Raw genomic sequence first — 45484 nt, 5'->3', positions numbered from 1 at the left:
GGGCACGCCCGTCCTTCGACAGAAAACCACCGCGAATCATGCACCCAGCAGAATCGCTCGCGGGACGATCGTCAACGCCATTTCTTCGGGGGTTCGGGGAGTCGGGGTATTACTTAATTCGAATCGAGAACGGCTGACGAAGGCAGCGAGTACTTTCGAATTAAGTAAACTGTCCCCGTATTTCTTCCACCGCCTCCCGACAGTCCGGGGCCCTTGGAGCGAGACTAGAACGATGTGCAAAGGCACGGAAACGCGGGAGGCCCGGCGCAGGACCGGGCCTCTCTGACAAGCCGCCGACAAGCCGCCCCGCGGCGGGGCGCATGGTGCAGTGCCGTCAGTTGAACTTCCAGGACAGGCCGGCCGTGAAGAGCTGGACGGTGGAGTCCTCGTTGCGGATGAGGCCGGCAGCGCTGTTGCCGAGGATGATCTCGCTCTCGTCCCACCGGGTGTTGCGGTATTCCAGCTTGGTCGACAGGCGATCCGTCAGCATGGTCTGGACGCCGAGGCCGAATGTCCAGCCGTCGCGCTCGTAGTCGTAGGAGAGGATCTCCTGCGAGCCGAACAGCTCCGGGCCGGTGTTCAGCGTCAGGTCGGCCTTCATGTTCTGCCGGGTGAAGGCGCCGAGGCCGTAGAACAGGGTCTGCGGATTGACGAGCACGCCGGCACGGCCGCCGACCGACCAGCTGTCGCCGGTTTCCAGCGTGTAGGTCAGGTCTGCCTGGCCCGACGTGATGCCGAAGAGGCAGTCGTCCTGGCCACCATTGTCGTAGAGGCAGTAATCGCCGAACAGGCCGGCCTGCGTCTGCGCATCGGAGAAGGTGTAGTCGCCGAAGGTGCCGAGCACCAAGCGCTGGCCGATCTGGAGGTCGTAGCCGCCTTCGAAGCGGCCGACGAAGCCTTCGCCGCCGAAATCGAGATCGCCATCGATCGAGAAGATGTCGACGCCGTCGATCTGGAGCAGGCCGCCGAGCCCGGTGTCGTAGGCCTCGAGGCCGGCATTGTGACGCAAGGTGGAGAAGCCGCCGGCCAGGCCGACGCTGAAACCGGTCCAGTTGACAGCCGGAATGGCGTCGACCGCCGCCTGCTGGGCGGCATGATCGCCGCCGAAGCGCCAGGACAACACGCCGCGCATCGACTGCACGATCGCATCGTCCCATGTGTCGATACCGGAAAAGTCGTTGAAGACGATGCTGTCGTCGTTCTCCCACTCGGTGCGGCGGTATTCCATCTTGAGCGTCATGGCACCGGTGATCGGCGCCTCGATGCCGCCGCCGATGGTGTAGCCGTCGCGTTCGTAGTCGTAGGAGGCGAGCGTGATCGGACCGGTGAGCCCGGATGTCAGCGTCAGTTCGCCCTCGATGCCGGTGCGGGTGAAGCCGCCCAGCACATAGGTCAGCGCGCCGGGATTGGCGACGTAGCCCGCGCGGCCGAGGATGCTCCAGCTGTTCTTGACCGTGAGCGAGTAGTCGAGGTTGTAGGCGTCATCCGGCACGCCGATGTCGCAGCTGTCCGCATTGGGATCATCCTCGTAGCAGACGGTCGCGCCGAGGCCCGCGGCCGCTTCGAAATTCGACCAGGTGTAATCGCCCATGACGCCGATGACGAAACGCTCGCCGAGCTGGACGTCGAAGCCGGCCTCGACCGTGCCGAGTGCTCCGTCGCCGCCGAAATCGAACATGCCGCCGATGGAGCGGAGACCGACAAGGCCGAGATCGAATTCCGCGCTTTCGTTGTAGTTGTAGATTTCGGCGCCGGCATTGTGCGAAACGCCGCCGAGGCCTGCACCGATGCCGATGTGAAGGCCGGTCCAGTCATAGCTCGCCGAAGGAGCAGCTTCGATCTGGTCGGCGGCATGGGCGGCGCCAGCTGCGAGGGCGACAAGTATTGCCAGTGACATCTTTCCCGCTTGCATCCGGCCCTCCGAGAACAGATTGAATCTTCTGCATCCGACGGTAGCTCCGACGCTGCAGGGCTTTCAACTGAAAATACCGGGCCGCCTATGTTTGAAAGTTGCTGTTGCTGTCGAGCAACATGCGGGACATTTTCGCCGCTAGGCTGAACGGCGGGACCCGGCTTTCAACCTCTGTCGATGCCGATCTGCCGATGACACCATCCGCTTTGCTTCCGAAGCGTCCAGATGCCTGAACCGCGCCAGCCCTCCCGCCCGGGACTTCCGGCCGGCAGGAACGGCCGTGAGCGGCATCATCACACGGCCGCACACAAAAAAAGCCCGGCGTTGGGCCGGGCCTTTCGAGGTCGAAATCCGCGCGCCGGAGCGCGTGGCAGACTTTTGACTAGTTGAACTTCCAGGACAGGCCGACAGTGAAGGTCTGCACCGTGGAGTCCTCGTTGCGGATCACGCCGGCACTCGCATCGCCGAGGATGATCTCGCTCTCGTCCCACTGGGTGTTGCGGTATTCGAGCTTGGTCGACAGCTTGTCGGTGAGCATGGTCTGGACGCCAAGACCGAAAGTCCAGCCGTCGCGCTCGTAGTCGTAGGCCAGCAGTTCCTGCGAACCCAGCGGCGCAAAGCCGGTGTTCAGCGTCAGATCGGCCTTCATGTTCTGGCGGGTGAAGGCGCCGAGACCGTAGAACAGGGTCTGCGGGTTGACGAGCACGCCGGCGCGGCCGCCGATCGACCAGCTGTCGCCGGTTTCCAGCGTGTAGGTCAGGTCGCCGGAAGCCGTGACGAAACCTTCGTCGCAGTCGTCGCCGGGACCCACGCCGGGGGACGTGTAGTTTTCGACGCAGTAGTCGCCGAAGAGACCGACCTGCGATTCGGCATTGGAGAAGGTGTAGTCGGCAAAGGCGCCGAGCACGAAGCGCTGGCCGAGCTGGAAGTCGTAACCCGCCTCCAGGCGACCGAGATAGCCTTCGCCGCCGAAGTCGAGATCGCCGCCGATCGCGAAGATGTCGACCGGACCGACCTGGATCAGGCCGCCGACACTGTCGTCATAGGCTTCGAGGCCGGCATTGTGGCGCAGGGTGGAGAAGCCGCCGGCGAGGCCGACGTTGAAGCCCGTCCAGTTGACCGCGGGAATGGCGTCGACGGCCGCCTGCTGGGAGGCGTTGTCGGCACCGAAGCGCCAGGACAAGACGCCGCGCATCGACTGCACGACTGCGTCGTCCCAGGTGTTGATGCCACCGGTCTCGGAGAGCGGGAAGTTGCTATCGTTCTCCCACTCGGTGCGGCGGTATTCCATCTTCAGCGTCATTGCGCCGGTGATCGGAGCCTCGATGCCGCCGCCGAAGGTCCAGCCGTCGCGCTCGTAGTCGTAGTCGGCGATGGGCTCGGAGCCAGCGGGTGTCGAGAGGGTGAGCTCGCCCTCCATGTTGGTGCGCGTGAAGCCACCGAGGACATAGGCGAGTGCACCCGGATTCGCCACGTAACCGGCGCGACCGATGATGCTCCAGCTGCTCTTGGCGGTCAGCGAGTAGTCGAGGGCGATTTCGCCGTCTGGCGTACCCGTGTCGCAATTGTCGGGACCATTGGGGTTCTCGAAGCAGACCAGCGCGCCGAGGCCGGCACCGGCGTCGAAATTCGACCAGGTGTAGTCGCCCTGGATGCCGAGCACGAAGCGCTCGCTGATCTGGTAGTCGAAGCCGCCCTCGATCGTGCCGAGCGCGCCGTCGCCACCGACGTCGAGCATGCCGCCGACCGAGAACAGGTCGATCGGGCCAACCTGGATCAGACCGCCGGTGTCATAGTCGTAAATCTCCGCGCCGGCATTGTGCGAAACGCCACCGAGACCGGCACCGACGCCGACGTGGAACCCGGTCCAGTTGTAGGCCGCGGGCGGCTGGTACTCGACCACGTCCGCCGCGTAGGCAGTGCTGCTCGCCAGCGCGAGAAATACTGCTGCCGTGATTTTCCTCGAATGCATGGTCACTCCCCATAGCCGCATCGCTTAATATGAGAGCAACGGTATATTCGGATAGTCTCACCCATCAATCTCTAATGAACCTGCGGAAGCGATTTTCATGCGCGTTGCAAGGCCGCCGTTGCCATTTCGCAACACCATCCATTGCCTGCTCGGGAAAACTAGACATGTTTTTCGCTGCTTTTATAACGTATATGTTCTCGCATTCATATGACGCATACGTTTCGCCCATGACACGACACGAACTTCCAGCGTCATTTACTCGCCACCTGCCGCGCCCTATAGTATTTTTGAAAGTATTTATACACATAAGTCCACTTTCGGCCGCCGATTCGCCGCGTTTTTCAATATTTTAAATTTGATCCCGCAATCACATGAAATTTCAGGCATGTATCATTTGCCTGTGGTCGTGATCGCTTCCGCCCGCCCGTCTGCAACCGTCCGTGGCAGAAGGCGGGGCGCAGCCAGATGAACGAACGCGCCGCTGCACCCGCCGTTCCGATTGACCCGGACGCCGTGCCGCGCGATGATTCGGCCGCAAGCAACACCCTGCCTCAGGAACAGCCGATGACGACGACGGACCGCCTTGTCGAGACCACCCATGCCGCGATCAGCGTGCGCGAGAGAACGGGTTCGGGAGGCCCGACGGTGGTGTTCATTCACGGCAATTCGAGCTGCAAGGAGATCTTCCGCGAGCAGTTCGCAGCACCGGAGCTCGCGCGCATGCGGCTGGTCGCGTTCGACCTGCCGGGGCACGGCGCCTCGCAGGACGCGCGCGCGCCGGAGACGAGCTACCAGATCGCCGGCTATGCGGCGATGACGGAGGAACTGCTGGCCAAGCTCGGCGTGGAGCGCCCGCTCATCGTCGGCTGGTCGCTCGGCGGGCACATCGCGCTCGAGATGATCGGCCGCGGCTTCCGGGCCGCGGGGGTGCTGATCTCCGGTACGCCGCCGATCCAGCCCAGCATCGAATGCCTGATGCAGGCCTTCAACATCGATCCTTCGGCGGAAAACCTGACGGGCAAACGCGATTTCACCGACCAGGACGCGCTGATGTATGCCACGGCGACGTCTGCGACCGATGGCGGCCTCGATGCGCATTTCCTGGCCGCCGCCAAGCGCACCGACGGGCGGGCGCGCGAGATCATGTTCGGCTCGGTGGCCACCGGCGCGCCGCTCGACGAGCAGGCGATCGTGGCCTCGATGACCGTGCCGCTGGCGATCGTCAACGGCGAAGGCGACCTCTTCGTCCGGCACGACTATTTCGGCACGATCCCCTACGGCTCGCTCTGGCCGCACGGCGTGGTGACGATGGCGGGTGCCGGCCACGCGCCGTTCCTGCAGACGCCGCGGGCGTTCAACGCGCTGCTGGCCGAGTTCGCGGCCGGGTGAGCCGTCGCCTCTCCTGACGGAATCGGGCAGGAGGCGGTGCCTCGGCCGGTTGCGCTGGGGGCGGCGAAGAACGAGGCTCCGATGCGTCAATGCGCGAGGGCATCATGATCCTGATCGGCCAATTCGATTCGTCGTTCGTCCGCAGGGTCGGCATCGCGCTGACCCTCTACGACATTCCCTTCGAGCACCGGCCATGGTCGGTGTTCGGAGACGCCGGGCGGCTTGCCGCCTTCAATCCGCTGACCAAGGTGCCGACGCTCGTGCTGGACGATGGCGAGGTGCTGGTCGACAGTCACCTGATCATCGATCATCTCGATACGCTCGTGGAACCGGCCCGGCGGCTCTATCCGACCGCGGAACCCGCGCGACGGCGCGCGCTCAAGGTCGCCGCCCTGGCCACCGGCCTGGCAGATGTCGGCGTGAGCCTGTTCTACGAAAAGCACCTGCATGCCGACGCGTCCGAGATGCTCGTGGCACGTCGCAGCGCCCAGCTGCTCGGCGCCCTTGCCGCTCTGGAGACCGACCGCGCCGGCCGGGCCTCGCCGTTCTGGTTCGGCGAAACGATCGGCCATGCAGACATTGCGGTCGCCTGCGCCCTGCGGCACATGCGCGAATCGCTGCCCGAGATCGTCGATCTGCAGGCCTGTCCCCATCTGGCCGCCCACGCCGAGCGGATGGAAGCGCTTCCGGCGTTCAGGACGATCTTCCAGCCCTTCGTCCCGCCATCGTGATCGCCCGTGCCCGGGACGGCACACGGGCTGGACAGGCCTGCCCGGCCATGGCTTATCCTCCGGCGATGATCCGTGCCGGGGAGGAACCATGTTTTCCAAGATCCTGATCGCCAATCGCGGCGAGATCGCCTGCCGCGTCATCCACACCGCCCGGCGCATGGGCGTGAAGACGGTGGCGGTCTTCTCCGACGCCGACGCGGCCTCGCTGCATGTCGCGATGGCCGACGAGGCGGTGCATATCGGCGCTTCGCCGGTGGGCGAGAGCTATCTGAAGGCCGATCGCATCATCGCGGCGGCGCTGGCGACGGGCGCGCAGGCCATCCATCCCGGCTACGGCTTCCTGTCGGAAAACCCGGGCTTCGTCGATGCGGTGACGGCGGCGGGCCTCGTCTTCATCGGCCCCTCGGCTGATTCGATCCGCGCCATGGGCCTGAAGGATGCTGCCAAGCGGCTGATGGAGAAGGCCGGCGTGCCGGTGGTGCCGGGCTACCACGGCGAGGGACAGGCGCTGGTGCTGCTCGCCGGCAAGGCCAACGAGATCGGCTATCCGGTGCTGATCAAGGCGCGGGCGGGCGGCGGCGGCAAGGGCATGCGCCGCGTCGAGCGGCCGGAGGATTTCCCCGACGCGCTGAGCGGGGCGCGGCGCGAGGCGAAAGCCGCGTTCGGCGACGACGCCGTGCTGATCGAGAAATATGTCGACAAGCCGCGCCACATCGAGGTGCAGGTGTTCGGCGACAGTTTCGGCAATGCCGTGCATCTTTTCGAGCGCGACTGCTCGGCGCAGCGCCGCCACCAGAAGGTCATCGAGGAGGCCCCCGCCCCCGGCATGACCGACGCCATGCGATCGGCGATGACGAATGCGGCGGTGAAGGCGGCGCGCGCGATCGGCTATTCGGGCGCCGGCACGATCGAGTTCATCGTCGACGCCTCGCAGGGGCTGAGGCCGGACCGGTTCTGGTTCATGGAAATGAACACGCGGCTGCAGGTCGAGCATCCGGTGACCGAGATGGTGACGGGCGTCGATCTCGTCGAATGGCAGCTCAGGGTGGCGGCGGGCGAGCCGCTGCCGCTGGCGCAGGAGGCGATCCGGCTCAACGGCCACGCCTTCGAGGCGCGCATCTATGCCGAGGATGCCGCGCGCGGCTTCCTGCCGGCCACCGGCACGCTGCACCACCTCGTCTTCCCCGCCCGCGCGCCGGACGGTGCGGACATGCGCATCGAGACCGGCGTGCGCCAGGGCGACGCCATCTCGCCCTTCTACGACCCGATGATCGCCAAGCTGGTGGTCAAGGCCGCCTCGCGTCCCGCCGCGCTGACGGCGCTGACACAGGCGCTCGAAGAGACCGAAGTGGCGGGCTCCACCGTCAACATCCCCTTCCTGGTGGCGCTGGCCGGCGACCACGACTTTGCCGCCGGCGACGTCGATACCGGCCTGATCGGCCGCAAGCAGGAGGCGCTGACGGCGCAGCCCGGCCCGTCGCGCCAGGTTGCCGCACTTGCCGCACTCGCAGCATCGGGCGCGCGGCGCACCGCCGATGCGGCCGACCCGTGGGATGCGCTTGCCGGCTACGCGCATTTCCACCCGCTCGGCAAGCGTGTGACGCTGAAGCGGGGCGAAGACGCGATCTCCGCCCGCATCACCGCGCGACGCGACGGACGCCATGCGATCGCCTTCGACGACGGCGAGACACTGGTGGTGGACGAGGCGCATGCGGCCGCGGCCCGCACCGCCCGCTGGCCGGGCCACGTCACCGTGTTCGAAGGCCCCGTCGGCCACGGCTTTTCCATTCCCGATCCCTTCGAAGCGGCGGAGGACGCGGCCGCCGGCGGCGACGCCCTGCGCGCGCCGATGCCTGGGCTGGTCAAGGTGGTGCGGGCCTCGGCCGGGGACACGGTGCGCCGCGGCCAGGCGCTGCTGGTGCTCGAAGCCATGAAGATGGAACACACCATCGCCGCCCCGCACGACGGCACCATCGACGCCATCGCCACCGAAGGCGCGCAGGTGAGCGAGGGAACGGTGCTGGTGCGGTTCAGGGAGGGGTGAAGCGCTTCGCTGTAAGTCGCCCGCTGCCCGACGACCGGTAGAGCCATTCCAATCGGCAGCGCTTCGATCAGCACCCATGGCAATCGACCCCTACAGCTTCTGCCGAGGGGAATCGTCCGCATTGGATGTCCGGGCGTGGGGTACGGCTTGCGGCGATGGTCGCTTTGCTACCCAGCCGTTACCGGCTGATCGGCGCACCACGGCGGGCAGAGGTGACGGGGGACCCGCCGTGCAGACGTCGGGCAGCGGACGCCTGAAAGGCCCCCTCGTCCTTCTGTCCAGGCGGCGAGGCTCCGACGACAGGGAAAATGGCGTCGTCGGTGGGGACGACGCCGATGACGTCGGTTCGCTTCAAGCCGCACCTGCCCGCTAGGGGGGGTCCCGCCGCCGCGAACCTTCGGCCACGCCGCACCGATCTGTTTGCAGAGGCGCAGTACCGGCACTTCTGGATGCCGCTCATGCCCCGCGCCTTTGCCAGATCGTCGACCGCGTTCGTCATAACTCCCCGGACGCGTGCTTCCCGAATGACGGCGGTAAACGTCCGGCGACCCATTGCCCGGTCGCCACCAGCAGGCGTTCTTCCAGACGGCACGCAAACGCCGCTTGACCGCGCCCTTTTTCTTGACTTATGATTCATCAGTCATAAAAGAGCGCCGGAATGCCAATGCACGATGCCGAGCCAGAGCCGGAAATGGCCACGTTCCGTCGCGAAGTCATCGACTTCGTGGCCGCGAACCTGCCATCGGACATCAAGGAAAAAGTCCGCTGCAACGGCGAACTGCAGAAGGAAGACCACGTCCGCTGGCAGACGATCCTGGCCGCGAAGGGCTGGTATTGCGCACACTGGCCGCAAGCGGTGGGCGGCGCCGGCTGGTCACCCCTTCGGCGCTACGTCTTCGAGCAGGCCCTGGCCGAGGCGGGGGCGCCGTGGATGCTGCCCTTCGGGCCGGCCTATGTCGGTCCAGTCATCGCAGAATATGGCGATGACGAACAGAAACAGCGCTTCCTGCCCGACATCATCGCCTCCAACACGGCCTGGTGCCAGGGCTATTCCGAGCCGGGCGCCGGTTCCGATCTCGCCGGCCTGAAGACCCGCGCAAGGCGCGATGGCACGGGCTATCGCGTCAACGGGCAGAAGCTGTGGACGAGCTTCGCGCACTGGGCCGACATGATGTTCTGCCTTGCGCGGACATCCGACGAGGACCGTCCCCAGAACGGCATTTCCTTCCTCCTCCTCGACATGCGGCAGCCGGGCGTGACCATCCGACCGATCGTCACGATGGACATGCGCCATCACGTCAACGAGGTGTTTCTGGACGATGTCTTCGTGCCGCGGGAGAACCTGGTCGGACGCGAGGGCCGCGGCTGGGAGATCGCGAAGTTCCTGCTGTCGACCGAGCGCCTGATCGTCGCCGAGACCGGCAAGGCTCGCCGGCTTCTGGCACAGGTGCGCGAGACCGCGGAGCGGGCCCGCGAGGGCGGGCAGCCACTGTTCGACCGGCCGGTCTTTCGGCGCGGGTTCGTCGAGGCGGAAATCGCCCTGCAGACGCTCGAGGCCTACTGCTCGCGGCTCCTGAAGCGCGCCGCACTGGGCGAACAGCCAGGCTATCAAGCCTCGCTGCTGAAGATCAGGGGGTCCGAACTCCTGCAGACGATCACGGCGCTCGGGGCCAGCGTCGCGGCGCGCACCGGACTGGCCCTCGACCACGAGCCCAGCGCCGGACAGAACAGCCCCCCGGATGCCGATGCGGAGACCTCGGGCCTGCTGCGCGAGTATCTGAGCCAGCGAGCCGCGAGCATCTACGGCGGATCGAACGAAATTCAGCACAACATCGTGGCCAAGGCGAGGTTCGGCTTCCAATGACCAGCCTGGACGATCTGACCGCACTTCGCGAACACGCCTTCCGCTGGGTCGACCAGGCCTATGGCGAGGCGCACGAACGCGCTGGACGTGGTCTCGCGGAGGGCTACGCCCCCGGCATGGCAGCCGAGATCGCCGGACAGGGCTGGCTCGCCGTCATGGTGGGTGCGCAGAACGGCGGCATGGGCGGGGGACTGCGGGAAATGGCGGCCGTGATGGAAGCAGTCGGTCGCGGCCTCGTGGCCGAGCCGGTGCTTTCGCAAGGCGCCATCGCCGCGCCGCTCCTCGACCGTCTCGGAACGCCGCAGGCCCGCCTGCTCCTCGCCCGCGTGCTGGACGGCACGTCGGTCACGGTGATGATGCACCAGGAGGCGGACGCGGGATTCGAGCGGACGCTCGCGTCGAGCCGCCTGACGGAAGAGGACGGCCGGTTCCATATCCATGCGGCGAAGGCGCCGGTGCTCGACGCGGCCGGCGCGAAAATCCTGCTCGTGACCGCGCTCGACGCCGCAGGCCGCACGGCCGTCGTTGCCATCGAGGCGGATGCACCAGGTGTCAGGCTTGTCCGGAGCCGCTCTGTCGATGGACGCATGCTCGCCGCCGTCCACCTCGACCACGTCGCCGTCCCGGCGGATGCAGTTCTCAACGCGGGAGCCGACGCTTCGGCGATCGTGGAGACTGTTCTGGAAGAGGCAGCGCTGCTCGTCTGCTCGGAAGCATGCGGCGCGATACCGATCCTGGTCGAGGGAACCGCCGACTATCTGCGCACACGCCGCCAGTTCGGCATGCCGCTGGCGTCATTCCAGGTGCTCCAGCACCGCATGGTGGACATGCTGCTCGCCGCCGAGGAAGCGAGCGCGGTCGTCGAGGCGGCACTCGATTCCGCCGACGGCCCGGAGAGGAAGCGCGCCTTCGCGCTGGCCAAGATCGTCACCGCCCGTTCGGCCCGTTTCGTGGCCCAGCAGGCGGTCCAGCTGCACGGCGGCATCGGCATGACGGACGACCTCAAGGTCAGCCGCTACTTCAGACGCCTGATGCAATGCGAGACGATGTTCGGCGATGCCGACTGGCACGCCGAACGCTTCGACAGACTGCGCGGCTGACGCGGCCGACGCGGAGCCGACACGGGAGGAGGAACCGATGAAGAGCTACGACCACTACAAGACGATCCGGTGCGAGAGGCGGGGCCGCGTGCTGACGGTGATACTCGATCGCCCCGATCAGCTGAATGCCACGGACGCGGTGCTGCACGGCGAAGTGTCCCGCATCTTCCACGACGTCCGCCACGACGACGATGCCGACATCATCGTGCTGACGGGCGCCGGTCGCGCCTTCTCGGCGGGCGGCGACATCAACTGGATGCAGGACGGGATCGACGATCCGGCGTCCTTCGAGGCGACCGGCCGCGAGGCACGCGACATCGTCTTCAGCCTGCTCGACCTCGACAAGCCGATCATCTGCATGATGAACGGCCATGCGATCGGCCTCGGCGCCACCATCGCGCTTCTCTGCGACATCATCATTGCCAGCGACAAGGCCAAGATCGGCGACCCGCACGTGTCGATGGGGCTGGTCGCGGGCGACGGCGGCGCGGTGATCTGGCCGCAGCATATCGGTTACGCCAAGGCGAAATACTATCTGATGACAGGCGAGGCGATGACCGCGACGGAAGCGGAACGGATCGGCCTCATCACCAAGGTCGTCGCGCACGACACGCTCGCTTCCGAAGTCTACGGCCTCGCCGAGCGACTGGCCTCGGGCGCGCTGAAGGCGATCAACTGGACCAAGGTCGCCACCACGCTCCAGCTCAAGCAGGCGATGCATGCGTCCTTCGACGCCGGCATCGCCTACGAGACTGTCTCGAACGTCAGCGCGGATCATCGCGAGGCGGTGGATGCGTTCCGCAACAAACGCACGCCGAAATTCACCGGGCGCTGAGGCATCGGGTGGACGGCCGGCTCGGGATTGGCTCGCACCGGCCATCGAAATGGGAGGATGAAACATGACTGGCATCAGCAGACGTGGCGTCATTGCAGGGCTGGGGGCGACGTCGCTCGCCGCGCCCTTCATCAACCGGCGGGCGTTTGCCCAGTCGGGCGACGCGATCAAAATCGGCGTCGTGACCGCTCTCAGCGGACCGCAGGAGTTCATCGGCAACTTCGTCCTTTCGGGCTGCCAGATCGCGGTCGACCAGATCAACGCAGCCGGGGGCGTTCTCGGACGGCAACTGGCGCTGGAGATCCGCGACGACCGGGCGAACCCGGCTGAGGCGAGCGCGGCCGCACGCGAACTGATCGGCCTTGGCGCCAATCTGCAGATCGGGACGATCTCTTCCTCGGTGGCGCTCGCGATGGGGCCGCTGATGACGCAGGAAGGGGGCGTCGTCATCACCTGCGGCGCCGGCACCGAGAAGCTGAACCACGAGAACTACAACGAACACGTGTTTCGTCCAGGCGACGGCCCCTACATGCGCATGCGCGCGCAGGCGCGCCTCATGGCAGAGCGGCAGCCCGAGGTCACGAGCTGGACCGGGCTCGTTCCGGACCACGAGTATGGCCGCACGACCTGGGCGGTCTATGTCGACGGCCTGCTTCAATTCTACCCCGAAATCGCCAAGGCGGATCCCGAAATCCTCGATCCGATCATCGTTCCCTACGGCGCGGGCGACTACCGGACCTTCGTGACCCAGGCGGCGCGCTCGCAGGCCCAGGGCATCTACAACTCGACCTATGGCGGCGATTCGGTCACGCTGTTCCAGCAGGCCAAGCCCTTCCAGCTGTTCAAGGATCGGGTGCTGATGGACTCCGCCAACGAGTTCATCGTCGCGGGTGCACTGAAGGGCGATACGCCCGGCCACTGGACCGGCATCCACTGGTATCACGAGACCAACAAGGGCAATCCGCTGAGCGACCAGCTCTATGACGACTACGTCAAGAAGACCGGCAACACGCAGCCGATGGGCTGGGTCTCCGAAGCGCATGCCGGGATCTACGCCTATGCGAAGGCCATCGAGAAGTCCGGCAAGTCCGATACCGACGCCGTCATCGCGGGACTGAAAGGCCTCGAATGGGACACCGCGACCGGCAAGCGGTTGATGCGCGCCGAGGACAACCAGGCGATCAAGGATGTCGAACTCATCTATATCGAGCCCGACGCATCCGGACCGCTCGGCTACAAGGTGACCGACTACGTCAAGGTGGACGGCAACACCGTCATCGAACCGCCGACGCCGGGCGAGCCCATGACACTGCGCAAGCCCAGCTGAGCCAGACGTGAACGGGAGCGCCGGCAACCGGCGCTTCCTCGCCAACACGACGGGAGGAAGTCTTGGCGGGAGACCTCATCACTATCCTGTTCAATGCGATGATCTGGGCCATGGCGACCTTCCTGGTCGCCTCCGGGCTGACGCTGGTCTTCGGCATCCTGCACGTGCTGAACTTCTCGCACGGCGGTTTCTTCATGATCGGCGGCTATGTCGCCTACACGGTTCTGTCGATGTTCGGCGCGGACATCCCGCTCTGGGCCTATCTGGTCGCGGCCATCGTGGCTTCGGTTGCGATGGGCGGAACCGGAGTGGCCGTCGATACGCTGGTCTTCCGGCGACTGAAATCCGTCGACGGCGTCTACGTCCTGATCGCCACCTATGCCCTTCTGCTCGTGTGCGATGGCGTCGTGAAGCTGATCTGGGGGCTGAACTATCTCAGCGTCTCCCCGCCCAGGGAGCTGCTGGACGTCATCTTCCTCGGCGGCGCGATCTTGCCGACATTCTCGATCTTCGTGATCCTGTCGGGGGTCGTCGTCTTTCTCGTCCTCGATTATGTCCTCAATCGCACCTCCGCCGGCCGTATCCTGCAGGTCATCGCGATCGACCCCTGGATGGCAGGCGTCGTCGGCATCAACGTCTCCTCCGTGTATCGGTGGACGGTGATCACCGGCTTCGCGCTCGCGGGCCTCGCCGGCGGACTGCTCGTGGCCAACCAGAGCCTGTCGCCGGATCTCGCCGGGATCTTCATCCTGCAGGCTTTCGGGGTCGTCATCGTCGGCGGCATGGGATCGGTCAGGGGAGCGTTCGTCGCGTCGATCTTCCTCGGCCTCGTCGAAGCGCTCAGCGCCACCTACCTGCCGAATTACCCGGGCGTGCTCTTCTTCGCCACCATCGCCCTCGTTCTCATCGTCCGCCCGGAAGGGCTTCTCAGCCGGCAGGCCACGACATGACCATTGCGCGCGTCCGTCCGGCCATCTTCTTCTCGCTCCTCGCGCTGCTCGTGGCTGGCGCCCTGATCGTGCCGCACGTGGCCAATCGCGGCGTCGTCTTTCTGAGCGGCGTCGTCGCGATAAACGTCGTCTTCGGCATCGCCTTCAACCTCGCCTTCGCCAAGGCCGGGATACTCTCCTTCGGCAACGCGATGTTCTTCGCCGTCGGCGCCTATTGCGCCGGCTACCTCATCACGCAGCAGAACCATCTGCCCTTCGTGGTCATCCTGCTGGCTGCGGCCGGCTGCGGTGGCCTGCTCGCCCTCGTCACGGGCCTTCTCGCACTTCGGCGGGCGAGCGGCGTCTACTTTGCCGTCATCACGCTCGCGGTCGGCGCGCTCGTCCACGTCCTCATCATGAAACTCAACTTCCTGGGCCGCAACGACGGCCTCGTCGGGGTCAACCGCCCGATCATCGACCTCGGCCTCGTCGAGCTGGACCTCGCCCGCGGCGATGCCTATTACTACTTCATCATCGCAAGCTGCGCCCTGCTCGTCACGCTCATGTGGGTGCTCTGGTCCAACCGGTTCGGCCGATCCCTGCAAGGCGTGAAGTCGGACCCGATGCGGGCGAGCTTCCTTGGCATCGACATCGACCGCAAGCGATTGATCGCGCTCGTCCTGTCGGGTTCGATCACGGCACTGGCCGGCGCGATCTACGCGCCATGGGCGCAGATCGTCACGCCCGAACTGGCACATTGGAGCTTCTCCACCATGCCGCTGCTGTTCACGCTGCTCGGCGGCAGCGCCTTCTTCCTCGGCCCGGCCGTGGGCGCCATCCTCTTCGGCCTGCTCGACTATGCGACGCGCTCGCTGATCGGCATATCCGACCTGCTGGTCGGCGGCCTGCTGCTCGCGGTCGTGCTGTCGGTACCCGGCGGCGTGCTTGGACTGCTCGGCAGTCTACTCGCACGCGTTCGCGCGCCCTCTTCGCCGCGCCGCGAGGGACGCGCATGAGCACCCTCCTGGACGCGCGCGGCATCTTCAAGGACTACGGCCGCATCAAGGTCCTGAAGAACGTCGATCTCGACCTCGGCGAGGGCGAGCGACATGTCGTCATCGGGCCGAACGGCGCCGGCAAGACGACCCTCTTCAAGGTCCTGTCGGGCGAAACTCGCCCGAGCGCGGGCACCATCAGCCTCAACGGACGCGACGTCACGCACGAGGCGGGCTTCATGCGGACGAGATCGGGGGTCGGCCGCTCGTTCCAGGTTGCGCGCGTCTTCCTCGAGATGACCGCGCTCGACAACATCATCGTCGCCGTCGAGGCCCGCGAGGCGACACGGAGGCCATGGGCGGGGCTCCTGCGGCTGTCGGCGGCAAGGACCGTCGCGGACGAGGCGGAATCCCTGCTTGCCGCGCTCGGCCTCGCGGCAGCGCGAGAGACACCGGCTGAAACGCTGAGTCATGGCGACAGGAAGCGACTGGAACTCGCCATGAACCTCGCGCTCAGGCCAAAGCTGCTCATGCTGGACGAGCCGACCGCTGGCATGTCGCCCACGGACCGGCAGGCGGCGGTCAACCTGATCGACAAGGTCGTGCGCGAAAACGGTCTCAGCCTGCTTCTGACCGAGCACGACATGGGCGTCGTCTTCCAGCTCGGCACGCGCATCTCCGTGCTTCACTATGGCGAGGTGGTGGTGAGCGGTCTGCCCGCCGAGGTCCGCGCCAATCCCCTGGTTCGCGAAATCTACCTCGGACGCAATGCCGGCCATGCTTGAAGTCAGCCATCTCGACGCCTTCTACGGGCAAAGCCACATCCTCCACGCCATCGACTTGCGTCTGGCAGCGGGCGAGAGCGTGGCACTGCTCGGCCGCAACGGTGCCGGCAAGAGCACCTTCCTCAAGACGCTGCTGAACGCGGGTCCGCGCGGCAGCGGGCAGATAGCACTGGACGGACGGCCGCTCTCCACCGAGGCGACACATGTGCGCGCTCGGCGCGGCCTGGCACTCGTCCCCGAAGACCGGCGCATCTTCCCCAAGCTGACCGTTGCCCAGAACATCGAGATGGGCTGCCATGCGGCAGCGGACGGCAAGGCCTGCTATTCTCTCGACGAGATCATCGCGCTGCTGCCGATGGTCGGGCCGCTCGTCGACAGGCTCGGCTACCAGCTCTCCGGCGGCCAGCAGCAGATGGTCGCGATCGCGCGCGGGATCGTCTCGCGACCGAAGGTGCTGATGCTCGACGAGCCGGCGGAAGGGCTCGCGCCCGTCATCGTCGATGAACTCGGCGACGCCATCAACCGGATCCGCCGCTCCGAAGGGATGGCGATGATCATCACCGAACAGAACCTCGATTTCGCCCGCGAGACCTCCGACCGGCTGTATCTGCTCGACGTCGGCGAAGTGGTTTTCTGCGGGTCATGGGCCGATTTCGACGATCGTCCCGATCTCGTGGATCGATATCTGGCGTTGTAGGAGAACGTAAATGGCGCGCGACGAACGCTGGAACGTTTCGCATGGAAAGGACGATGTTGCGCGTTTCCGCGCCAGTGGAGCCTGGCGCAACCGAACCATCGCCGACGATGCGCGCGACATGGCGGCAAGCGATCCGGACGTCGTGCTGTGGGTCGAGGGCGACAACAGGCTGACCGCCGGCGAAGCCTTTGCACAGGCGCGGAACCTCGCCGCGAACCTCCACCGCATGGGATTGCGGGAGGGTGACGTCGTCAGTTTCCAGTTGCCGAACTGGACCGAAACGGTGGTGCTCGACATCGCCTGCGTGCTGCTGGGACTGGTCGTCAATCCTGTCGTTCCGATCTACCGGGACGCCGAGTTGCAGATGATCCTCGCCGACTGCGGGGCAAAGATCCTGTTCGTGCCGGAGGAATTTCGCGGCGTCCGCTTCGCCGAAATGGTGGAAAAGCTGCGGCCGCGCCTGCCCGGCCTGGACCATGTCGTGGTCGTCCGCGGCGCGCAGCGCGCCGGTGCGACACGCTTCGAGGAACTCCTCGAACCCGGAGACCTCGACGCGGTGCCCTGGCCCGTGCAGCGGCCGGAGGCGATCAAGATGATCATGTATACCTCCGGCACGACCGGGCGACCGAAGGGGGTTCTCCACACGCACGAGACGCTCGCCCGCGCCATGCAGGCCTGTTTCGATCATTGGGAACTGCGGCGGGGCGACTGGACGCTGATGCCCTCGCCCGTGACCCATGTCACAGGCTTCTCCTACGGCATCGAATGGCCGCTCGTCGTCGGAACCCGAACGGTGTTCATGGAGCGCTGGCATGCCGCGGAAGCCGTCGATCTCGTCGATGACTTCGGCGTGGCGGTCACGGTCGGCGCGACGCCTTTCCTGGCGGAACTGATCGAGGCGGCCGACAAGGCCGGCTCGCGCCTCCCCAGCCTGAACGTGTTCGGCTGCGGCGGCGCAGCGGTGCCGCCGGGGCTGATCCGTCGCGCCAACAGCGCCTTTGCCAACAGCTGCGCCTTTCGCATCTACGGGGCGACGGAAGCACCCGTGGTCACGCTCGGCTATCTGGGAGCCGCCGGCGCCGATGCCGCCGCCGACACGGACGGCGAGATCGTCGGATACGAGGTCCGGGTGGTCGACGACGAAGGCAACGACGTCCCCGCCGGCGGGGACGGCGAGATCATCGTGCGTGGCCCGTCGCTGTTCCTCGGCTATCTCGATCCGGCGGACAGGCAGGGGGCACTGGACGCCGACGGATATTTCCGCACGGGCGACATCGGGCGTATCGTCAACGGCAACGGCATACTGGTGACCGGTCGCAAGAAGGACCTGATCATCCGGGGCGGCGAGAACCTGTCGGCGAAGGAGATCGAGGACGCGCTCCACCGGCACGAGGCCGTTCGCGAGGCAGCGGTCGTCTCCATGCCGCACGCCCGGCTGGGCGAGACGGTCTGCGCCTACGTCATTCCCGCCGGACCGGCGCGTCCGGACGTCCGCGACATGGCCGCCTTTCTCGACGGTGCCGGCCTTGCCCGACAAAAATACCCGGAGCGAATAGAGTATGTCGACGACTTCCCGAGAACTGCATCGGGCAAGGTCCGAAAGGACATGTTGCGCAAGCGCATCGCCGGAGAAGTAGCCGTCTGACGGGCGTGGTCATCTTGCGATCGCAGGTGATGGAACCTATGCCTATCGAGATGAAGATCCGGAAGGCCATGACAGACATCGAAGCTCCCGACGCACGAAAGCCGAGGGAGCGCCGCCCGCGCCAGCCGTCCGCAAAGCAGCTCAGGCGCAACGCCGAAACCCGATTGAAGATCGTCCATGCCGCCGGCGTCATTGTGGGACGGCATGGCTATGCCGGATGTTCGATCTCCCGCATCACGGCCGAGGCCGGGGTGGCGCACGGCGCGTTCTATCTGCACTTCAAGTCGCAGCAGGATCTGTTCGACATCCTGCTCCCAGAGCTCGGCACCGAAATGGTCGCTTCGATTGCAAAAGCAGTGCGTGGCGCCCCCACGCTCGAGGAGATGGAGCGGCGGGGCATCACCGCCAACATCGCCTATCTGGTTGCGAACCCGCACATCTACCGGGTCATGTCGGAAGCGACTCTGCATGCGCCATCGGCCTTCAAGCTGCATCACGACCTGCTGATCCAGGGGTACCAGCGTTCGCTGAGGCGGCTCCTCGGCGCTCGCGCGCCCGATGACCGGCAACTGGAGGCGTTCGCCTCCATCCTGATGGGCGCGCGATCCTTCCTCTTCATGCGCTTCGCCGTGGACGGACCGACCATCCGTCCCCTCGATCCGGACATGATCGAAACCTATGTCCAGTTCGTGCTGGCGGGGCTCGATCGTCTCGCCGAGCGCCAGCCGGTCGCCGAGAGCCACGCCTGATCGTCCGCCCAAATCGAGGTCCCGAAAAGCGAAACCGCGCCGGCCTCCCCGGGCCGGCGCGGTTTTGGTAGCGGCCGTCCGTCGCGCTGTCCTTCAACCGCGACGATCCGTCTTCTCCCGCTCTCCCTGCCCCTCTTTTCCGACGCCGTCCGTATCGCAATCCTTAAGATCGGGCGATTGCGGACGATAAATTTCGACCGAACGTTGCGCAGTCTCGACAGCCCTCGCGCCGCGGAGCGAGCGGACGATGCGATCAGTGCATCGTCATCCATTCGCGCGCCTCGCGGAGCGCCCGGGCGATCTCCAGCTTGGTCATCGAGGCGGCAACCTCGCCGCGCAGCCGGGCGGCGCGGTCCGAGCCCTTGATGGCGGCGATGTTGAACCACTTGTGCGCGGCGACCATGTCGACCGCGCAGTCGCGGCCGGTGGCGTACATCATGCCGAGTTCGAAGAGAATGTCGGCCTGGGCGTTGTTTCCGATGTCGCCGAAACCGGCGTCGAGCATTTCGAAGCGTGCCATTGTTCCAGTCCCCGTTTGTCTCGTGGAAGCTGCGGTTGTTTTCGTCTTCCGCTGTTCTTCCGATGCTTCACAGGATGCCGGGAAGCCTTGAATCCGTCGTTAAATGGCTTGCTTAACCTGGTGAAAACAAAACTAAAACAAGAGGTAAAGGCGAGATTCCGTTAAGGATGGGAATGGCGGAATTCCGCGGATTCGCCGAAATTTCGCTTCAAATGCGCGGCGGCCGTCAAAACCCTTCGCTAACCACGCGAAACGGTCGGTGGAAGCGCAGCGCCCGATCGGCCGCGACGAGCGGACTCCGATGCCACCGAAAATTTCGTTCGCCTTCCGCTGGGACACCGCTTCCGCGCCTCGTCGCGTTGGTTTACGTTGACGTTCGCGTAAGTTCTCGCCGGCCACACGGCCCGGCCAGACGAAGGAGAGGACATCATGAAGCGCATTTTCGCACTGACCGCGGCGGCGGTGCTCATGTCGGCAGGAGCGGCATTCGCCGACCCGATCGAAGGAAACTGGAAGACGACGTCCGGCGAGACGGCCGTCATCGCGCCGTGCGGCGGCGAGTTCTGCATCAAGCTGAAGACCGGCAAGCATGCCGGCAAGCAGATCGGCAAGATGAGCCTCAACGGCGCCAATGCCTACAAGGGGACGATCACGGACCCGAGCGAGGAAAAGACCTACAGCGGCACCGGCAAGCTTTCGGGCGCCTCGCTGACGATGAAGGGCTGCGTGGCGGCCATCTTCTGCAAGTCGCAGACCTGGTCGAAGCTGTAACGCCGGTCCGGCCAGCACCGGCAAGACGAAAAAAGCCCGGGCGGCGCGACAGCGCCGCCCGGGCTTTTTCATGGACGCAGCGGATCGGCCGTCAGGCGCGGGCCTTCTGGCCGAACAGGATCTTCTGCGCTTCCTTGTCGTCGGCAAGATTGCGGCGGTGCTCCTGGCCGACGGCCATGGCGCGTTCGACGGCGGGCCGCGCCATGACGGTCTCGAACCAGCGCTTCAGGTTCGGAAAGTCGTCGATCTCCTGGCCCTGGTTCTTGTATGGCTTCACCCAGCCCACGCAGGCCATGTCGGCAATCGAATAATCGCCGGCGAGGAAGTCGCGGTCGGCGAGGCGCCGGTTCATGACGCCGTAGAGCCGGTTGACCTCGTTGGTGTAGCGGTCGATGGCGTAGGGCACCTTTTCCGGCGCGTACTGGCGGAAGTGGTGCGTCTGCCCGGCCATCGGGCCGAGGCCGCCCATCTGCCAGAACAGCCATTCGTCCACCGCCACGCGGGCGCGCTCGTCCGTCGGATAGTACTGTCCGAACTTGCGTCCGAGATATTGCAGGATCGCGCCGGACTCGAAGACCGAGATCGGCTGACCGCCGGGACCCTCCGGATCGACGATGGCGGGCATGCGGTTGTTTGGCGCGATCGCCAGGAAGGACGGCTCGAACTGCTCGCCCTTGCCGATGTTGACGAATTTCACCTCGTAGGGAACACCGAGTTCCTCGAGCATGATGGTGATCTTCCAGCCGTTCGGCGTCGGCCAGTAATAGAGATCGATCGGTGTGGTCTGGGTGCCCATGCATCCCTCCGTTGTTCGCATCGGCGCCAAGAAAAGCCCTCCGGCCGATGAAGGCAAGACCGCTCGACTGGTCCAGCGGTCATCTTAACGTGTTTGAACGCCCCATGAACGGCCCCCTCAGCGGCGGTTCAGTCCGGCCGTGCGAAAACGCCAGCATGGAGGGACAAACCATGCACGCCAGACGCCTCGTGATCGCCAGCCTGACCGTTCTCGCCGCCGGACTGGCGCTTGCCATCGTGGTCGCCCAGACGAGCCGGGACGCCTTCTCCTGGGAGATCGGGCTCTTCATTCCCTGCGTCTTCGAGGAGGGGCTGGTCTGCCGGCCGCCGCGGCGCTGACGCCGCGATCCCCAACCCGCGCCGGAACCCGAACCGAAAGACGCTCCCATGACCTTCCAGCTTCCCCACCGCTTCTCGCCCGGCGCAGCACTCGCCCGGATCGCTCTCGTGCTGGCGCTCATGACGGCGCCGATGCTGGCGCTGGCCGGCGCAGAAGACGGCGGCGGCCGGTTCGTCGGCAGCGAGATCCAGCGCTCCAACGGCGCCGGGCTGGTCATCGTGTTCGGGCTGCAACGCGCCCGATAATCCAATCTTGCGGGGCGGCTCCCCCCTCGCACTGTCACGATCCGATCCCTATAATGGGACATGGAAAAGCGAATCTACCCCCGAGCCATTGCCACGATCGACCGGCCGGAGCCCTATGCCCGCCAGAGCTTCACCACGGCCGAGGAGGCGGTGGGCGCGCTGAAAGTGCTCTACGACCGCAACACCACCTTCCTGCGCGAGGCCTTCAACGGCCTGTCGAGTTCAGGCGCTCCGGACAGGCGCTTCAGGGCCTGCTATCCCGAGGTCGGCGTCACGGTGGCGAGCTACGATCCCGTCGACACGCGCCTGGCCTACGGCCACATGCCCTCGCCCGGCCAGTACGCCACCACCATCACCCGGCCCGACCTGTTCGAGAGCTACCTCACCGAGCAGTTCAGGCACATCATCCGCAATCACGGCGTTCCGATCACGGTGGGTGAATCCGAGACGCCGATCCCCGTCCACTTCGCCTTCCTGGAAGGCACGCATGTCGAGGCTTCGGTCGCCGATCGCATCAAGCGGCCGTTGCGCGACATCTTCGACGTGCCGGATCTCAACGGCACCGACGACCATATCGCCAACGGCACCTACGAGCCTGCGCCGGGCGAGCCTTCGCCGCTGGCGCCGTTCACCGCTCAGCGCATCGACTATTCGCTGCACCGGCTGTCGCACTACACGGCGACGAGCCCGTCGCATTTCCAGAACTTCGTGCTGTTCACCAACTACCAGTTCTACATCGACGAGTTCGTGGCGCTGGCGCGGGGCATGATGGCGCGCGGCGGCGAGGGCTATGCGAGCTTCGTGGAGCCCGGCAACATCGTCACGCTGCCCGGCGAACCGGAAGAGAACCCCGTCGCCATCGCCCGCATGCCGCAGATGCCGGCCTATCACCTGACGCGGCCCGACCACGGCGGCATCACCATGGTCAACATCGGCGTCGGCCCCTCGAATGCCAAGACCATCACCGACCACATCGCGGTGCTCAGGCCCCATGCCTGGCTGATGCTCGGCCATTGCGCCGGGCTGCGCAACACCCAGGCGCTGGGCGACTACGTGCTGGCGCATGCCTACGTCCGCGAGGACCACGTGCTCGATGACGACCTGCCGGTCTGGGTGCCGATCCCGGCGCTGGCCGAGGTACAGGTGGCGCTGCAGGAGGCGGTGGCGGAGGTGACCGGGCTGTCGGGCTACGACCTGAAGCGCATCATGCGCACCGGCACGGTCGCCACCATCGACAACCGCAACTGGGAACTGCGCGACCAGCGCGGCCCGGTGCAGCGGCTGTCGCAGTCGCGCGCCATCGCTCTCGACATGGAATCGGCCACCATAGCGGCCAACGGCTTCCGCTTCCGCGTGCCCTACGGCACCCTGCTCTGTGTCTCTGACAAGCCGCTGCACGGGGAACTGAAGCTGCCCGGCATGGCGACGGATTTCTACAAGCGCCAGGTCGCCCAGCACCTGATCATCGGCATGAAGGCGATGGAGCGGCTGGCCGCCATGCCGGTCGAGCGGCTGCATTCGCGCAAGCTGCGCAGCTTCTCGGAAACCGCGTTCCAGTAGCGGTTTCTTGAAACGGACATGATTGCGGGGCACCGCATGGCAATGCCCCGCTTCCGCGCCCTCGCCACCTCCGGCCCTGCCAGGGCCGCAGCCCTGCTCCTCGCGCTGGCGATCTCGATGCCGCTGGTGGCGGGTTTCCTCGGCCGGCTGCATCCGGCGCTCGACGCCTTCTCCCATTTCCGCGCGCATCTCGCCGTTTTGCTGGCGATGGCCTGCCTGGTTCTCCTGGCGACGCGGCAATGGCTGCATGGCGCCGTGGGGCTGGTGCTGGCGATCGGCGCTGTCGCCACCACCGGCGGGTTCCTGCCCTGGCATGCGGTGGCTTCCGGCGCGGCGACCGAGGCTGCCGGCGCCGGGCCACGCTACCGGCTGCTGCACCTCAACATGCGCTACGACCATCCCGATCCGGGGCGCGTCCTGTCGCTGATCGGGCGCACGCGGCCGGACGTGGTGACGCTGAACGAGGCCTCCCCGGCCTGGCGTCAGAGCCTGCGCGCCATCGCGGCAGCCTATCCCCACCGGCTCGACTGCCCCGACGAGCGGTCGGTCGGCAGCGTGCTGATCCTCTCGCGCCGTCCCTTCCTGGACCTCGGTGCCTGTGGCCTTGGCGGACGCTTCGGCCTCGTCACCGTGGATTTCGGAGGCCACGCCGTCGAGATCGCCAGCCTGCACCTGCTCTGGCCCTGGCCATTCGCACAGCCGAAACAGATCGAGGAACTGCTGCCGGTCCTCGGCGCTCTCGGCGAGCATGCGCTCTTGGCGGGCGATTTCAACGCCGCCGACTGGAGCGCGTCCGTGCGGCGCATCGCTGCGGCCGGCGGTTTCACGTCGATGCCGCGCCTGGGGCCGACCTGGCTCGTGCGGTCGGCGCCCGACGTTCTACGGCGCTGGATCGGGCTGCCGATCGACCACGTGCTGGCCAAGCAGGGCGTGGTGCTGCTCGATGCGCGGCGGCTGGATGACGTCGGTTCCGACCACCTTCCGGTTCTGGTGGAGTTCACGCTGCGGCCGCAACCTACCACCGGCGACATCGCCATCGCCGGTCTCGACGCCGCCCGCTGACCTGCCGACGGCCGGATGCCCTCCCGTCCGCCGGCCCCGTGCTCAGCGTTTGCCGATCAGGGCGAGGATGCTCTTGTCGACAGCGCCGCCGTCGCGGTGCTCCTTCAGATCGAATGCCGCCTGCTTCTTCTTGTTGGCGGCATACTTCGCCTGGATCTCGCGCTCGAACTGCGACAGCGCCTTCCAGCAGGATGGTCCGTCCTTGACGGCGAAGCCGCGGAGATGGCCGTCGATCTCGCTGGCAAGCTCCCGGGCGATCCGGCCGTGGGTCTGTTCATGGCGGATGTTGTCGGCCTGGAAGAGCTTCCAGCGGCGGGCCAGGTCGCGGTCGAGCGTCCCGCGCGGCTTGGGGTAGATGTAGGTGATCTTCATCGTGACGCTGCCGCCCTTGATGCGGCAGACGCCCTTCTCATGCACGAACTTGCCGTCGGGCTTGGTCTCGTAGCGCGTCTGCGCGATCGCCTTGGTCAAGAAGCCATGGCGTGGCCCGCGCCGGTTCATGTCGAGAAACAGCTCGACGCCCGTCTTGCCGGAAATCTCGTAATACTCGGTCTTCTCGGTGATCCGGGTCTTGGCATGGGCGGAGTTCGCGAAGGGCAATACGAAAAGCAGCAGCGTTGTCAGAGCGACCCCCAGCCTGCACATGCCGTCACCACCCTCCGTTGCCCGAAGCCATGGTACACGCGCCGGAGCAACTTGCAATCGGAAGATGAAGCCGGCATCGTCAGCGGGACATGCTTGCACAGACCTTGCGGATCGCCGACCACCGCGCCGGCCCGGCGACCTGAACCTCGCTCAGCCGGTCGACCAGCAAGCCGGCGCTGCGCCGTTCGATGACGTGCAACATGCCAAGCCCACGAAGCCGGCCTGAACACGGGAAGAGCCAGCGCAAGCCAAGTGCCCGCGCTGGCCTTGAACGGTTGTCTGCGACAGGTCGGCGCCCGAGTCCGACCGCGCCCGATCACATGTTCGGATACACCGGTCCCTCGCCACCCTGCGGCGGCACCCAGTTGATGTTCTGGTTCGGGTCCTTGATGTCGCAGGTCTTGCAGTGGACGCAGTTCTGCGCGTTGATGACGAAGCGCGCCTCGGGGTTCTTGTGCGAAACTTCGCCGCCCTTGGCCGAAGCACCCGGGCCGCCGGCCAGCGCATTGCCGTCGGCATCGACCCATTCGTAGACGCCGGCAGGGCAGTAGCGGGTCGAGGGGCCGGAAAAGACGCCGTATTCGGACGCCTTCTGAAGTTCCTGGTCCTTGACCTTGAGGTGGATCGGCTGGTCCTCCTCGTGGTTGGTGTTGGACAGGAACACAGACGACAGCCGGTCGAAGGTCAGTACGCCGTCGGGCTTGGGATAGTCGATGCGCTTGTGCCGGTCGGCCGGCTCCAGCGCCGCGTAGTCCGGCTTGCCGTGCTTCATGGTGCCGAAGAAGGAGAAGCCGAAGAGCGAGTTCGTCCACATGTCGAGCCCGCCAAGGCCGACGCCAAGCCAAAGGCCCAGGCGCGACCACAGCGGCTTGACGTTGCGCACCGTCTTCAGGTCCTTGCCGATCTCCGACCCGCGCCAGGCGGCTTCGTAGCCCGAAATCTCGTCGGCCGAACGACCGCCGGCGATCGCCTCGGCGACGTGCTCGGCCGCCATCATGCCCGACAGCACGGCGTTGTGAGACCCCTTGATGCGCGGCACGTTGACGAAGCCGGCCGAGCAGCCGATCAGCGCGCCGCCCGGGAAGGTGAGCTTCGGCACCGACTGGAAGCCGCCTTCGGTGATGGCACGCGCGCCGTAGGAAAGCCGCTTGCCGCCCTCGAAGGTGTCACGGATCGCCGGGTGCGTCTTGAAGCGCTGGAATTCCTCGAAGGGCGAGACGTAGGGGTTCTTGTAGTTCAGGTGGACGACGAAGCCGACCGCCACCTGGTTGTCCTCGAGATGATAGAGGAAGGAGCCGCCGCCGGTGGCGTTGTCGAGCGGCCAGCCGAAGGAATGCTGCACGAGGCCGGGCTTGTGCTTGTCGGGCGCCACCTGCCAGAGTTCCTTCAGCCCGATGCCGAACTTCTGCGGCTCGCGACCGTCGGACAGGCCGAACTTCGCGATCAGCTGCTTGGCGAGCGAGCCGCGAACGCCCTCGCCGATCAGCGTGTACTTGCCGTGCAGTTCCATGCCAGGCGCGTAGTTCGGACCCTTCGACCCGTCGCGCTCGATGCCCATGTCGCCGGTGGCGACGCCCTTCACGGCGCCCTTGTCGTCGTAGAGCACCTCGACGGCCGCAAAGCCCGGATAGATCTCGACGCCCAGCGCCTCGGCATGGCCGGCCAGCCAGCGGCAGACATTGCCGAGCGAGACGATGTAGTTGCCGTGGTTGTTCATCAGCGGCGGCATCAGCATGTTCGGCACCCGCACCGAGCCCGCGGGTCCAAGCACCAGGAAATGATCGTCGGTGACAGCTGTCTTGAAGGGATGGTCGGTCTCGGAACGCCATTCCGGCAGGAGCCTGTCGACGCCGACCGGATCGACGACGGCGCCCGACAGGATGTGCGCACCCACTTCGGCGCCCTTCTCGAGCACGACGACGGAGAGCTCCGGGTTGACCTGCTTCAGGCGGATCGCCGCGGCAAGGCCCGCCGGCCCCGCGCCGACGATCACCACGTCGAATTCCATGCTCTCGCGTTCAACTTCGCTCATCGTCATCCTCCTGCTTTCCGGCCGTCGCCGGATGGCGTTCGTATCGATCGGCCTCAGCGCATCGGGCGGTCTTAGCGCATCGGGTTCGAAATGCGATAGCACAGGCGCCGACCGCGTCAAATTCACCTGGCTGACGGTCCCGGTATCGATGCAACTTAATTACCTTGACGTAAACGTCAACGCGACATTCCGTTCCGGCCTGCATCACGAAATCGCCGGTTGCCTGTGCGAATGCCTGCCCCATACTGCCGGAATGGAGGATGGAGCGATGCGGTTCCGGCGGCGCGATCTGAGGGTGTGGACGTGTGCCGTCCTCCTTGGCGTCGCCGTGGCTCTCCCGGCCGGCCGGGCGGCCGAGGATACGTCGCGCGATCGCCTCGCCGATGCGCCCGCGGGACCTGCGGTCCGCGCATGGCGCGCCGGCGCCTACGCCTTTTCCGATGAACTCGGCGGCTTTCGCATCCTGTCGGTTTCCGGACGCGGAACCAGGGCCGATCCGATCGTCCTGGTGCAGGAATTCGCATCCGCCAGCCCGGTCACGCTCGTCATCCGGGCGATCGGGCCGGTGCGGGCCTTCGCCCATGAGGAAGGCGTCGCCAACGGCTTCATCCGGCTGGTCGTGGTGGCGGTCAATGGCAGCGGGCTCGCCTGGTCGCAGTTCGAATTCGAACTGCAGGAGACGCTCGGAGAACCCAGCGTCTATGGCGACGGCCTCTCCTTCGACCAGAACCGCCGCGACGGCGACGGCATCGTCTCGGACGCCTTCGGCCGCTTCGACCGCGCCTACGAACCGCACGACCGGCTGCGGTTCGAGGACGGCTTCGTGGACCCGGGCAAACAGGCGCGATTCGCGTTCCTGATCTCCGACTTCACGCCGGTCGCCGAGTTCTACCTGGTGCAGGACCCACGCATTCCCGCGTCGTGAGGCCGGGAGCGGAAAGGATCGCCATTTCCCTCGCCTGCCAAAACCGTCTAGAACCCGGCGATGGACTCCGGCCTGCCCGACCTCAGGGAACTGCTGCTCTTCTACGCCGATGCAGGCGTCGACGAGGCGCTGGAGGATTCCCCGGTCGACCGCTTCGCCGAGAGCGCGCCACTCAGGCGCAATGCCGGCGCATCGGGCGGGGCACTGCGGCAGGATGGGCCCTCCCCGCGCGTCGGCGAGGCGGCGGCCGGGCAGGCCTCTTCCGTCCCGGCTGCACGCGGATCGCGCGCGCTGCCGCCCCCTGTGCGCCCGGAGCCGGCTGCGGCCGTCCCGGACGAGGCGCAGGCGGCGCGGGCGCGCGAACTCGCGCGTTCGGCTGCCTCGATGGAGGAACTGCGCGAACTTCTCGCCGCCTTCGACGGCTGCAACCTGAAATCGACGGCCAAGACCCTGGTCTTCTCCGACGGCAATCCGCAGGCCGACATCATGTTCGTGGGCGAAGCGCCGGGTCGCGAGGAGGATCTGGAGGGACTGCCCTTCGTCGGCCGGTCCGGCCGGCTGCTCGACCAGATGCTGGCCGCCATCGGCCTCGACCGTTCCAGCGCCTATATCGCCAACGTCATCCCCTGGCGACCGCCCGGGAACCGCACCCCGACCCCGATCGAGACCGAGATCTGCCGCCCCTTCATCGAACGGCAGGTGGAACTGGCCAATCCCAAGGTGCTGGTGACGCTCGGCGGTCCGTCGGCAAAGGTGCTGCTGCATGCCAGCGAGGGCGTGCTGCGGATGCGCGGCACCTGGAAGTCCCACACGACCGCATCGGGCGTGACGATCCCGGCCATGCCGACGCTGCATCCGGCCTATCTGCTGCGCAACCCGGCGCACAAGAAGCTGGCCTGGCGCGATTTCCTGGAGATCAAGGCGAAGCTGCGCGCGCTCGGCTGAGGTTTCCGGTCAGCCGTCGCGCAGGGCCTGCCGCAACCGTCGGCGCTGGCGGCGGCCGGGGCCGTAGGCCGCCACCAGCGCCCACGCGGAATGGCCGAGCGACGGGCTCTCCCGGCTGATACGGTAGTCGCGCCAGGCGCCGCCGATCTCGCCCTGCACGATCCTCGACAGCAGACGTCGCGACACCATGTAGGCGGCCAGCGTCGCGTATCGCTCGCGGTACGCCGGATGTCTTGCCACCAGGGCCGCGAAAGCCTCGACATAGCCGCCATGCGGCAGCGAGATCGAATCCGGACTGGTGTGCTTGACCCAGTCCACGTCCGGCAGCACCAGCGCGCCGTGGTGGCGCGACAGGCGCAGCAGCAGGTCGCGGTCCTGCAGCCGCATCAGCGTTTCGTCGAACAGCCCGGCCCTCTCGAGGGCGTCCCGTCGTGCCGTGATTGCAGAACCGGCGATCGAGACGGTGTCGGCGACGATCGCCTGTTCGAGCCCGCCGGCATCGAGGCGAGCCGGGGGGTTGGCAACGCGGCGCACGGTCCCGTTCTTCTCCTGATCGAACGAACTGATGGTCACGGCGAGCGCCGGATCCCGATCGAAAAGCGCGATGGTCCGCTCGAGCCGCCCCGGCAGGAACTCGTCATCGGAATCGAGGAAGGTGACGAGCGGCGCCCGCGAGGCCCGGATGCCGGCGTTGCGGGCGGCGTTCGCGCCGCGCCATTCCGGCAGCGACAGTACCCGCAGGCGGTCGCCTGCCCGTTCGGCCAGAGCCTCGCGCGTGCCGTCGGTCGAGCCGTCATCCACGACGACGTGCTCCCAGTCCGCGAACGACTGCGCCCGAACGCTGTCGATCGCACGCAGCACCGCATCCCGGCGATTTCGGGCAGGTGTGACAACGGTGATGCGCGCAACCTCCGACATCGCGCTCAGCTTCTCTGGACGTGATCCGGAACGCGTTCGACCCGGTCCGGCACCAGCCCGGCGGCCATGGCCGCCTGGCAGACAAAGGCGAGCCCGTGGAAGGCGGACGCCACGAAGAAGGCCGGCGGACGCTCCCAGACCGGCATGCCGACATGACCGCCCTTGCCGAAGATGCGGCGCATCGAGCGCCACTCGGCCGTGCAGAGGCGGTTGATCGAATGGCGCAGCCGCCGCGCGCGGCGCGGCGACTTGAGGATCGCGTAGCGGCGATCATTGTCACGGCCCGTCACCATGGCGCGCCAGACGAGGAAGCGGAGCCCGCGCGGCGGCTTGTGCAGGGCAACCGCTTCCACGCGCCGCGCGACGATGCCCCCGCGCATGACCTCGTCCCACAGAATGCTGCAGGAGACCTTGAAGCCGTTGCTGTCCGGGAAGGGATGGGCGGCGATCCAGGCGCGGCGAAAGGCGCTGTTGTTGACGTTGAGCGACCGCTTGGCGGCGAAACGCTCGTCGCCGCGAGCCAGCGGAAAGATCCAGAACAGCGCATAGGCGCGCGACAGAAAATCATCGTGCTCCAGCGCGGTGAAGCCGCTGACGATGGTCACCGCCGGGTCGTCGAATGGCGCCAGCATCGTCGAAAGCCAGCCCGGCCGGGGCACGGAGTCGGCATCGAGGAACAGCACGATCTCGCCGCCTGCCCGCGGGATCGCCGCGTTCTTGAGTTCGTAGTAGCGGCCGCCGGGCACGGAAACGACGACGAGTTCGGCCAGCGCGGCGAGCCCGGGCGCCATGTCGCGCAGCATGCGGCGCAGCATCGCGGTCTCGTCGGGACCACCCTCCTGCACGAAGATCACCTGCGCCGTGCGCCATTCCGACCGGTCGCTTCGCCAGCCGGCAATTTCGCGCTGCAGTGTCGACAGCGTCTCGCCGAACTCCTCGCGGGTGATCAGGCGGGCGTTTTCCATCTCCATGACGATGGTGATTCCGGTCCGCACGCCGCCGATCGACGTGGTGCCCGCCGTCGGCACGGACGCAATCCCGCCGTCAAGCCCCGACCCAGGTTCCGGCTCGTTCATTCCAGACAGCCCCAATTCAACGCCAAGCTGTAGACCTCATCGCCCGATGCAGGACGATCCGCAATGACAAATCTCACTTTCGGCCGGATCAGGGTGCCAGGCGTCGCGGCGCCGATCGGAGGGATGGCACACGAACGCGCATCCTCAGAAAATCTCCACCGCACCGTCATCGCGTCGCGCCCGGCGCAGCCGGAGATAGGCGCCTGCATTGGGCGCAATTCGGAAGCCGCGGGTTCTCTCCGACTGCAGCGCTGCTACCCACGCCGTATCGGCATAGAGCGACGCCTGCGCCTCCAGCGCCCGGGCGAGCGGCTCTCGCCCGATCCGGCGGGCCAGAAGGGCGCAGGCTTCGATGCGGGCGGCGATCGAGGCGCCGTATTTCGGCGCGATCGCGAGGCCGAGATCGGCGAGATCGTCGATCTCGTGCGCCAGCGCCAGGAAGAGAACGTCCTCGATGCCGGCCGGGAGTTCGCCAGCAGCGAGGCGCTCGGGTGCGCCCGTGTCGAAATCGAGAAGCGGATGGCGGAAGATCAGGCTTTCCGCGCGTTCGCCCACGACCGAGCGGACCAGCGCCCGATGCGCAGCGCTGGCCTTGCCGAAACGGCCGTCCGGGAACTGGCCGCTGTCATAGGCCGCGTGCAGCATCGCGGCCAGGATGAAGTCGGGGACCCGCTCGAAATGGGCGACCGAGGACGCCGCCCCGACCGCATGGCACAGGAAGGCGCGTTCGGTCTTGCGGTAGCGACCATTGAAGAGCCGCGCGGCGAGCCGGTAAGCGGCCTGGACGCGCAACAGGTCACCGGTCGGATGGCCCGCCCGGTGCAGTTGCACGTACAGCGCCGTGTTGGTCTGCGCCGGCACGACCTGATGTGAAATCGCCACCTGTCCACCCATCCCGAATGCTGCGCAGCATGCGGTTCCGGAGGGATGCCGTCAACGTCAGGCGGGCGTCATTGCCGACTGGCCACGGATCGCCATGCCCTGGAGCAGCGCAAACAGCGCCACGGCGAGGGCCTGGGCGGAGACGAACAGGACGCCGAGCCCATTCGGCTGGACGATGCCGAGGAGCAGGATGCCGAAGCTGGCAGCGACATGAAGTGCATTCCCCCAGACGAAGACCCAGGCAAATGCGGCGGACAGGACGCGGCGCCTGGCGGCAACGATGAGCAGGGCCACCCAGCCGAAGATCAGGATGCCCACCACCAGAAGCAGCATCTGCGGCAGGGCGAAGAGATCGGCGAGCCGGGCGGGCGCAGCGACGAGCGCGATGCCGACGGCGGCGCTGCCGGCGGCGTCGAGCAGCAGCGCATTGCGCAGGAAGGGGGTGACGGTGACGGTCATGATCTGGTCTCCTCGTTCGGTTGGCGGGATCGGGGGGAAGCACTGCCTTCCCCGCACCGGAAGAACCTTGCCGGCCGAGCGGCCGCATTGCGATTACCCGCGGGGTAATGGGAACGCCGGCCGGCCTCGGCTATGGTCCGGTCATGGACACGACCGCCTCCCCCTCGCCATCCGCCGGGTCGCTGCTGCGCGAATGGCGCATGCGACGCCGCATGAGCCAGCTCGACCTCGCGCTGGAGGCCGACGTCTCGCAGCGCCATCTGAGCTTCCTCGAGAGCGGCCGGTCGCGACCCTCGCGCGAGATGGTGCTGCACCTGGCCGAACGGCTCGACGTGCCGCTGCGCGAGCGCAACCGGATGCTGCTCGCGGCCGGCTTCGCGCCGGGCTATGCGGAACGGCGGCTGGACGAGGTGTCGCTGGCGCCGGCCCTGAAGGCCGTCGAGATGGTGCTGAAGGGGCACGAGCCAAACCCGGCCATCGCCGTCGACCGGTCGTGGAACCTCGTCCTGGCCAATGCGGCGATGACGCCGTTCCTGGAGGTGGTCGCCGATCCGGCCCTGCTTGCGCCTCCGGTCAACGTGCTGCGGCTGTCGCTGCATCCCGGCGGCCTTGCCCCGCACATCCTCGATCTCGCCGATTGGCGCGACCACCTGGTGGAGCGGCTCCTCCGGATCACGCGCGATGTCTGCGAACCGGCCCTGACGGCGCTGGTCGACGAACTGAAGGCCTATCCGGCGCCGCCGCGCAAGCGCCCGGCGTCGGTGCCGGACCCGTCGGCCATCGCCATTCCGCTCCGGATCCGCCTCGGCGGCGAAATCCTGTCCTTCATCACCACGATCACCGTCTTCGGCACCCCGCTCGACGTGACGCTGTCGGAACTGGCGGTCGAGACCTTCTTTCCCGCGAACGAGGAGACCGCATCGTTCCTGCGCCGGCGGCGCGGATCGGTCAGCCCTGCGGCGGGCTGACCTTGCGGGCCGGGGCGCGCTGGAGGCCCAGCCGCTGCTCGCGCCAGATGATGAACAGCCCGGCGCAGACCACCACGGTTCCACCGACCAGCGTATAGGCCGTCGGCACCTCGGCGAAGACGATGTAGCCGATGACGATGGCGAGGATCATCGAGGTGTATTCGAACGGCGCGATGGTCGACATGTCCGCATGGCGGTAGCTCTCGGTCATCAGGATCTGTCCGACGCCGCCGCACAGGCCCGCCCCGATCAGGATCGCCGCCTGCGACAGGGAGAGCGGCGACCAGCCGAAGGGCAGCGTCGCCAGACCGGCCACCGTGCAGGTGGCCGAGAACCAGAAGACGATCGTCGCCGACTGTTCGGTGAGCACCAGCCGGCGCACCAGCAGCATGGCGACGGCGGAGATCGCAGCGCTCGCCAGCACCGCGGCGACGCCGATCGCCTCGCCCTGCCCCATCTCCGCGCCGGAGGTCAGAAGGGTCAGCTTCGGCCAGGACACGATGACGACGCCGACGAAGCCGACCGCGACGGCCGTCCAGCGATAGACCCGCACGGTCTCGCCCAGGAAGAGGGCGGAGAAGACCACCACGATCAGCGGCTGGGCGTAGTTGATCGCCACCCATTCCGGCAGCGGCAATCGCGTCAGCGCAAAGAAGCCCAGCCCCATCGACGAGACGCCGACGAGGCCGCGCAGGACGTGGCCGACCGGGCGGTGGGTGTAGAAGGCCGTCTTCAGTTCGCGGCGCCAGGCCATCACCATCACCACGGGGATGATGGCGAAGAGCGAGCGGAAGAACACGACCTGCCCGGTGAAGACCTCGCCCGCCGCCTTGATCAGCGACGACATCGCCACGAAGGCGACGACGGAAACGATCTTCAGAGCGATGCCGACGAGGGGCCGGCGCTCCGGCGAGACGCCACCCGTCACTGCGTGGCAGCGTCCCGGATCGCCTGCCAGATCCGCATCGGCGTGGCGGGCATCTCGATGTGGCGGATGCCGTGGGCGCGCCACAGCGCATCCGTCACCGCGTTGAGCGCGGCCGGCGTGCCGCCGATCGTCCCGGCCTCGCCCGCGCCCTTGATGCCGAGCGCGTTGGTGGTCGAAGGCACGTTGCGGGTCTCGAAGCGGAACGCCGGGAAATCCTCGGCGCGCGGCATGGCATAATCCATGAAGCTCGCCGAGATCAGCTGACCGTCGGCGCCGTAGACCGTGTTCTCGGTCAGCGCCTGGCCGATGCCCTGCGCGATGCCGCCATGCACCTGGCCGGCGAGCAGGATCGGATTCACGGTCGCGCCGAAATCGTCGACGATCGTGTAGTCGACCACCTCGGTCTGGCCGGTCTCCGGATCGATCTCGACCTCGCAGACATGGGTGCCGTTGGGATAGGTCGCCTCCGTCTGCACGAATTCGCCGAAGCCCTTGAGGTCCTCGGGGTCCTTCGCCGCCTTGGCGATCGACGCGAAGTCGAGCGCCCGGTCGGTGCCGACGATGCGCGCGGTACCGTCGATCAGTTCGATGTCGGCCGCGGACGCCTCCAGTTCGTCGGCGGCGAGCTTGCGGATCTTGGCGGCGAGGTCCTCGCCGGCGCGGGCGGCCGAGACGCCGCCGAGCGGGATCGAGCGGGAACCGCCCGTGCCGCCGCCCTTGGCCAGTTCGTCGGTGTCGCCCTGGCGGACGCGGATCCGGTCGATCGCCAGGTTGAGCTTCTCGGCCACGAACTGGGCATAGGCGGTGGCGTGGCCCTGACCGTTCGACTGGGTGCCGATGAACACCGTCACCGTACCGTCGCCCTCGAGCCGCACATGGGCCGGTTCCGACCCGGCGAAGGCGCAGGCCTCGATGTAGGTGGCAAGACCGATGCCGCGCAGCCTGCCGCGTGCCGCCGCCTCCGCGCGGCGCGCCTCGAAACCGGTCCAGCCGGCCCGCTCGAGCGCCAGGTCGAGGTGGCCTTCGAACTCGCCGACGTCGTACATGCGGCCGGTCTGGGTGGTGTAGGGGAACTGCTCGGGCCGGATGAAGTTGCGGCGGCGGATCTCGTCGGGACCGACGCCCGCAACGCGGGCGCATTCGTCGACCAGCTTTTCCAGCAGCAGCGCGGCCTCGGGGCGCCCGGCGCCGCGGTAGGCATCGACCGGGCAGGTGTTGGTGTAGACGCCGGTGATCGACACGTCGAGCGCCTGGATGTCATAGACGCCGGTCGACATCGTCGCGCCGACGAAGGGAATGAACGGGCCGTATTGCGAGATGTAGGCGCCGAGATTGGCGACCAGCCGGACGCGCAGCGCGAGGAAGCGGCCGTCTCCGTCCATGGCCATCTCGGCCTCGACGGCGTTGTCGCGGCCCTGCGCGTCGGTCAGGAAGTGCTCGGTGCGGTCGCCGGTCCACTTCACCGGCCGGCCGAGACGCTTGGCGGCCTCCAGCACAAGCGGATACTCGCGGTAGACGAAGGTCTTCGGGCCGAAGCCGCCGCCGACGTCGGGCGTCACCACGTGCAGCTTGCCCGGCTCCACGCCCATCACGCCGGCGACGATGCGCTGCATGGAATGCACGCCCTGCGAGCCGGTGGTCAGCTGGAAGCGGTCCTCGGCGGCGCGCCACTCGCCGATCGCGGCGCGCGGCTCCATGTAGTTGCAGACGAGGCGGTTGTTGTGGAAGGCGACCGAGGCGACCGTCGTCGCTTTCGCGAAGGCGGCATCCGACTTGGCCCTTTCGCCCAGTTCGTAGACGAAGGCCTTGTTGGAACCGGCGTCCGGCCAGACCAGCCGCGCGGCGGGGTCGAGCGCGCGCGCGGTCTCGGCGATCGCCTCCTCGTCCTGATAGTCGATCTCGATCATCTCGGCGGCGTCCTGCGCCTGAGCGCGGGTGTCGGCCACCACGAAGGCCACGGCGTCGCCGACGTAGTGGACCCGGTGGCGGCAAAGGATCGGGATGTCCCTGGTCGGCGCGCGGCTGCCGTCCGGCTGCTTCTGCATGGCACCGGACTTCAGATCGGCCAGATGGGCGACGTCTTCGCCGGTCAGCACGAGGTGGACGCCGGGTGCAGCCTTCGCCGCCTCGACGGAAGCGATGGTGAAGGACGCGTTCGCCGCCGGCGAACGCAGAACATAGCCATGCAGCACGGATTCAGGAGCGATATCGTCGGTGTAGCGGCCCCTTCCGGTGATGAAGGCGGCGTCTTCGACCCGCAGGACCGAAGCGCCCATTCCGAATTTCGGCGTCAATACCGTCATGTTACCGTCCGATCGGTGCTAGCTGGAAACGAATTGGGGAGATAAGGGTCTCCTTAGTTTTGTCGAGTGTCGGAATTGTGTAAAGGGCAACTCCGGCGAATTGTTGTGCCAGTGCGCCCGACGGCGCACGCGGAAAGGACGCCCATGCGCACGGATACGGGCCAAGTCTTCAAGCTGGAGGACTATCGCAGCCCGAACTATCGGATCCCCGAGACGCGGCTGGCTTTCGACCTCCAACCGGAGCAGACCACGGTCGTCTCCGAACTCGTCATCGAGCGCGCCGACGATGCGCCGGCGGGTGCGCCGCTGGTGCTCGACGGCGACGGGCTCGATCTCGTCGCGCTGGAGATCAACGGCGAGCCGCTCGGCGCCAATGCCTACGAGGCGACGCCGGACCGTCTGGAGATCCACGCCCTTCCGAAGGAAAGGTCCTTCCGGCTGAAGGTGACCACCCGCATCGACCCCTCCGCCAACCAGGCGTTGATGGGTCTCTACCGGTCGAGCGGCGTCTACACGACGCAGTGCGAGGCGGAAGGCTTCCGCCGCATCACCTACTATCTCGACCGGCCCGACATCCTGTCGGTCTACCGCGTCAGGCTCGAAGCCGACAAGGCGACCGCGCCGCTGCTGCTGTCGAACGGCAATCCGATCGAAGCCGGCGACCTGCCCAGCGGGCGGCACTTCGCGGTCTGGGACGATCCGCACCCCAAGCCGTCCTATCTCTTCGCGCTGGTGGCCGGCGATCTCGGCGTGGTCACGGACGAATTCGTCACGATGTCTGGCCGCAAGGTCGCGCTCGGCATCCATGTCGAGAAGGGCAAGGAGCCGCGCGCGGCCTATGCGATGGATGCGCTCAAGCGGTCGATGAAATGGGACGAGGAGGTGTTCGGGCGCGAATACGACCTCGACGTGTTCAACATCGTCGCCGTGTCCGACTTCAACATGGGCGCGATGGAGAACAAGGGCCTCAACATCTTCAACGACAAATACGTTCTGGCCGACGAGGAGACCGCCACCGACGCCGACTTCGCCAACATCGAGGCGATCATCGCGCATGAGTACTTCCACAACTGGACCGGCAACCGCATCACCTGCCGCGACTGGTTCCAGCTCTGCCTGAAGGAAGGCCTGACCGTCTACCGCGACCACGAGTTCTCGGCCGACCAGCGGTCGCGCGCCGTCAAGCGCATCGCCGAGGTGCGAACCCTGAAGGCGCACCAGTTCCCCGAGGACCAGGGGCCGCTCGCCCATCCGGTGCGGCCGCGGCGCTATCGCGAGATCAACAACTTCTACACCGCCACGGTCTACGAGAAGGGCTCGGAGGTGGTGCGCATGATCCGCACCATCCTCGGCGCCGACGCCTTCCGCGCCGGCATGGACCTCTATTTCGACCGTCATGACGGCGACGCGGCCACCATCGAGGATTTCCTGGCCGTCTTCGAGGAGGTCTCGGGACGCGACCTGTCGCAGTTCGCGCTCTGGTACCACCAGGCCGGCACGCCGAACGTCTCGGTCAAGGCGAGCCACAACGCGGCGACCGGCGAACTCGTGCTCGACATCGAGCAGTCGTCGCCGCCCACGCCCGGCGAAAGTCGCAAGCGGCTGATGCACATCCCGCTCGCCTTCGGGCTGGTCGGCCCCGACGGGCGCGACATGGTGTGGGAAACGGTCGAGGGCGCCGCGGTCGAGCACGGCGTGCTCCACATTCGCAAGCGCAGGCACCACGTCCGCTTCACCGGCATCGCCGAGCGGCCGCGCCTGTCGCTCAACCGCGGTTTCTCCGCACCGGTCACGTTGTCGGTCGAGGAGAAGCCCGAGGATCGCGCCTTCCTCGCGCGGCACGACGGCGACCTCTATTCGCGCTGGCAGGCGCTGAACGGGCTGATGACGGACGCCGTCATCGAGGCGTCGAAGCAATTGCGGGATGGGCGGACGGCATCGTTTGCCGCAGAAATCCCCGACCTCTGCGGCGCGATCGCCACCGACGACCGGTTCGAGGAGGCCTACCGGGCGCTGGCGCTGGCGCTGCCGTCGGAGGCCGACGTCGCCCGCGAGATCGGCTCCAACATCGATCCCGACGCCATCCTTGCGGCCCGCAACGGCCTGATCGAGACGATCGCCACCGCGAATGCCGCGGCCTTCGCCGCGCTCTACGACCGGCTCGCCGACCACGAGCGTTTCAGCCCCGATGCAGCCAGCGCCGGCCGCCGGTCCTTGCGTAACGTGCTTCTCGACTATCTCGCGGCCGGCTCCGGCTCGCCTGGGCGCGCGGCAGCGCAATATCGCGACGCCGGCAACATGACCGACCGATCGGCCGCCCTCGCCGTGCTCGTCATGCGCCACGCCGACTCGTCCGAGACGAAGGCGGCACTGGCTGATTTCGAGACCCGCTTCGGCTCGGATCCGCTGGTCATGGACAAGTGGTTCCAGATCCAGGCCGCCGCCCCCGGCGCCGGCGCGCTGGCGACCGTCAAGGCGCTGACGGAGCATCCCGGCTTCTCGATCGCCAACCCGAACCGCGTACGCTCGCTGATCGGCACCTTCTCCAGCGCCAACCAGACCGGCTTCCACCGCGCCGACGGCGAAGGCTACCGCTTCTTCGCCGGGATCGTGCTGGCGGTCGAGCAGCGCAACCCGCAGGTGGCCGCCCGCCTCGCCACCGGCCTGCGCTCCTGGCGCTCGCTGGAGCCGAGGCGCAAGGCCAGTGCGCGCGAGGCGCTGCTGCGGATCGCGGGGACGGAAAACCTCTCGCCCGACCTGCGCGACATCGTCGAGCGCACGCTGGCGTGACGGGCGTCCAAGAGTACGCCGGTTGATGCCGGGCCAGTCTTGTAATACACTGTATTACAGATATGGAGATCGTCATGTCCCGAACCCCCTTGTCGGATCCGCTGACGTTGCGGCTGCCCATTGATCTGCTGGCGGATGTCGAACGGATAGCTGAAACCTGCGACCGCCCGCGAAGCTGGGTCATCGTCAGGGCGTTGCGCCACTACATCGCGCGCGAAGGGGCTGACGTCCTTGCAATCAGGAAAGGGCGAGATCAGGTCGAAGGAGGCGACGTGCACGATCTGGATGACGTCCTCGCCGAAATCGATGCCATGATCGCCGCCAAGGTGGCCTGATGAAGGTCGTGCTCTCCGGTCAAGCGAGAGCATACATCCGCGACGAAACGGCTTATCTTCGAAGGCACAGCCGACAGGCTGCACGGTTTTTCCGTTCGCGTCTGGCTGACGCATTCGAGAACTTGGTGGCCTTTCCCGACATCGGACGCGACATTGCACGCCTGCCCGTTCCAGGAGCCCGCCGCCTCGTCGCTGGCGACTATATCATCGACTACGACACGTCCCATGACACGGTCTACGTCCTGGCGATCCGGCATGGGCGCCAGATCGGCGAGGAGCGGGATACGGACGACGACATCGACTTCGAAGAGCTGGGCCGCTGATCGCCCGCCCCGGTCACACCCTCCGCAGACGATCTTTTTTCTCCTCCCGACTCATCGCCACTGGACAAGGCGAATCGGCTTTGATTCTTTAGCAACGATTCGGATGTGTGGCGTTTCGAATCGCACGGGAACACCAGACAGGATCGGAGCCACCAGATGGCTGAGGCGGACGCGCGGCGCGCGCCCGAGACGGGGAGTTTTGCGCGGCCGAACGGCCGGCGCATGCCCCCCGGGCTGTCGGGCAACGCGCGCATCCTCGCCGCCCCGGCGTATCATCGGCTGATTGCGGCCGAGCCCTTCCTGCGCCGCTCGATTCCGACGCTGATCATCGTCTTCCTCATCGTCATCGCTGCCGCGCGGACGGTCTCGATGATCGCCTGGCGCGACGATATCGACCGCACCGCCCAGACCATTCTGGCGCTCAATGCGGCGCAGCTCGCCGCATCGCTGCATTCGCCCACGGTCGAGGGCGACCCGGCGCAGCTGCAGCGTCACGTCGACCATGCCGCCTCGATCGGGCCGCTCGGTCCGCGCCACGTGCTGGCGGTCACCGACGCCGAGATGAAGATCCTTGCGGTGTCGTCCTCTGCCGCCGGCTGGAGCGGCCTCGAACTCGACCATCTCATCGTCGGCGGGCAACCGCTGTTCCTGTTCGGCTCGCGCGCAGGCGTCCTGAGCGTCTCCATCGACGGGACGGACTGGTATGCGGCCACGAGCGGGCTGCCGTCGGGAGCCGGAACGGCCGCCGCACTGGTGTCGAAGGACGCGGTCTTCGCCGAATGGCGGCGCATGGTCTCGCTCAACGTGACGCTGTTCGTCATCACGTCGGGGGTGCTGATCATCATCCTCTATGCCTATTTCAGCCAGGCTTCCCGTGCCCAGACCGCCGACCGCATCTACGAGCAGGCGCACCAGCGGGTCGATCTCGCCCTCGTGCGCGGGCGTTGCGGGTTGTGGGACTGGGACATGGGCCGGGGCAAGATGTACTGGTCGCGCTCCATGTACGATCTTCTGGGCTACGAGACGGTGGACGACATGCTGTCCTTCGGCGACGTCGCCGCGATCATCCACCCCGAAGACGACGATCTCTTCGCGCTGGCCAACCAGATCGTCGCGCGCAAGATCGACCACATCGACCAGGTGTTCCGCATGCGCCATGCCCAGGGCCATTGGGTGTGGATGCGCGCCCGCGCCCAGGTGATCGATCCCGAAGCCGCCGAGATCCACCTGATCGGCATCGCGGTCGACATCACCGAGCAGCGCAAGCTGGCGCGCGAATCCGAGATGGCCGACATGCGGCTGCGCACCGCCATCGAGAACATTTCGGAGTCCTTCGTGCTGTGGGACGCCGAGGATCGGCTGGTGATGTGCAACACCAAGTTCCAGGAGCAGATGGGCCTCGCCGAGGGCGACGTGGCGCCCGGCCTGCAGCGCGACGACCTGCAGCGGCGCATGAAACCCTTCGCGCTGGAGCGCAAGCTCGCCAACCCTAACGGCCGCGACGGCGGCGCGACCTTCGAGCGGCAGCTGGCCGACGGCCGCTGGCTGCAGGTCAACCAGTCGAAGACCCGCGACGGCGGCACCGTCTCGGTCGGCGCCGACATCACGCTGCTCAAGCAGAACCAGGAGAAGCTGGTCGACAGCGAGCGCCGCCTGATGGCGACGATCCACGACCTCAGCCTGGCGCGCCGCGCCGAGGAAGAGCGTGCGCTGGAAATGTCGGAGCTGAACCGCAAATACATGCGCGAGACCGAGCGCGCCGAGGCCGCCAGCCGCGCCAAGTCCGAATTCCTCGCCAACATGTCGCACGAGCTGCGCACGCCGCTCAATGCGATCATCGGTTTCTCGGAGCTTATGCAGTCGGGGCTGTTCGGAAAGCTCGGCTCCGACCGCTACGAGGAATATGCCCGCGACATCCACTCGGCCGGCACCTATCTGCTCGGGGTCATCAACGACATCCTCGACATGTCGAAGATCGAGGCGGGACAGTTCGCGCTGCAGCGCGAGGCGATCGACCTCGACGTGCTGATGGCCGAGGCGATCCGCGTCGTCACCGTGCAGGCCGACGCCAAGGCGATCTCCGTGGAGACCCGCATCGCGGCCAGCACCGTGCTCCATGCCGACCGACGCGCCATCAAGCAGATCGTCATCAACCTGCTCTCCAACGCGGTGAAGTTCACCGGCCAGAACGGCCACATCGTCGTCCATGCCCGCAAGGTCGCGGGCGCGCTGGTGCTGTCGATCGAGGACAATGGCTGCGGCATCCCGAAGGATGCGCTGAAGAAGCTCGGCCGGCCCTTCGAGCAGGTGCAGAACCAGTTCTCCAAGAACCACACCGGTTCCGGCCTCGGCCTCGCCATCTCGCGCTCGCTGACCGAGATGCATGGCGGGGTGCTGAAGATCAAGTCGGAGGAAGGCAAGGGCACCATCGTCTCGGTGCGCATCCCGGTCAGCCAGATGAAGGCGGCGGCCTGAGGGGGTTGGCCGGCCGGTCGCCGTGATCGCCGGAGCGAGGCACCCTGCCGCTCACTGATAGAGAAGCCTCGGCAGCCACAACGCGATCCCGGGAAAGGCGACCAGCAGCGCCAGCAGAAAGACATGGGCACCGAGGAACGGAACGATCCCGGCGAAGATCTTCGAGATGGGAATGTCGGGCAACTGGCCCTTGATGACGAAGACGTTCAGTCCGACCGGCGGTGTTATCAGACCCATCTCGACGACGATCACCATCATGATCCCGTACCAGATCGGATCATATCCGAGCGCCACCACGAGCGGAAGGAACACGGGCGTCGTGACCAGGATGATCGTCACCGAGTCCAGCAGGCAGCCGAGCGCGATGTAGAAGGCCAGGATGCAGATCATCACCATCAGCGGTGACAGGCCGTAGCCGTTGACGACTCCGACGAGCGACAGCGGGATGCGGGTCTGCCCGGATGGCGTTCCAGTATCCCTTCGATCTCGCGTGGAAACACATTCACGCCGTTGCGAATGATCATGTCGGATGCCCTCCCCGTCAGGGTCAGGAACCCGTCTTCGTCGATGAATCCCAGGTCGCCCGGGATGGCCCAGCCGTCGACGAGCCGATCGGAATCGGCGCGCGCCTCGCCAAGAATGTCATCGGCGATCAGAGGGCTCCTGATCTTGATCAGACCGACCTCGCCGACCCCCGCCGCGCGCCCGTCGGGAGCTTCGATGCGCAAATGATTGAACGACATGGGTCGACCGACCGTCCCCGCCTTGGAACGGATCGCATCTCCGACGAGCAGCGAGATCGAGCCCCCGACCGTGGACCCGTAGGTCACCGCAAAACCGCTGCACAACTCGCGGACCGCGCGCATGCTGGCTTCGCCGTCGACCCTAGATCCCGTGGCGATCAGATTCCGCATCCGCGGGAACATCGGCGTCGACCGGCCTTCCGACAGGCGCAGCAGCGCATGAAGCTGCGGCGGAACCACGCTGCCGATCTGCGCGGCGCTGGACAGGAATTTCTCCGCAAGTTCCTCCGCCGAGGCCATCAGCGGGAGCACATGTGTCGTGCCGCCGTCGAGGATCTGCGACAGGGTTCGGATGAGCGGCGACGCATAGAAGAGCGGCAAGGCATGAACGAGAGGGCCGCGATCGAACCCCGTCAGGGCGATCCCCATCGCCCAGTGGATGTTCAACAGGGTATTGTGGCTGTAGACGATCCCTTGCGGCGTGCCGGTGGTTCCGGACGTCCGGACGATCAGCGCGGGGTGCATGCCCGGCGAAGGAAGGGGGAACTCCTTCCGCTCCCTGGCCATTTCCTCCAGGAAGCCGTCGTTGACGGAGATCGAGCGATAGTTCGCTTCGGCCGAGGTCACCGCCTCGATCACGCCCGCTAGATTGAAGTGGGCGGCCAGACTGGTCTTCTCGCTCCGCTTGGCACGGAAATCGATCACCATTGGCGTTGCACCGAGCATCCACAAGGCGAGTACGACCATGACGACCTGTTCGGGCCTGGCCAGGGCGATCGCGAAACGGTCGCCTGCTTCGACACCCTGTCGCGAGAAATAGCGCGCGCACTGAGACGTGCGATCGAGTAGATCGGCATAGCTCAGAGACAACTGGGATGTGCCGATGACCTCGCGGGCGAGGTTTCGCGTCGCCGCGGCAATGAACATGTCCGATAGGTTGAAAGCGGCCATCTGGTCCTTGTTCGCGGTCGGTCAGGTTCGCGTCATCCGGCGGGATCGCCGCCAGTCACCCAAGCGGGCTTCCGTACCGGTTCATCCTCCGAAATCGCTTTGCCATCGACCAGACGCTGGACGAGTTGCGCGGTTTCGGGTGACGAGACGGCATCGCCGTGGGTATCGCCGGATACCACCACCCGCCTGTTCGGCAGCAGCCGGTTGATCGGGAATTCCGGATCGTCGAACGGCGCCGAGCGCTTGACGCTGACGATGAACGAGAACGGAAAATCGCAGGGGCTTGGTCTGTACGCGCGATAGGCGCGCCTCAACATGGCGGAGGTGACCGCCGCAGCCTCGCTGGAATAGATGCTGGCGAGTTCGCTGGCCTGCTGTGCTCTTGCACCATCCCGGTCCGACGCCGCGAAGGCCGCGGACAACGCGGCGGCCCGCCGCTTGTTGCGCCGCCATGTGCTGGAGACGAGATGACGCCGTATCGCTTGATCCTCATTGGCCCGGGAATCGTGGAAGTCCTTGAACCGGCCGGTCTTGAGGAAGAATTTCATCCGCCGCGTCATGGCGAGCGATCCCTTCATCCATGCGACGAGGAAATCGGGGACATCCGGGAGGTGGACGTTCCCGAGACGGATGCGCTTCAAGCTGTAGTCCTTGCGAATCCCCGACGGAAGGTTGGTGTCGACGAGAACGACAGTCGCCGGTTGGCGGCCCTGCCGCTGCATCTGCTGGACGATCTCGACCGCGATCCATCCGCCCGCGCAGAACGCCACCATATGCCACGGAGGCTCCGGCTGGACCTGGAGAATGGAACGGAGATAGCTGGAAGCGATCTCCTCGACGCTTGCGAGCGGCGGCGCCGCGCCGTCATAGCCCTGGGCCTGGAAGATGTAGACCGGCTGCTCGGGATCGAGGGCGTCGCGAAATCGCGGCTTGAGGAACACGATGCCCGCCGCGCCGTGGACAAGGAAGATCGGCGCGCGCCCCCCATCCGGGTTGATCGCGATGACATTGCTCGGCAGAACCGTCCGGTCGGGTCCACTCGATTTGTCGACAGCCGAAAGGAGCTTGCGCGGCGTATTGAGGTCGGCGAGCTGGCTTTCCTTCAGATCCGACTGGAACTCGGCCTTGATCGCACCGACGAGCGACGCCGCCAGCAACGAGTCGCCGCCAAGTTCGAAGAAGTCGTCTTCGAGGCCGACCGTCTCCAGTTCGAAGACTCCCGCCCAGATGGCTGCCATCTTCTTCTCGGATGCCGAGGACGGGGCGACATAACGCGCCGAGAGTTCCAGGGAATCCCTGTCCATGTTCGTTCCCAAAGTGCGCCAGGCAAGAGCCGGTTCGACACGTCTCGTACAGAAACCTCCTCGTCCGAATCTTGTGTCTCCTGCACGCGCAGGAATGGTAACCGGGGCAGATTTCCGGGCGATCAGGCTTGAGCGGCTTGCCTGACGAGATCGGGGAGTCGCGGTATCGGCTGGTGGGCGGGTATGCCGAGGCGATCGCCGAGATATCGGAAGAA

The 45484-nt window shown here is 66.6% G+C and carries 40 protein-coding genes; 25 read left to right on the top strand and 15 right to left on the bottom strand.

What is annotated here, in order from left to right:
* Positions 1-334: 334 nt before the first annotated feature.
* Both N1F91_RS26365 and N1F91_RS26360 read right to left on the bottom strand, forming a co-directional pair.
* Positions 335-1912, bottom strand: a complete 1578-nt coding sequence (locus N1F91_RS26365; protein ID WP_289996578.1) for an outer membrane beta-barrel protein — start codon at positions 1910-1912, stop codon at positions 335-337.
* A 382-nt stretch (positions 1913-2294) separates the two neighbouring features.
* Positions 2295-3884 (bottom strand): outer membrane beta-barrel protein, encoded by a 1590-nt coding sequence (locus N1F91_RS26360; protein WP_289996576.1) that lies wholly within the window; start codon positions 3882-3884, stop codon positions 2295-2297.
* Between the two features lie 564 nt (positions 3885-4448).
* Between N1F91_RS26360 and N1F91_RS26355 the strand changes: the two genes are divergently transcribed.
* The 13 genes from N1F91_RS26355 to N1F91_RS26295 all read left to right on the top strand — a co-directional run bounded on the left by N1F91_RS26355 (position 4449) and on the right by N1F91_RS26295 (position 18974).
* Complete coding sequence (locus N1F91_RS26355) at positions 4449-5273, top strand: alpha/beta hydrolase (RefSeq protein ID WP_289996574.1); 825 nt, start codon at positions 4449-4451, stop codon at positions 5271-5273.
* Positions 5274-5362: 89 nt separating this feature from the next.
* Complete coding sequence (locus tag N1F91_RS26350) at positions 5363-6004, top strand: glutathione S-transferase family protein (protein WP_354670566.1); 642 nt, start codon at positions 5363-5365, stop codon at positions 6002-6004.
* 88 nt (positions 6005-6092) lie between these two features.
* Positions 6093-8048, top strand: a complete 1956-nt coding sequence (locus N1F91_RS26345) for an acetyl/propionyl/methylcrotonyl-CoA carboxylase subunit alpha (protein WP_289996572.1) — start codon at positions 6093-6095, stop codon at positions 8046-8048.
* Between the two features lie 691 nt (positions 8049-8739).
* Positions 8740-9912: an acyl-CoA dehydrogenase family protein gene (locus N1F91_RS26340; RefSeq protein WP_289996571.1), complete on the top strand. Its 1173-nt coding sequence runs from the start codon at positions 8740-8742 to the stop codon at positions 9910-9912.
* The gene (locus N1F91_RS26335) at positions 9909-11012 is read left to right on the top strand and encodes an acyl-CoA dehydrogenase (RefSeq protein WP_289996570.1); all 1104 of its coding nucleotides are present in this window, start codon (positions 9909-9911) and stop codon (positions 11010-11012) included. The genes N1F91_RS26340 and N1F91_RS26335 overlap by 4 nt, the downstream gene beginning before the upstream one ends.
* Positions 11013-11049: 37 nt before the next feature.
* Positions 11050-11847, top strand: a complete 798-nt coding sequence (locus N1F91_RS26330) for an enoyl-CoA hydratase-related protein (RefSeq protein WP_289996569.1) — start codon at positions 11050-11052, stop codon at positions 11845-11847.
* Between the two features lie 64 nt (positions 11848-11911).
* Positions 11912-13174 carry an ABC transporter substrate-binding protein gene (locus N1F91_RS26325; RefSeq protein WP_289996567.1) on the top strand — a complete coding sequence of 421 codons (1263 nt, stop codon included), beginning with the start codon at positions 11912-11914 and terminating at the stop codon, positions 13172-13174.
* A gap of 62 nt (positions 13175-13236) precedes the next feature.
* Complete coding sequence (locus tag N1F91_RS26320; RefSeq protein ID WP_289996565.1) at positions 13237-14124, top strand: branched-chain amino acid ABC transporter permease; 888 nt, start codon at positions 13237-13239, stop codon at positions 14122-14124.
* Entirely contained in the window at positions 14121-15119 is a 999-nt protein-coding gene (locus N1F91_RS26315) for a branched-chain amino acid ABC transporter permease (protein WP_289996563.1), read from the top strand. The genes N1F91_RS26320 and N1F91_RS26315 overlap by 4 nt, the downstream gene beginning before the upstream one ends.
* The gene (locus tag N1F91_RS26310; protein ID WP_289996561.1) at positions 15116-15883 is read left to right on the top strand and encodes an ABC transporter ATP-binding protein; all 768 of its coding nucleotides are present in this window, start codon (positions 15116-15118) and stop codon (positions 15881-15883) included. Before N1F91_RS26315 ends, N1F91_RS26310 begins: the two co-directional genes overlap by 4 nt.
* On the top strand, positions 15876-16580 hold the full coding sequence (locus tag N1F91_RS26305) for an ABC transporter ATP-binding protein (protein WP_289996560.1): 705 nt from the start codon (positions 15876-15878) through the stop codon (positions 16578-16580). The genes N1F91_RS26310 and N1F91_RS26305 overlap by 8 nt, the downstream gene beginning before the upstream one ends.
* A gap of 10 nt (positions 16581-16590) precedes the next feature.
* Positions 16591-18225 (top strand): AMP-binding protein, encoded by a 1635-nt coding sequence (locus N1F91_RS26300; protein WP_289996559.1) that lies wholly within the window; start codon positions 16591-16593, stop codon positions 18223-18225.
* A 68-nt stretch (positions 18226-18293) separates the two neighbouring features.
* Positions 18294-18974 carry a TetR/AcrR family transcriptional regulator gene (locus N1F91_RS26295; RefSeq protein WP_289996558.1) on the top strand — a complete coding sequence of 227 codons (681 nt, stop codon included), beginning with the start codon at positions 18294-18296 and terminating at the stop codon, positions 18972-18974.
* 253 nt (positions 18975-19227) lie between these two features.
* Here N1F91_RS26295 and N1F91_RS26290 read toward each other — a convergent pair whose 3' ends face one another.
* Positions 19228-19494, bottom strand: a complete 267-nt coding sequence (locus N1F91_RS26290; protein ID WP_289996557.1) for a sel1 repeat family protein — start codon at positions 19492-19494, stop codon at positions 19228-19230.
* Between the two features lie 429 nt (positions 19495-19923).
* Between N1F91_RS26290 and N1F91_RS26285 the strand changes: the two genes are divergently transcribed.
* Positions 19924-20265, top strand: coding sequence for a DUF2147 domain-containing protein (locus tag N1F91_RS26285; protein WP_289996555.1), 342 nt, complete (start codon positions 19924-19926; stop codon positions 20263-20265).
* A 91-nt stretch (positions 20266-20356) separates the two neighbouring features.
* Here N1F91_RS26285 and N1F91_RS26280 read toward each other — a convergent pair whose 3' ends face one another.
* Positions 20357-21061 carry a glutathione S-transferase N-terminal domain-containing protein gene (locus tag N1F91_RS26280; RefSeq protein ID WP_289996554.1) on the bottom strand — a complete coding sequence of 235 codons (705 nt, stop codon included), beginning with the start codon at positions 21059-21061 and terminating at the stop codon, positions 20357-20359.
* A gap of 170 nt (positions 21062-21231) precedes the next feature.
* Between N1F91_RS26280 and N1F91_RS26275 the strand changes: the two genes are divergently transcribed.
* The 4 genes from N1F91_RS26275 to N1F91_RS26260 are packed head-to-tail and all read left to right on the top strand — an operon-like array spanning position 21232 to position 24267.
* Complete coding sequence (locus tag N1F91_RS26275) at positions 21232-21399, top strand: hypothetical protein (RefSeq protein ID WP_289996553.1); 168 nt, start codon at positions 21232-21234, stop codon at positions 21397-21399.
* Positions 21400-21447: 48 nt separating this feature from the next.
* The gene (locus N1F91_RS26270; protein ID WP_289996552.1) at positions 21448-21645 is read left to right on the top strand and encodes a hypothetical protein; all 198 of its coding nucleotides are present in this window, start codon (positions 21448-21450) and stop codon (positions 21643-21645) included.
* A 60-nt stretch (positions 21646-21705) separates the two neighbouring features.
* Positions 21706-23205, top strand: coding sequence for an AMP nucleosidase (locus tag N1F91_RS26265; protein WP_289996551.1), 1500 nt, complete (start codon positions 21706-21708; stop codon positions 23203-23205).
* Between the two features lie 36 nt (positions 23206-23241).
* On the top strand, positions 23242-24267 hold the full coding sequence (locus N1F91_RS26260) for an endonuclease/exonuclease/phosphatase family protein (protein WP_289996550.1): 1026 nt from the start codon (positions 23242-23244) through the stop codon (positions 24265-24267).
* Positions 24268-24309: 42 nt separating this feature from the next.
* Here N1F91_RS26260 and N1F91_RS26255 read toward each other — a convergent pair whose 3' ends face one another.
* Together N1F91_RS26255 and N1F91_RS26250 are read right to left on the bottom strand one after the other, a co-directional pair.
* The gene (locus N1F91_RS26255; protein ID WP_289996549.1) at positions 24310-24912 is read right to left on the bottom strand and encodes a DUF922 domain-containing protein; all 603 of its coding nucleotides are present in this window, start codon (positions 24910-24912) and stop codon (positions 24310-24312) included.
* 316 nt (positions 24913-25228) lie between these two features.
* Positions 25229-26944: an electron transfer flavoprotein-ubiquinone oxidoreductase gene (locus N1F91_RS26250; RefSeq protein WP_289996547.1), complete on the bottom strand. Its 1716-nt coding sequence runs from the start codon at positions 26942-26944 to the stop codon at positions 25229-25231.
* A gap of 268 nt (positions 26945-27212) precedes the next feature.
* Here N1F91_RS26250 and N1F91_RS26245 point away from each other — a divergent pair, with 268 nt between their 5' ends.
* Positions 27213-27869 (top strand): hypothetical protein, encoded by a 657-nt coding sequence (locus N1F91_RS26245; protein WP_289996546.1) that lies wholly within the window; start codon positions 27213-27215, stop codon positions 27867-27869.
* A gap of 60 nt (positions 27870-27929) precedes the next feature.
* Positions 27930-28814: a uracil-DNA glycosylase family protein gene (locus tag N1F91_RS26240; RefSeq protein ID WP_289996545.1), complete on the top strand. Its 885-nt coding sequence runs from the start codon at positions 27930-27932 to the stop codon at positions 28812-28814.
* Between the two features lie 9 nt (positions 28815-28823).
* Here N1F91_RS26240 and N1F91_RS26235 read toward each other — a convergent pair whose 3' ends face one another.
* From N1F91_RS26235 to N1F91_RS26220, 4 genes are all read right to left on the bottom strand, one after another.
* Positions 28824-29732 (bottom strand): glycosyltransferase family 2 protein, encoded by a 909-nt coding sequence (locus N1F91_RS26235; RefSeq protein ID WP_289996544.1) that lies wholly within the window; start codon positions 29730-29732, stop codon positions 28824-28826.
* Positions 29733-29737: 5 nt separating this feature from the next.
* On the bottom strand, positions 29738-30808 hold the full coding sequence (locus N1F91_RS26230) for a glycosyltransferase (protein ID WP_289996542.1): 1071 nt from the start codon (positions 30806-30808) through the stop codon (positions 29738-29740).
* Between the two features lie 144 nt (positions 30809-30952).
* Positions 30953-31690 (bottom strand): DUF6817 domain-containing protein, encoded by a 738-nt coding sequence (locus N1F91_RS26225; protein ID WP_289996541.1) that lies wholly within the window; start codon positions 31688-31690, stop codon positions 30953-30955.
* A 57-nt stretch (positions 31691-31747) separates the two neighbouring features.
* Positions 31748-32149, bottom strand: a complete 402-nt coding sequence (locus N1F91_RS26220; RefSeq protein WP_289996538.1) for a hypothetical protein — start codon at positions 32147-32149, stop codon at positions 31748-31750.
* Between the two features lie 143 nt (positions 32150-32292).
* Here N1F91_RS26220 and N1F91_RS26215 point away from each other — a divergent pair, with 143 nt between their 5' ends.
* Positions 32293-33117 (top strand): helix-turn-helix transcriptional regulator, encoded by an 825-nt coding sequence (locus N1F91_RS26215; protein ID WP_289996536.1) that lies wholly within the window; start codon positions 32293-32295, stop codon positions 33115-33117.
* Here the strand turns inward: N1F91_RS26215 and N1F91_RS26210 are convergent.
* Complete coding sequence (locus tag N1F91_RS26210) at positions 33098-34045, bottom strand: DMT family transporter (RefSeq protein ID WP_289996535.1); 948 nt, start codon at positions 34043-34045, stop codon at positions 33098-33100. The genes N1F91_RS26215 and N1F91_RS26210 overlap by 20 nt on opposite strands.
* Positions 34042-36348: a xanthine dehydrogenase family protein molybdopterin-binding subunit gene (locus tag N1F91_RS26205; protein WP_289996531.1), complete on the bottom strand. Its 2307-nt coding sequence runs from the start codon at positions 36346-36348 to the stop codon at positions 34042-34044. Before N1F91_RS26205 ends, N1F91_RS26210 begins: the two co-directional genes overlap by 4 nt.
* A 144-nt stretch (positions 36349-36492) precedes the next feature.
* On the opposite strand from N1F91_RS26205, the gene pepN reads away from it, so the two are divergent.
* The 4 genes from pepN to N1F91_RS26185 all read left to right on the top strand — a co-directional run bounded on the left by pepN (position 36493) and on the right by N1F91_RS26185 (position 42271).
* Positions 36493-39138: an aminopeptidase N gene (gene pepN / locus N1F91_RS26200; RefSeq protein WP_289996528.1), complete on the top strand. Its 2646-nt coding sequence runs from the start codon at positions 36493-36495 to the stop codon at positions 39136-39138.
* A 74-nt stretch (positions 39139-39212) separates the two neighbouring features.
* Positions 39213-39473, top strand: coding sequence for a ribbon-helix-helix protein, CopG family (locus N1F91_RS26195; protein ID WP_289996526.1), 261 nt, complete (start codon positions 39213-39215; stop codon positions 39471-39473).
* Positions 39473-39796: a type II toxin-antitoxin system RelE/ParE family toxin gene (locus N1F91_RS26190; protein WP_289996525.1), complete on the top strand. Its 324-nt coding sequence runs from the start codon at positions 39473-39475 to the stop codon at positions 39794-39796. Before N1F91_RS26195 ends, N1F91_RS26190 begins: the two co-directional genes overlap by 1 nt.
* Before the next feature lie 156 nt (positions 39797-39952).
* Positions 39953-42271 carry a PAS domain-containing sensor histidine kinase gene (locus N1F91_RS26185; protein WP_289996524.1) on the top strand — a complete coding sequence of 773 codons (2319 nt, stop codon included), beginning with the start codon at positions 39953-39955 and terminating at the stop codon, positions 42269-42271.
* Between the two features lie 51 nt (positions 42272-42322).
* Here N1F91_RS26185 and N1F91_RS26180 read toward each other — a convergent pair whose 3' ends face one another.
* From N1F91_RS26180 to N1F91_RS26170, 3 genes are read right to left on the bottom strand one after another with little or no spacing between them, the layout of a single operon-like run.
* The gene (locus N1F91_RS26180) at positions 42323-42667 is read right to left on the bottom strand and encodes a TRAP transporter large permease subunit (protein WP_289996522.1); all 345 of its coding nucleotides are present in this window, start codon (positions 42665-42667) and stop codon (positions 42323-42325) included.
* A complete protein-coding gene (locus N1F91_RS26175) occupies positions 42667-43965 on the bottom strand; it encodes a class I adenylate-forming enzyme family protein (RefSeq protein ID WP_289996521.1) in 1299 nt (432 codons plus the stop codon). The genes N1F91_RS26180 and N1F91_RS26175 overlap by 1 nt, the downstream gene beginning before the upstream one ends.
* 32 nt (positions 43966-43997) lie before the next feature.
* Positions 43998-45269, bottom strand: coding sequence for a thioesterase domain-containing protein (locus N1F91_RS26170; protein ID WP_289996519.1), 1272 nt, complete (start codon positions 45267-45269; stop codon positions 43998-44000).
* Between the last annotated feature and the right edge of the window lie 215 nt (positions 45270-45484).

Source organism: Aquibium sp. ELW1220, assembly GCF_030398385.1.
Lineage (GTDB): Bacteria > Pseudomonadota > Alphaproteobacteria > Rhizobiales > Rhizobiaceae > Aquibium.
This window is presented reverse-complemented; position numbering and strand designations above follow the sequence as displayed.

Bases quoted from the DNA above. Each gene is read 5' to 3' on its own strand.
- N1F91_RS26240 (WP_289996545.1), top strand. From the start codon at position 27,930: ATGGACTCCGGCCTGCCCGACCTCAGGGAACTGCTGCTCTTCTACGCC.
- pepN (WP_289996528.1), top strand. From the start codon at position 36,493: ATGCGCACGGATACGGGCCAAGTCTTCAAGCTGGAGGACTATCGCAGC.
- N1F91_RS26180 (WP_289996522.1), bottom strand. From the start codon at position 42,667: ATGGTGATGATCTGCATCCTGGCCTTCTACATCGCGCTCGGCTGCCTG.
- N1F91_RS26245 (WP_289996546.1), top strand. From the start codon at position 27,213: ATGCGGTTCCGGCGGCGCGATCTGAGGGTGTGGACGTGTGCCGTCCTC.
- N1F91_RS26235 (WP_289996544.1), bottom strand. From the start codon at position 29,732: ATGTCGGAGGTTGCGCGCATCACCGTTGTCACACCTGCCCGAAATCGC.
- N1F91_RS26280 (WP_289996554.1), bottom strand. From the start codon at position 21,061: ATGGGCACCCAGACCACACCGATCGATCTCTATTACTGGCCGACGCCG.
- N1F91_RS26185 (WP_289996524.1), top strand. From the start codon at position 39,953: ATGGCTGAGGCGGACGCGCGGCGCGCGCCCGAGACGGGGAGTTTTGCG.
- N1F91_RS26190 (WP_289996525.1), top strand. From the start codon at position 39,473: ATGAAGGTCGTGCTCTCCGGTCAAGCGAGAGCATACATCCGCGACGAA.
- N1F91_RS26275 (WP_289996553.1), top strand. From the start codon at position 21,232: ATGCACGCCAGACGCCTCGTGATCGCCAGCCTGACCGTTCTCGCCGCC.
- N1F91_RS26270 (WP_289996552.1), top strand. From the start codon at position 21,448: ATGACCTTCCAGCTTCCCCACCGCTTCTCGCCCGGCGCAGCACTCGCC.
- N1F91_RS26250 (WP_289996547.1), bottom strand. From the start codon at position 26,944: ATGAGCGAAGTTGAACGCGAGAGCATGGAATTCGACGTGGTGATCGTC.
- N1F91_RS26355 (WP_289996574.1), top strand. From the start codon at position 4,449: ATGACGACGACGGACCGCCTTGTCGAGACCACCCATGCCGCGATCAGC.
- N1F91_RS26205 (WP_289996531.1), bottom strand. From the start codon at position 36,348: ATGACGGTATTGACGCCGAAATTCGGAATGGGCGCTTCGGTCCTGCGG.
- N1F91_RS26255 (WP_289996549.1), bottom strand. From the start codon at position 24,912: ATGTGCAGGCTGGGGGTCGCTCTGACAACGCTGCTGCTTTTCGTATTG.
- N1F91_RS26305 (WP_289996560.1), top strand. From the start codon at position 15,876: ATGCTTGAAGTCAGCCATCTCGACGCCTTCTACGGGCAAAGCCACATC.
- N1F91_RS26360 (WP_289996576.1), bottom strand. From the start codon at position 3,884: ATGCATTCGAGGAAAATCACGGCAGCAGTATTTCTCGCGCTGGCGAGC.
- N1F91_RS26175 (WP_289996521.1), bottom strand. From the start codon at position 43,965: ATGGCCGCTTTCAACCTATCGGACATGTTCATTGCCGCGGCGACGCGA.
- N1F91_RS26350 (WP_354670566.1), top strand. From the start codon at position 5,363: ATGCGCGAGGGCATCATGATCCTGATCGGCCAATTCGATTCGTCGTTC.
- N1F91_RS26265 (WP_289996551.1), top strand. From the start codon at position 21,706: ATGGAAAAGCGAATCTACCCCCGAGCCATTGCCACGATCGACCGGCCG.
- N1F91_RS26325 (WP_289996567.1), top strand. From the start codon at position 11,912: ATGACTGGCATCAGCAGACGTGGCGTCATTGCAGGGCTGGGGGCGACG.
- N1F91_RS26365 (WP_289996578.1), bottom strand. From the start codon at position 1,912: ATGCAAGCGGGAAAGATGTCACTGGCAATACTTGTCGCCCTCGCAGCT.
- N1F91_RS26315 (WP_289996563.1), top strand. From the start codon at position 14,121: ATGACCATTGCGCGCGTCCGTCCGGCCATCTTCTTCTCGCTCCTCGCG.
- N1F91_RS26220 (WP_289996538.1), bottom strand. From the start codon at position 32,149: ATGACCGTCACCGTCACCCCCTTCCTGCGCAATGCGCTGCTGCTCGAC.
- N1F91_RS26310 (WP_289996561.1), top strand. From the start codon at position 15,116: ATGAGCACCCTCCTGGACGCGCGCGGCATCTTCAAGGACTACGGCCGC.
- N1F91_RS26170 (WP_289996519.1), bottom strand. From the start codon at position 45,269: ATGGACAGGGATTCCCTGGAACTCTCGGCGCGTTATGTCGCCCCGTCC.
- N1F91_RS26285 (WP_289996555.1), top strand. From the start codon at position 19,924: ATGAAGCGCATTTTCGCACTGACCGCGGCGGCGGTGCTCATGTCGGCA.
- N1F91_RS26230 (WP_289996542.1), bottom strand. From the start codon at position 30,808: ATGAACGAGCCGGAACCTGGGTCGGGGCTTGACGGCGGGATTGCGTCC.
- N1F91_RS26195 (WP_289996526.1), top strand. From the start codon at position 39,213: ATGTCCCGAACCCCCTTGTCGGATCCGCTGACGTTGCGGCTGCCCATT.
- N1F91_RS26340 (WP_289996571.1), top strand. From the start codon at position 8,740: ATGGCCACGTTCCGTCGCGAAGTCATCGACTTCGTGGCCGCGAACCTG.
- N1F91_RS26300 (WP_289996559.1), top strand. From the start codon at position 16,591: ATGGCGCGCGACGAACGCTGGAACGTTTCGCATGGAAAGGACGATGTT.
- N1F91_RS26290 (WP_289996557.1), bottom strand. From the start codon at position 19,494: ATGGCACGCTTCGAAATGCTCGACGCCGGTTTCGGCGACATCGGAAAC.
- N1F91_RS26345 (WP_289996572.1), top strand. From the start codon at position 6,093: ATGTTTTCCAAGATCCTGATCGCCAATCGCGGCGAGATCGCCTGCCGC.
- N1F91_RS26335 (WP_289996570.1), top strand. From the start codon at position 9,909: ATGACCAGCCTGGACGATCTGACCGCACTTCGCGAACACGCCTTCCGC.
- N1F91_RS26215 (WP_289996536.1), top strand. From the start codon at position 32,293: ATGGACACGACCGCCTCCCCCTCGCCATCCGCCGGGTCGCTGCTGCGC.
- N1F91_RS26295 (WP_289996558.1), top strand. From the start codon at position 18,294: ATGACAGACATCGAAGCTCCCGACGCACGAAAGCCGAGGGAGCGCCGC.
- N1F91_RS26330 (WP_289996569.1), top strand. From the start codon at position 11,050: ATGAAGAGCTACGACCACTACAAGACGATCCGGTGCGAGAGGCGGGGC.
- N1F91_RS26260 (WP_289996550.1), top strand. From the start codon at position 23,242: ATGGCAATGCCCCGCTTCCGCGCCCTCGCCACCTCCGGCCCTGCCAGG.